The following is a 48,187-nucleotide window of genomic DNA, read 5'->3' as shown; positions in this document are numbered from 1 at the left end:
GCCTTTTCTCAGATCCTCTTGACAACTGCCAGAAAGCCTTAACTTGTCACCAATGCTCTCCTTGTAGGATACTGATGGCGAATCAGGGGTCTGACCCCCTTCTAGGGGTAAGAGCAATGAGCAAGAAGATACAAAAAGTTGAATAGTTCGTTGTCTGGTGATATGACACTGCATCCAAAAAATTATTGGGAAGTACCAGAAGAAACAGCACGAGTAGCGCGTGCGTCATTCCGAAAAGGGAATGTGTACATGAAAATGTACGAAGAATTAGGAACGTTATACCTAGACAGCGACTTTAAGGAGTTATTTCCAGCCCGGTGTGGACAATCAGCCATCTCACCAGCCAAGCTAGCGCTAATAACAGTAATGCAATTTGCGGAGGGTTTAACAGACCGACAAGCCGCCGATGCCATCAGAGGTCGAATAGATTGGAAATACGCACTTGGTCTGAAGTTAACTGATGCAGGATTTGATGCAAGTGTACTAAGTGAATTCCGAGAAAGATTATGCAAGCATGAGTTATCGAACAAGTTGCTGGATTTGATGATATCGCACTTAAAGGAACATAATCTAATTAAGGCTCGTGGAAAGCAACGCACAGACTCAACGCAGGTGGTAGCAGCGATACGTCAAGTGAATCGTGTAGAGTTAGTAGGAGAAACTCTACGGGCAGCACTCAACGAGCTAGCTACAGAAGCGCCGGAATGGCTAAAAGGAATTATTAACGAGGATTGGTTTGACCGTTACAGTTCGCGATTTGATGATTACCGCTTACCAAAAAAGAAAACAGAACGCGAACAAATGGCATTGTTGATTGGTAGAGATGGGCACTATTTGATGGAAAAATTATGGTGTGGAGGTAAGGAGACATCAAATTTACGCCAACTAGCAAGCCTTGAAATATTGAGACGTGTGTGGATTCAACAGTATGTATTTATCAACAGTAGGTTGATTTGGCGAAAGCGTGAGGGAACTGGATTTCCGCCCAATTCAATTTGTATGGAATCGCCCTATGATATTGAGGCACGTAACGGAACTAAAAGAGATACGAATTGGACAGGATACAACGTGCATTTAACAGAGGCATGTGATGACAAAACACCCAATTTTATTACAAATGTTGAAACAACGCCTTTGCATCACCTCAAAGCGATGTGTTCCTAAAATCACTTTTGTCAAATTGGGGGTCTAACCCCCAATTCGCCAGCAGTATCCTACAAGGAGAGGGGTTGAGGGCATTGGTGTCAACTTAAGATAGGCTTGGCGGTTGAAACCGCATCTACACAAACAAAACCTGCCTACGCAGGTTTCAAAAAACTTGATTTTTCGTTAGTCCGCGACGGCGGACTTCGTTTTTATAGCCGCGACTTCCAGTCGCTAGGGCTTAAGTTGACACCAATGGGTTGAGGGAGAGGTCACAATAGGAAGCAAGCGGACACTATCCTTAAGTAATCGGCGGTAGGAGATTCAAGGGATGCGGTATGACATTAGACTCAAGCGAATGGGACGAAGATCTACCTGCTGACCCAGAAGAAGAATATCAAACCTTTGTTCGCACGCTTGAGCGGACAGAGGGCTTTCGCTTGTTGTTTGTCCGGTGTACCCCAGCGGAAGGGGAGTATTTGATTGCGCGAGTTAAGGATGATCTTCCTAAGAAAACTATTGAATTCTTGCGACTGGATAAGCCGATTGAGAATTTATACGAGATTGTTGAGCGCCTACCGAACCGAGAGCAAATCAACATTCTGTTTGTCCAAGGGCTAGAACATTCGTTTTATGAATACGAGCAAGTTAAGTTTGGTGATACTAATGAGCGAGACTTCTACAGTTGGAAAGGTGTACCCCGAATCTTAAATCACTTAAACCAACAGCGAGAACGGTTTCGAGATGATTTTGAGATTTGCTTTGTTTTTCTGTTGCGGTCATTTTCTCTAAAGTATTTCATCCACCGCGCTCCCGACTTCTTCGACTGGCGTTCGAGTGTCTTTGAATTTCCAACTAAACCAGAACTTTTAGAGCAAGAATCTTCTCGTATCCTCCTAGAAGGAGATTATGAGAAATACTGTTCTCTAACTCCCGAAGAACGGATTCAAAAAGTTTTAGAGATTCAAGAACTACTAGAAGAAAACCATCAGCCCCCTAGTGCTAAAGCTAGTTTGCTGCTTGAACTGGGAAATCTGCTGGTTGCTGCAAAAGAATACGAAGCCGCCAGCACCGCTTACGACCAAGCCTTAAAAATCAAACCTGACAAACACGAATCCTGGTACAACCGGGGCATTGCGCCGAGGAATTTAGGACGAATCGAAGAAGCAATAGAGAGTTATGACCAAGCCTTAAAAATCAAACCTGACTTACACGAAGCCTGGTACAACCGGGGCTATGCGCTGGGGAATTTAGGACGAATCGAAGAAGCAATAGAGAGTTATGACCAAGCCTTAAAAATCAAACCTGACTTACACGAAGCCTGGTACAACCGGGGCTATGCGCTGGGGAATTTAGGACGAATCGAAGAAGCAATAGAGAGTTATGACCAAGCCTTAAAAATCAAACCTGACTTACACGAAGCCTGGTACAACAAAGCTTGCTGTTATGCTTTGCAAGGCAATATTGAGCAGGCAATTGAGAACTTGCAACAGGCAATTAATCTAAATCCTGATAAGTATCGAGACATGGTACACACTGATTCAGATTTTGACAAGATTCGAGAAGATGAGCGATTTCAAACTTTGATTCGAGAAGCGGTATCAGGTGATTAGTTGGCTTGTGTCGTGGGAAAACTCGCCCTCACTCTCAGCAGTATTTTTGCAGAAGCGATCGCACTTGCAGCAACAACTTAGATAAAAAGCGATCGCGTCTTAACCTTCCCTGTATAAAAAGAAACCTCAGCGCTAAAAGCAGTGAGGTTCATTGGTGTTTGAGATGTTTGATGATGTCTAGCCACTACATAAGATTTTCTTTGCTCAAGGTTAGGCAATGCTTATGCTTGGTTTAAGTTTCTCCATGGAGAGGTGGTTTTAGAATGCGATCGCATAATCTTCATACTTCTTCATGTATTTCTTCACATACCTTTTACTGAAAATCCCTCTCTCGTGGGAAATATTTAAGAGGTGAGTGTAACAGGAGATATTTATGGGTACAGCTCTAGTCGTCGAAGATGATCATACACAACGGCTAATAATCTCTAAGATCCTTCAGAAAATGGGGCTAAATGTGATTTTTGCTGGTGATGGCATCGAAGCACTAGAACTAGTTCAGACTCACAACCCAGTACTTGTTGTCCTAGACATCGTTATGCCCAGGATGAATGGTTATGAAGTCTGCCGTCAGCTCAAAGCTGAGGCAACAACTTACAAGCCTGCTGTGCTGATGTATTCCAACAAAACAGAAGAATGTGATTTTTATTGGGGCAGCAAGCAAGGTGCCGATGCTTATATTTCCAAGCTTTGCCGCCCTCAAGAATTAGTAGACACCATTAAGCAACTTATTCCATAAGAGGCAGCACTTTAGCTTGAGTCCAACACCTGGATAAAAGGCAATAATGTTCAAGACTGACTGGGTGACTCCTCCCTAAACTGAGAACGAAAGAGAGTTTTCAGTACCACTAATGAGAGAGTTTAAAAGGGGCATCAGTCGTGGCTTGGGGGTTGCTGTTGGCTATTTGCCAATCGCTATGAGTTTTGGGGCAGTATCGGTTCAGTCAGGACTTTCTGATGGAGCGGCAGTGAGTATGTCACTGTGGGTATATTCCGGTGCGGCTCAATTTGCAGCGATTGAAGGAGTTAGGCAAAATCTCTCTTGGCTGAGTATTGTGCTAACCATGTTGCTGATGGGGTTGCGGCATATCCCGATGAGTTTGGCTACCAAGGGGATTTTTGGCAAATTCAGTCGGGTACAGCAGTTGGTATTGTTCCATGGACTCACAGATGAGGCATTTGCCTTGGACTTGTCGGACGAACCGCATGGACAAAGCCAATCGAATGCATCATTTTCCTACTACGCTGGCATCCATCTATTTTGCTGGGCATCTTGGGTTATTGGCACTTGGTTAGGCTGTCAGGTGGGTTCTCAGTTACCGGAACGATGGCTGCATTTTGCCCTACCCAGTCTATTTTTATGTTTGCTCAGTGACGGGATGAGTCGTCGCTGGAGTGGAGACACATTAGTTGTGCTAGGAGTAGGGACTGCTTTAGTGCTGGTAACTCAGCAATTAGGCTCAGTTGGCATTCTCCTATCGATTATCGGTGTGTCCCTGCTTGCCTCGCTTTTACCAGGGATGAATGAGGAGGCATCATGAACATTTGGTTAATTGTCGTGCTGACAGGATTAGGCAATTACTTAATGCGGAGTGTTGGGGTTTGGGTTTCCCTAGAATCACTCCAAGCACGTTGGCTAAATCATGTCCCATTTGCTGTGATTTTAGTGATGACCATTAGCAGCATTAACAGCTTAAGTGGAACATCACAGGAGACATTGGCGGCACTAGTCGCCAGTGTCGTTGTGATCGCTGCCAACCTCAAAAAGCTGCCACTGGTCTTGTGTATTGCGACCGGTTGTATTGTTTTTGGGATGCTGATAGGCAGCTAATTCGTTAAACCTTCACTTCATCCGCAAAACTTGCCCAACGGACAAAGTGAAATGGGCCACCTACTGAACCCCAGATATGCTCGTCCGTTTCTGGGTCACGTCCTCGGTCAAGACTGATAAATTTGTCTTGGTCAATCTCAAAGCTACTGTCGAGGTAGGTTGTCTGACCTTTACGAACGACAATACAAGCTTTACCGGGTTCTACATAACCTTTGAAGCTATGCCCTGTCCATTCCACAACCATATTACATCCAGGAAGTTTCTCCAGTTGGTCAACTTTCAAGGCTTGCAGCCGTTCGAGGTTACGGGAAGCACCATAGAAGGGTTTTTCATCCTTGACTGTATAGTTTTCAATCTCAATATGTGAACCCGCGTTAATTAACTTCAACACCCGTAGCCTATAGGGGTCATTCAGCATATAGTCATAGGCTTGTTCAACAAAAAAACTCGTGCCATCGAGGAATGACTGAGGCAGAGGGCGCATACAGACACGGATATGAGCAAATATCGGTGGATTCTCAAATGCTTGCTCTTGGTTGCTAAAGTCAGCCGCCATCCAGCGGGCTAAGGTGGCGATATCAGTAGAATGAGTCATTAACTAATTAAAAATTGTCTCAGATATCCATCAATTGTAAAACTCAAGCTGATCCCAACTGAAGGGAGAATGAGGACGTATTTAAACTATGAATTCTCTGGAACGGATGCAGTTGTCTTTGACTGGGCTTTCAGTCGGAGACGCACTTGGAGAAACTTTTTTTGCGGCTGGTTCAAAGCTTTTTGACCGAATTGAACGGCGTGAGGTTCCCCGAGGAGTGTGGCGCTATACAGACGATACAGAGATGGCACTCTCTATTGTGGAGACGCTTTGGCGCTACGGGCGAATCGATCCGGATGAACTGGCACAAGGGTTTGCCCGACGCTTTACCTCTTGGCGGGGCTACGGTGCAGGGGCGTATCGGCTATTGACTAGTCTTCAATCAGGAGCAAACTGGCGAACTGAAGTTTCGCAGATGTTTGGAGGTACGGGTTCATATGGCAATGGTGCGGCGATGAGGGTGGCACCGCTAGGCGCTTATTTTGCTGACGACTTGGAGGCAGTTCGGGAAAATGCAATTCTCTCAGCGCAACCAACACATACCCATCCGGAAGGAATTGCTGGGGCAGTTGCCGTTGCTGTTGCGGCGGCGTTAGCGTTTCGGGTTGGTGAAGGTGAGTCTATGCAGCCTGTACAATTTCTCCAACAGGTCGTCGAGAATGTGCCTGAAAGTGAAACTCGTAGTGGTATTCAGCAAGTTGTAGAAATCCCCAGCACCGTGCCTGCGATGAAGGTAGCGAGACAACTTGGTGCCGGATACAAGATTTCCGCTCAAGATACCGTACCTTTTGTACTATGGTGTGCCGCACACCATCTGGAAGACTATGAGGAGACTTTTTGGGCAACAGTGAGTGGTTTAGGTGACATGGACACAACTTGTGCGATCGCCTGTGGTATCGTCGCACTATCCGCACGCCAACGAGGAATCCCCACCGCTTGGATTGAAGCACGAGAACCTTTTCCAGATGATTTTCTTGCCGCTTCCTCTCCTCGTTGAAATCAAACCCTTAGCGCACGCGATTGAGTCGGAATAACAGAAACTGGGTGATCTGGATATCGTTAAAGTTGTCATCACTCACTAAAACTAAACTCTGTGTGCCATCAGGCAGACGAGGACCAAGAGCCATTCCCTCCAAGTTATCCAAGTAAATGCCCAACTTACTCAAGTCCAACAGCAACTTTTTCTGGACAATATTAATTCTGGATAAGTCACCCTTGAGTGTCGGGATACCGGAGGTATCGGTTGCCGCACCTACTGCTAGCTGAAAAATTTTTGCCCCTGCACCCGACAACAAACCATAGCTGCGTTCAAGGCTGAGGAAGTGACCGCCAGTATCCACGGTGGCTAAATCAGTCAAGCCGTTGCCTGCAGCACCATCCGGTAGAGGGTCAAGTAGGTAAACATGTTCAGTAACCAGTGTCGGTGGCGCAACACCTCCAATTAGATAGTGCATCAAACGAATTCGAGTTTGCTCGATCGAAGTGGCTGGCAAGCTGTCTTGGAAGAGGGCAGACTCAGTTGCCGTAAACAGGCGGTAGGGGTCACCACCAGCAGCGGCTAAGCTTCCTAGTTCAAGGGTTAGGGACTCGAATCCTAAATTTTCCCGAATCCCACGAGGAGGTTGGTCTTCCTTTGTCGGGTCACTGGGGAGATAGCGTTCTGGAATTCGTAAACCTTGTTTTTGCTGTCCTGTTTTTAAATCAAATTCTTCGATGAACGGAGCAATTCCCTGGCTGGGAACGCCTTCACTGGAGATGAAGACGGTGCCTTTGGGAGAAATAGCAATACCTTCAGGGTCAAGACTGCCCTTAGCAAACGGTTCGCCGTTCTTATCAGTAAGGAAGGTAACGTCTTCAACTTCTACTTTTTCTAAGCTCATCTTCTCAGTTAAGAGGGGATCGAGAGTGAGCTTCAGAGTGTAAAACCGGGCTGGGGCAAATTGAGAACGGTCATCAGAGAGGGCATAAAAGCGATCTCGTTGGCGGTCATAGGTCAATGCCGACAACCCGCCAACAGGTGTATCCTTAAACTTCATCTTGGGTAGCTGGTACTCCCCTAAGAACTCGAGGGAAAGATTAAGAAATGTTCGCTGTTCTGCCGTAATCGCTTCAGAGGGTTCACAAGCCGTTGTTAGAAAACTTAGGAGTATCGTTACCAAAACCAATAGTAGGGAAAACAACCTGCCAGAGGTGCGTACCCTGGAGTTGTTAGGGTTTACCAACTGATTCATAAGGAGTTGTTAGAAAGCAGATTGAGGAGTGGGTACCGTCGTAATTTAAAGTATTTCCGTACAGAGGTGAGCAGAAACTCTGGGTTTAATTTAAGCGTCAATTCGACTGTGAGTACTATGACTAAGGTGATATTTAATCTTTTACAACCTAAACTTCTGAAATGGGGCAAGACAGCATTCTGGACAGCAACGTTCCTGCTGTGTTTCAGTGCTGTTGCTGTCGCCAAACCCAATGAGGCTGAGCCTCCCAACCCTCTGGAAATTACCACTCCTGACCCTCTGCTGCCCAATCCGCCTCTAGAACGGGTCTTAACCCCCTTGGAACAGGCAAACCTCAGGGAGGCGTTGGATCAACTGAACGAACAGGCAGCGGCGCAACTTAGCGCAGGGAATCCAATAGAAGCCTATAAAATCTGGTACCGGGAAATTCGTTTGCGGCGAGTGCTAGGCGGGTCCCTCGAAGAGGTGCAAGCTTTAGGTAGAGTTGGGGAAATTGCCTGGAGTCAAAATTCCAAACCAGAGGTGCAGCTAGTTACGGCACGCCTGGAAACGATTCAGAAAGAGGCAGAGACGAAGAAAACTTTAGATGAGCCACTTTTGAGGGCGTTGGGTAGAGCTTATGAGCAGATACGAGTGCCGGGACAAGCGCTGAAGGTGTACGAGCAAATTCTGGCAACCGAGCGTCAGAGGAACGATCCGGCGGCAGTTGAGACAACGCTAAAGACGATTGCACAATTGCACTTGGCTTGGTTTGACTACCCGAAGGCAGCGGCTGCTTATGAGGAATTGCTGGCGACGGCGCAGGCAAAAGGCGATCGCGTTAACCAACTCGTTTACCTCAAAGAGCTAATCAACCTCTACGACAAATCCAAGCAACCGGAAAATGCTCTGCGAACGAAGCAACAACTGGTAGAAAAGTACCTAAATGAACAAGACTTTACCCAAATCCCAGCCCTGAAAATTGCGATCGCGGCTGACTATGAAGCGCTGAATCAACCTGAAGAAGCGAGTCAAAACTACCAGGAAGCCTATACTCTCGCTTTCTCCTCACAGCAGTTTGCCTACGCCAGTGATGCTCTGCTAAAGCTAGGAAACCTTTATCGTTCTCATAGCCAACCGGACTTTGCATTACAGGTTTATGATGTTCTCCTCAAAGTAGAGCAGCAGTCCTATAACTACTATGGCTTGATGAATGCTTATGACCAAATGGGTCAGATTCATCTAGAGCAGAAAAACTACGCTCAAGCCCTAAGTGCGTTTCAACAAGGGTTGGAATTAGCTAAGTCGTTGCAGTATCAGGAAAGTTACTTTTCGGCTCAAATTGAGCGAGTCAACCAGCAGAGTTCACAGTAGGCTTTTACTAAGTTGCGCCCAGACCTCAGTCGCCAGTCCTCTTCACCTTCACCAAGTTGTCCTTTGCACAGAGCTTTCTCATAGTGTACGGGCGCAATCAATTGTGCCTGTATAAACATATAGCAATCCTAAATGAGATTCAAACGAAAACCTCTCGTAATCACCTTTCTGTAAGGGTCGGGTGTTCGTAAATCAAATAGGATTGCTATAGTAATTCACTAAACTTTATAAACCAATCATCGGACTCAATGCTTTTATGAGAGCTTTGAGATAGCTAAATACTTTATTAAATAAGGCTAGTAGGCTTTTTGTAATTTCCAGCAGGTAACTTTCCTTAACGATTTTCTTAAGAATTAAATAGTAGCTAATAATACGAAAATTAATTGATTTTAATAATAGATTGTTTGCCAGATTCAAGGAGAACAAGACAAGAATCCCTCTTAAGGGTACTGTAATTGCTCGCAAGACTTTGCCAATATAAAAGAAAGCTACTTTCAGAGTTTCCAGCCAATTAACTGGTAAAACTATCCGGAACTAATAGATAAAGCCTTGAAGTACAGAAAAAATCAAGCGTGACTATTGAAGGGTTAGAAGTACTAAAAGATACAAAATCTCGGTTTCCAACCCTTTGTTAAGCAACCGGAACCAATAAACCTGAACTGAATAAAGGAGTTTCCCATGCCACGACAAATGTGCTGGTTAGCAAGTTTTGGAGGCAATGAACAAAAAATTTTGCATTTGCGGACTTCCCCTCATGAAGCTTGGCGTCCCTACACAGCATTTCCTCAGTATGCTGCCCCAGACTATCAAATACCAAGAGGTTCTAAGGGTTGGGCAACCTATCAGAAATTAAGACAAGCTGGCTGGGTTTTGGTATCTAGCCAGGAGGAAACGGCTAGTCAGTGTGAAGAACTTGGTAGCAGCAAGTTAGCCCAAAGTGCGTAAGCGATCGCCTGTTGGACTAGAGGAACCGATGGGGAAAAGGTTAAAAAGAAAGGGGAAGGTTCTTAATTTTTACCTTTCCCCTTTGCCTAAAAACAATTTGTTCTTTGTGAGTTTATTGAGACTAGACAGCCTTGAGGTAAGGACTAGTCAACTTATCCAACTGTTGCACTAAGAGGCTGAGGAACAAACCAACATCCGTAACAACGCCAGTGGATTCGACTGAACCGCGATCGCTCAATTTTGTCACTACGGCTGGGTTGATATCCACACAAACCATCTTCACCCCTGCTGGGGTCATATTCCCAACCCCAATGGAATGGAGCATTGAGGACAACATCAAAATCATGTCTGTCCCTTCCAGCAGATTGGCATACTCAGTTTGCGCTTTGATCAAATCCATCTGAGTATCTGGCAGGGGACCATCATCGCGGATTGAACCAGCGAGAGAAAATGGCACGTTGTTATGGACGCACTCATACATGACACCCTTGGTAAGGACACCCTGCTCTACGGCAGCAGCAATATTGCCATAGCGACGAATCAGGTTAATTACCTTTAAGTGGTGTCGATGTCCACCCCGAACCGGGACACCGCGTTTCATATCCACACCAAGAGAGGTTCCCATTAAGGATTGCTCAATGTCGTGAACCGCGATCGCATTTCCTCCCAGAAGCGCCTGCACATAGCCTTCCCGAATCAGACGCGCTAAATGCTGACTCCCGCCTGTGTGAATCACCACAGGGCCTGCTGTTACGACAACTTTACCGCCTCGGTCACGAAGCTGGCGCAGTTCCCAAGCAATTTGCTCGACAACCAATTCCACCCGACGCTCACTAGAGACACCAGCACCCATGAAGCTAAATTCTTGGGTATTGCGTTGCTCTCTCGATTCAGTCTTCCGCACCGTGCGGATACCATCAACACCAACAACAACCTGTTCCCCAACTTCCAAATCCCGCAGCAGCTTGCAGCGAGCAATCGAGCCTTCGGGAGTAAAGATAACTGCGATCGCACCATCCATACGCTGCTGAAGCACTTTCACCCACTCGCCCTGAATTCGTACCTCAGTTGGGTAGATCGTCGTGACATAAAAGTCATCCGGAGCCACACCGTTTTGCTCTACAGGCTCCAGATTGATATCACAGACTTCTTGCGGAGGAGCGACAGCACCCAGATCGATGAGCTGGGTCATCATCTCTTCCATGACCTCGTGGGAAGGGGCTGACACCTTTACCTCAGCGCTTGAGGTACTTTGCCGCTGTTCTCCCAGGTTGAAATTGAGAATCTGGAAGCTACCCCCACCTTCGACAATTGTGTCTAGAGCACGGCTAATGATCCCAGAGTCGAGTAGATGTCCATCCATCCGCACGATGCGACTTTCTACTGATACATTGGCATGGACTTCGGTGCGTACTGGCTCAGTGACTCGTAGTGTCAGGCACTTAGCCGCACCACCCGCCTTCAAGAATTCCGTTAGTGGTGTCTCAACCACTTCAAAGCCAACTGCCGCCATACGTTTTTTGAGGCTATCGCTGGCTTTATTCATCACCACAACTTGGTCAATATTGACCGCATTGCAGGCAAAGTTTGCCGCATCCGCTTCTTCAATCGCAATCCGCTTCTCTGGTGGCACCCGCATCTCAATTAAGCGGTTGGAGTAGGCATCAAAAGCGGGTGGATAGTAAAGTAAATAGCCACCTGCAAGGGGACAGAAGCAGGTATCCAGGTGATAGAACCGCTCATCCATCAGGCGTAGCGATACCACTTCAATGTCCAGCCATTTTGCTAGGTAAGGATGGGAGTCGAGTTCTGAGCGGAAGCCATAGCCTGCCCACAGCCAGCGTCCTTCGCGATCGAGCAGAGCATCACCTGCACCTTCAAAGGGTAGGTCTTTGGGCAGCTCATGCACGGTGTAGCCTTGTGACTCAAACCACTGCTTGAAGTAAGGCTCTTCACCCTGGCGTTCTTTGTGGAAGAAGCGGCTCAGTACGACAGTTTTACCTAAGACCAACCCAGCATTGGCCGTAAATACCATATCCGGCCAACCGGGTTGAGGTTCAACTAAATCAACGAGTGTGCGGTCTTTGAGGATGTAATGAAGCTTTTGCCACTGTTCAACGGCGCGATCGCGTGAGGACTTGTGAATATTCCCCTCCATCCAGGGATTAATCACATAATCCACGTCGTAGTGGTCAGGAGCACACATGAGGAAGCGAATCGAATCAGTCATAATCGATTTAAGATAAGGTAGACGCCGACAATCCAGAGTTAGCAAGCAATTGAAAAGAGTTCACGCAGTTGTGACTCCTGAGCCGTTCAGGAGGCATGGGCTGATGGGCGCTTTCAAAGACTAATCCTCTATTCTAGAATGCTGGCGCTCATCCCACACCTTATACTTCGCTATAGATGACCGCCTCGCTCATTTCAGGAAGACCTTCATCATCCTTCGCTCTTACACACGGGTTTCGGAGGAGCAGGTTGACATTGCCAAGGCCTTACTGAGGCAATCCCTCAATTTTTCAGCCAAGCCCTGGACGTGGGGCTCTTTTAACATGCTAAGGTGATCGCCAGAAACCTGATGGATTTCTAACCCGCCAGTCACCAAATCGCCCCAACCGAATTCAGGGTCAAGGGAATAGTTAATACGGTCTTCAAATTCATGTTTGCTAGCCCGAAACAGGGTGACTCGACCGGGATAAACTTGCGGGACGTAAGCTTGTGATGCCTGAGTATTTAGCTTTCGATAGGTGAATTCTAAAAGAGGCGGAGGCAAAGGATGTCTGATACTCTGATAGAACTTGCACTGTAGCTCCTGGCAGTATCTCTCAAGGTTTCCCTGCGATCCCTTCATCTTCTCGTGCAGCTTTTCCAGAATATAAGCAGGTCCGCGTTGTGAAAGGTTACGCAAGTAAACAGAGAGGCGATCGCTACTTGGCGAGTATTTGACGGCATTCTTTGTCCTGGTATCTAACAACACCAGCAGAGCTACCTTCTGACCTTGTGCAAGCAGTTGCTGAGCCAACTCGAAAGCCACCTCGCCTCCAAACGATACGCCGATTAGATGATATGGACCTTCCGGCTGAAGGATACGCATTTCCTTGATGTAGAAAGCAGCTAGGTCTTCAACCCGATTGGGAGGCACCTGTTTTTTATCCAGAGTCGCAATCTCAGTCGTTAATCCATACATCGGTTGCTCTGGGTCCATATAACGTGCCATAGGACGGTAAAATTCTAGACCCCTGCCAAGTACGTGGATGCAGAATAGAGGTGGTTTAGAACCCCCTGGCTGAATCACCATCAGAGAGGAACAAGAGGGTGCCCCTCCTCCCTCACGGAACATATTAGCCAATTGCTCGATCGTAGGTGATTGGAACAGAGTAGCAATCGGGAGACTTTTGCCAGCGACCTTCTCGATTTCATTCCATAAGGTTGCCGCTAGTAGAGAGTGCCCTCCTAATTCAAAGAAATTGTCCCTCACACCTATAGGCTGGATACCCAGAACTTTTTCCCATACTTTTGTAAGCTGGCGTTCTAACTCATTGCGGGGAGCGACAAAGGTTTTTTCCAACTCTTGACTAGTTTGGTCTGGTATGGGCAGAGCCTTGCGATCAATCTTCCCATTAGGGGTTAGGGGCAGAAGGTCTAGCATTACAAAGGCAGAAGGCACCATGTAGTCGGGCAGAGTCTGTTTGAGGAAGCTTCGCAGTTCATTAATGGTAGGTGCTTGACCTTTTTGAGGAATTACATAAGCCACTAGGTACTTGTTACCGGGACGGTCTTCTCTGGCAACGATTAGAGTTTCTCGAACCTGTGGATGTTGAGTCAGGACAGTTTCAATTTCTCCAAGTTCAATACGGAAGCCACGAATCTTCACCTGATGGTCAAGGCGACCGAGAAACTCAATGTTGCCATCCGGTAAGTAGCGCCCCAAGTCTCCTGTTTTGTAGAGGCGAGTGCCCGACGTATCGCTCAATGGATTGGGAATGAATCGTTCTTGGGTCAACTCCGGACGATTGAAGTAGCACCGAGCAAGACCATCACCGCCAATATGTAACTCTCCAGTTACCCCGATGGGAACAGGCTGTAATTGGGAATCCAGGATGTAAAATTGTTGGTTCGCTAAAGGCTTGCCGTAGGGAATGCTTTTCCAGGTAGCATCAACCGTTTCAATCGGGTAGTAGATAGACCAGATGGAAGCTTCAGTAGCACCGCCTAGACTGATGACCTGGACTTTTTCAGAGAGAGCTTTGAGTTGATTGGGCAAGGTTACCGGAATCCAGTCGCCGGAGAGGAGTACTAAACGCAGAGAAGGCAGTGAAACATTAGATTGGTTAGCAACATAGCTCACGAACAGCTGCATCACAGGTGGTGCCGAATTCCAGAACGTGACTTGCTCTTTCACCATCAGTTCCAGCCAATGGGCAGGATTCGGTCCAAGTGAGGCTTCGGGGACAATAATTGTCCCTCCAACTGCCAAAAGTCCAAACACATCGTAAACCGATAGATCGAAGTTGAGAGAGCATACTGCCAAAAGCCGATCCTTGGTACCGACCTGAAAGCGCTCGTTGATGTCGATAATGGTGTTGACGGCACCACAATGCTCGATCGCAACGCCCTTCGGCTTACCAGTAGACCCAGATGTATAGATGATGTAAGCCAAGTTGTTGGGACGAACATCACTGACCGGATTTTCTTGACTTTGTTGAGAGATGACTTCCCAGTCTTTATCCAAGCAGACCACATGCGCCTCATATTCGGGAAGCTTGGTTACCAATTTCTCCTGAGTCAATAGCACTGGCGCTTGTGAATCCGACAATAGGTCGGCTAAGCGCTCTTTGGGATAGTTTGGGTCTAAGGGTACGTAAGCTCCACCCGCCTTAAGGATGCCCAATAGTCCCGCTATCATCTCTAAGGAGCGTTCTACAAAAATGCCGACCAGCACCTCTGGTCCTACTCCTAAGGCTTGTAAGTGATGCGCGATTTGGTTTGCTCTGGCGTTCAACTCCCGGTAGGTCCACGGCTGGTCTTTATACTTGACCGCCACCGCATCGGGGGTTTGTTCGACTTGGGCTTCAAATAACTGATGGAGAAAAGTGTCCTTAGGGTAATCTGCTTGTGTATCGTTCCACTCCACCAGCAACTGATGCCGTTCCGCTTCACTTAGCAGGGGGAGTTCTAAGATATGCTGTTCTGGATTAGTGGCGATCGCTTCCAGTAAAGTCTGAAAATGCCCTGTCATCCTGGTGATTGTAGCCGCATCAAACAAGTCTGTTTTGTATTCCCATCGTCCCTTCAGTCCTTGCTCAGTCTCCTCCATTAACAGGTTCAGATCGAACTTTGCCGTTTTGGTTTCGACATCCCAGTGAGTTAGGCTCAGACCAGGTACTTCTAGCTTCGTCAAAGCATTATCCAAAACAAACATCACTTGAAACAGCGGATGATAGCTTAGATTTCGCTCTGGGTTCAAGACCTCCACCAGTTGCTCAAAGGGTACATCCTGGTGAGCATAAGCATCCAAGGCAACCTGTCGTACCCGACGCAGTAACTCAGAAAACGTCGGGTTCCCCTGGAGGTCTGTACTTAGCACCAGAGTATTGACAAAAAAACCAATCAATGAATCAGTTTCACTTCGGTTCCGGTTGGCAATGGGGGAACCGACGAGAATATTCTCCTGATTGCTGTAGCGGGAGAGTAACGTCGCGAAGGCAGCTAGGAGGGTCATGTACAATGTGCCCCCTGACTGTTGACTTAAAATTTTCAGCCTTTGCGTCAGCTCGGCATTAAGTTGGAAGAATTCAGCACGACCCTGGAAGCTTTGAATGGCGGGACGAGGGCGATCGGTGGGCAATTCCAACAGTGCTGGTGCTCCTGCCAATTGTTGCTTCCAGTAGTTGACTTGAGTTTCCAGAACCTCACCCTTGAGCCACTGACGCTGCCAATGGGCGAAGTCAGCATACTGAATGGGGAGTTCCGGTAAGGGAGAAGGTACTCCTTTGGAAAAGGCGTTGTAAAGGGCAGCCAACTCGCGGATGACTATTCCCATTGACCAGCCATCACTGACGATGTGGTGCATCGTCACGACCAATACATGCTCCTCCTCTCCCAGTCGCAGCAGAGTAACTCGCACTAAAGCTCCCTGCGTCAGATCGAACGGCTGTTGAACCTCCTCGGTCGTCAACCGTTGCGCCTCAGCAAACCGATCTGCTTCAGGAAACGCTTGCAAGTCCACGATAGATAGGGGTACGGTCAAGTTCGCAGCAATTGTCTGGACGGGAGATGAATTGACAGCTAAGAACGTGGTACGCAGGACTTCGTGACGCCGAATAATTTCTGCGATCGCTTTCTCCAAAACCTCTACCTGGAGTAAACCACTTAGGTGCAACGCGATCGGCAGGTTGTAGGTAGGACTTTGACCGTCCAGTTGGTCGAGAAACCACAGTCTAGCTTGACCAGAGGATAGGGAGAGTGTCCCGTCTCGGTCAATGGGCTGTATTGGAGGTACCGCTTGGCTCTGGTGGCGAGACGCATCGATACGCTCAGCTAAAGTCGCTACAGTAGCAGAGTCAAATAGAAATTGAACAGGTAACTCTACAGAAAAGGTATCGCGCAGCCGCGAAATGAGTTGGATGGCGAGTAATGAATGCCCGCCTAACTCAAAGAAGTTATTGTGAATGCCGACTTCAACGTTTAAGATATCGCCCCAGATCGTGGCAAGAATTTCTTCAGTGGGGGTGCGAGGTGCGACAAAACTACCATCGAGTTCCTTGCGGGATGTCTCCGGTATTGGTAAAGTGCGGCGGTCTATTTTACCATTAGGAGTCAAGGGCAGAGCCTCTAGCATCACAAACGCTGAGGGCACCATATAAATTGGTAACCTCTCCTTAAGAAAGCTGCGTAGTTCCGTTATTGTAGGGATTTGAGCTTGATTGGGAACAACATAAGCCACCAAGCGTTTGTCACCTGGTACGTCCTCCCGAGCTATGACTACGGTTGTCCGGACACCTGAATGCTGATCTAATACGGTCTCAATTTCCCCTGGCTCAATGCGTACCCCTCGAATCTTGACTTGGTTATCGATACGACCGAGGATTTCAAGAGAGCCATCGTAACGGTAGCGTCCGCGATCGCCAGTGTGATAGAGCAAATCTTGTGGGTCATCTCGGAAGGGATTAGGTACAAACCGCCGCTGATTTTCTTCAGATGCGTTGATATAGCCTAGACTGCGGAAAGGTGTACGTATCACAATTTCGCCTGCTTCACCGATGCCGCACAATTGGTTGTTTTTGCCTAAAATAAGTCCTTGAGTTTCAGGCTGTGGCCAACCCACTGGCTGTACCCCAGAGAGTAAATCGCGTGGTACTTGGTAGCAGAACTTCGCTAGAGTTGTCTCTGTCGGACCATAAAAATTGGCAATTTCGCCGGAATTAGGGAATGCCTCGCGCCATTGGCGTATTAGTGTTTCTTGCAGGGGTTCTCCAGCAAAGAACACCCATCGTAAGGAGCCTAGAGAGATTCCTGGCGACACCTTGAGTAACCAAGTTTGTGCTAAAGAAGGCACTGTATGCAGCAGAGAAATTTGTTCGCGTTCCAACCAAGGCAAAATTTGAGTCGGTTCGAGGTAGTCTTCTAAAGCTGGTAAAAAAAGGGTAGCTCCACTCGTCAAAGGCAGGAAAATATCCCTAAGCACAACATCAAAAGAGAGACCTGTTAATTGGGCACTGCGGTCTTGCTGTCCTACTGCAAACGTCTGCCGTTGCCAGGTGAGAAAGTGACTTAATCCTTTATGGCACCCCAACACCCCCTTGGGTACACCCGTGGTGCCCGAAGTAAAGAAAATATAGGCGGCGTCATCAAAAGACAGTTCTGGCAAGCTGAGTGCTTCTGGTTTTTTTGCTACCTCTGGCGTATTGATGGCTCTGCCTGTGTCTGAGTCTACCTGGATGATTGTGAGGGACTCACTGAGCCACTCATCTTCTGGTCTGTACTCCCCAATGTATAAGAGACTCTTAGCTTTGGCTGCCCGGAGCATAAGCTGCTGCCGTTGCAAGGGTAGGTTCCAATCAATAGTTAGTAAAACTCCCCCACTTAAGAAGACACCGAGCATACTGGCAATTAGCCCAAAGCTGCGGGAACCAAAAACCGCCACTGTGTCTCCCCGGTCAACCCCATCAGTGAGCAAAATCTGTGCCAGATCACGGGCGCTTTGAGCCAACTGTGCGTAAGTCAAGCTGCGATCGCCTTGGCAAAGTGCTAGATGTTCCGGTGTACGATTTACCCAATCAGTAAAAAGGGTTGTTACCAGTTCGTACTGTGGCTGAGCTTGAACAGGACAAAGTATCTGGGCTGGATTTGGCAAGAGTAATTTAGCTTTAGGAGTTACTAGAGAGATATTGGCGATTCTTTCCTCTGGGTGTTCCACAACCTGCTCCAGCAAATGCTGGAATTGCTCTAGAATCGAAACAATCGTTGCTTGCTCAAAGTGCTGAGCGTCGTAATCAATTTTCAGTAACAACTCTGGGTATGCAAAACCAGAGACGGTAAGGGGGGAATTTATCTGTTTAATCAGCTCAAACTCTCGGTTCTCCCAGCAAGCATCCTGTAAGACACAATTGAGCGGGTAATTTTCAAACTCTAAAATGCTTTCAAATAGGGACGTTTCCTCGGGTACCTCGCCCCACTTTTGAATCTGTACCAACGGAGTCTGCTCGTAGTTTCCTAAAGCAATCCACTGCGACTGTAATTTTTTCAACCAAGGTAGCAGTGACATCTCATGTTCCACCTGCACCCGCATCGGTAGTATGTTGGTGAAACGTCCAACTATTGACTCCATACCGTCAAGCGCCGATGGTCGATAGTCTCTAACTGTACCGAAGACCACATCTTCTTGTCCGCTATAACGGCTTAGCAGTAAAGCCCAAACTCCCTGAACTATTGTATGGAGAGTTAGTTCATGTTCCTTAGCCAGGGATTGTAATGCTGAGGTTGCCTCGATGGATAATCGGACTTCTTGCACTCCATAGGATTTTGTCCACGTTTTTGAATCTGTTGCCACTGACAACTGGCTGTGGAACCCTGGTAACGGGGTAGGTGTGGTGAAACCGCGTAATAACTGCCGCCAGTATGCTTCGGCTTGGGTTGGCAAGTACTGATGTAACTGAGTTACGTTGTCTTGATAGGGACAAGATTCTGGTAATTGATACTCCTGATTTTGGCAGATTGCCTCGTAAACTGAGAAAACTTCCTTCAGGACAATTAACAGTCCTTGATCGTCCAGCAGCATGGGGTGGAAAGTCCAAACAAGCTTATAGTCAGATTCAGCCAATTGGAACACTGCCAAGCGCATCAGTAGTGCTTCGTTGAAGTCGAAACCCCTTTTGCGATCGCGTTGAAGATAATCTTGTAGTCTGTTTTCTTGTTCTGAGGTAGAAAGTTGACACCAGTCTTGCTGTTCCACTGGCAGTTTCATCTGATGAGAAGCCGACTGCACGAGTTGATTTGAAGAGTCCTCATGAAAGCGGCTTCTCAACACAGGATACTGCTCTAAAACTCGATGCCAACTTTGGATTAAAGCCGAGACATTCAGGTTTTCATCCAAGCTACCAATTAATTGCTTAATGTAATAATATCGCTGCGGTTCGTATGCCCTTGCTGCCAGTAGCATTTGTTGATCGCTTGACACTGAACAAGAGTAGTAATCTTTAAACATCTCTTCCAATCCTAAAGTTAGCTTATGTTTTTTTAGGGAGATGAAATTTATTTTGAATATCCCATTAAAACTTTCATATTAAGTATAACCACTCATTAAGAAGAGTGTAACTATTCACTAGCTAGGTTTATTAAAACTTTTATTATCTTTTCAAAATATTTCTCGTTTAAATTAATCCCATTAGTATAGCAATCCTAAATTGAGTTGCACATACCTCTACCTGTTTCCCTTGTTCTTCTTGTTTACGAATTAAATAGGACTGCTATATCCGTTTAATATATTTTTAAAACAGTTTGCAATCCTTGACATGAAGAGCTTACTGTGTTAAAAAACAGAAATTTTAATTAGGAAATACGGCAATACAATGAATGCTTTAGGAATTATAAAATTCTACAATTAAAGCATATTGCTTGAGTTTTATTAGATAAATAACTTGTGATATTTATTCTCTATAAATTCTTTATTCAGTCTTTAAAAAAAACACAGGCTTTTAAAGATTACTCAAAAAGAAGCAGATTTGATTTAAGTTTTCAAAGTCAGACAATAAGCTATAAACATCAGACCGTATTCAGCCAAAAGTTATACACCTGTAAGACAGGACAGCTTAAGTTTAAGTGCATAAAACCGAATACTTAGGTCTGGGTATTTGTTTATAGCCCGACTAAATTTATTGAGCCAAGAAATTTCCCCATCATGATGAACTCCGAAGCGCAACTGTTCAAATCAATTGCTATAGGAAGTATCATTAGCAAAATTTCAGAGTTACCAGTTGTCGGAAATCGGCTTCTACAGTCTCAAGTTCCTAAAATAAGCGTAATTGAACTCAAGCAACTGCTTGACACTCAATCCTCCAACCTTTTGCTGATCGATGTCCGCTACAAGAGTGAATATGAACTTGCCAGACTTCCTGGCTGGGTTTTGGTTCCCTACCCAGAAATCCAGAGTGGGGCAGGTATTGCCAAAATCAAGCAATTGCTAGATGACAAGCGTCAGCGTCATCCCAATCGAGAACTCCACTTGGTTGTTATGTGCAAGGCTGGTGTGCGATCGGCAAAAGCTCTGGCGCTACTCAAGGAAGCCGAAATTATCGGCACCAATGTCCAAGGCGGTATCGACGCCTGGAGTAAAGAAATCGACTCATCTATCCCCCAGTACTCCATGAAAAGTATCTCTGAAGACAAGCCACGTCAGGTCAAGCAACGCTCCATAACCCAACGCTGGTTATTTGGTGGGGGTATAGCCGTGGCATTAGGAACAGTTGCTGCTGTTGCGACTGTGCGTCACAACCCAGATTTGCTCAGACCAGCCATTCAAGCAGGTATACCCTTAGAAGCGGGATCACAGTTGCCGATAGTAGGGTATGCGATTCGACAGGCACAACTCCCCCAGATTGAAGTAAAGCAACTGAAGCAATTGATCGATCGCAGGGACTCTAATTTTGTATTGCTTGATGTTCGCGATCTAGACGAGTACCAAGTTTCTCACATTCCTGGCGCAACTCTCGTACCGCTACCAGAAATCGAAAAAGGAGCAGGTATTGACAAGGTTGAATCCTTGCTCCAAAGTCGCCGCTTGATTATCTACTGCACGTCTGGGCAACGCTCTGCTAGAGCGCTGATGCTACTAAAGGATGTAGGCATTGAAGGTACTCGAGTCAACGGTGGAATCAAGGCGTGGAATGAACAGATCGACCCCTCAATGCCGCGCAAAAATTGGTGAGTGATTGACTAACTAGACACTCTCCAAGCCAGGGTAGCTTCTATCCACAACTGTCTTTATCGTATGCATTTGTAAATTCAAAATGAACAGTGCTTTTCCTACAATATTGGGCTGTCTTGTCCTATTCAGTGTTCTAGAAAACTTGTTTCCATTTTTTACCTTCAAGCAGAGCTGGACTAGCCGAATCTCCACAAATTTTGCCATTGGTCTATTAAATGCAGCAATCACCTATCTCGTCTTTGCTGCGCTCTCAAAATGGGTTTTTCCGCCAATTCATTGGTCAGGCTTATTTCACGGCATTCAACCCCATTGGTTAGTAGGAATTATATCTTTTCTTTTGCTCGACATCTATCGGTATGGTTGGCATGTATTGATGCATATGTCGTCTCTGGGCTGGCGGTTTCATCGCGTGCATCATACAGAACGCACTATGAATATCTCAACGGCTTATCGATTTCACTTCCTTGAAGTGATTTGTTCAAATTTTCCTAGAGTTTTTTTGATTTGGCTATTTGGCATCAATCCAGTTTGTGTGTTCATTTATGATGTAGCATTTGCAGCTATTCAAGTCTTTCAACATAGCAACTGGGCAGTTCCCTTAAACGTTGATAAGGTGCTAACGTATTTCATCATTACACCCAATTTTCATCGTGTCCATCACTCTCAGATTGTGAAAGAGACGAACTCAAACTATGGTAGTGTGCTGAGCGTGTGGGATAGGTTGTTTGGGACTTTTCGCTATATCCGACATCCTCAAACCATCAAAATCGGTTTAAGTGAAGAACCCCGACAACTCAATCTCCTAGACTTGTTAACCTTACCCTTTTGAAGGTTTATCCTTCCCTTGCCTTAAAGCTGAAAAGTAGTGATAAATTATCCGGATTGAAGAGGACTTATCAAGAATACTTGAAGGCAATGGACTAACACAAATACCTAGAGCAGCCAAACAAGAAGTGCCTACCTATTGACTGACAATGTTTAATTCAACATTGTGCGATCGCACACTGACTAAAGTCCCTTTGTATATTGATAGGGCACGCTATCCTTGGCTCAAACCTACTCTGATAGTACTAATAGTAACTTTGGCATTTTTCGGACTGCGCTGGGTGCTTCGGCAGAAGCGCGTGAGGCGTTGGTTAAATCAGCGAGCGTCACTTTTATTACTGTTTTGTTTGACTGCTAGCTTACCACTAATGTTTGTTTTAGTGGATAAAGCATCAATTGCTGCCCTTCCGCCCGATCCTGGTACACCAACTGATGCAATTGTTGTAATTGGACGAGGATGGCAATTTTTTCAGCGATTTTATCTCGCTGGTGACCTTTTGCAAGCTAAACGAGCACCTCGAATTTTTATTAGTGGTGTAAATGATGCCCCCATTGGAATTGAACTACTGGAAGAAAAAGGCATTTCTAAACAAGTGTTAGACGGTGAAAATTGTTCTCTGACCACCGAGGAAAATGCTGTTTTCACAGCAGCTATCTTAAAACCCCAAGGGATTCGGAAAATTCTGTTGATTACTGACCCGCCCCACATGTGGCGATCGCTACTTGTTTTCCGTGCTCAAGGTTTTACAGTGATTCCTAAGCCTAGTCCACTACCACCTTACCTAGGCTATAAAGCAGAAACCTTTCTCAAGCTAAGAGAATACGTGGGACTGGTCAGCTATAGTTTACGAGGACTGTTTTCTCCAGAGCGATCGCCTGAATCGAACAGATCCGAATTAGCGAAACTCATAGAGGAAGCCGAACAATATGGAAAGCAGCAAAAATAGGTAATTTAAGACTAAAGTGAGTCCTAAGTTACCTATTTTGATAGGAGTTATTGCCTTTCTACAAAAGTTCTTCGATTTGAACTTCGAGATTTTCTCCGACACTGAGGAGGCTATTCTTCGGGCAACTTTTCCAACTATTCCACTTGCCGACAAACAATGGTTCCGAAGCAACAATTACTGCATTGGGATAGTAGGAACCATTTTTCACCCAGTAGAGGGTGGGAGTGAAGGCGTTGTAGGCATAGCGACTAGCAACAAGACGCTTCCCGTCACTGATAATTAGGTTGGCAGAAAAGCTAGTTTGATACTCTTTAGCTAACTCAGTCAGAGTCATCAATGTTGTATGTAATGCCTTTTCTAATGGGCAGTCTGGGAAAGCCAGCAACTCATTAAGGATGAGGGCGAAAATGTGTTCGGAATCGGTAGAACCTTGAACAGATTGGTAGACTTCATCATTAACGCGATCGCGTATGGGTTTATAGAGCGTTTTACGGAAGTTGTTGATGTAGCCGTTATGGATAAATAAAAGGCGATCGGCTTGAAATGGCTGACAGTTGCTCAAGTTCAATGCCATTCCAGGTGTAGCACTGCGGACATACCCCAGCATACAGCCCGACTCAATATAACGGCTCAATTGGGGAAGATTAGTATCATGCCAAATTGGTAGTGTGCTTTTGTAAGTAAAGGGGTCAACACTATTCAACCTGTTGTACCAGCCAATTCCAAATCCATCAACATTAAGTACTCCAGCCGTCATCTCACGCGGCTGGTAAGCCTGCACAATTAGCGAATGTTCAGGTTTATATAACAGCTGCTCGAATTGAATAGCTGAACCCAGGTAGCCAAGTAATCGACACATAAGAAGTTTTAAGTTTTGAAGCGAAGGTTTGTTCTAGCTTTAGCTGATTGAGAAGAAATTAAATTCTTTTGAAGATGCAATATATAGCGTTTCTCCGTCAAGTGAGGTACATTTTTAGAGCTGAAACTATTACTAGGCAAGGATTGGTTGTACCTCATCAGTTAAGGAAACGCTATAGATTACTAGGGGTTCAATAATGCATCAGTATAAGATACAGCTAACATAATGATTTTCCAGAAAAGTATTTAATCTATTTGGCTTTAATTTAACTTAATATTTTTCATTATATATAGTGCTTCTCAAAGCAACAAGGTACAACAAGCAGAAATACAGGTAATCTATCTGTCTCCCTAATCACTAAATGTTTTACCAATTAAAAATTGCTGGTCGAAAGAAAAAAGGATATTGCGAACGGTAGAACCAGAACTTATCGAGCCTTGGATGAAGCGATTCAAAAGGCATACCAATAAGTATCCTCTCAAGACCTTGTTCATTGGTTACTCACTACTGTTAGGTATACTTCATTTATTTGAGAACTGCTATAACCTATGTTTCAGTAACTTCATCAAATCTTTTATTATTTTTCCGAGGATTTTGTAGTTTTATTACCAATGGGAACTAACCGTCAACGAAGAGAGCCGAGGAAGAGCGCAGGTCGTAACTGTAGGATTTTGCCATAGGTAGAATTGGAGTCTCAAAACAGGAGACTACCTCTAGTCTATGTCTTAACTACCTTGGCTATTGCTATAGGTGATTTTAGAAATACTTTTTTTCAGCGCTGGGATTTTACTTCAACTCTACTTGAACTATCTTCTATATTTTTAAATGTTTGAACAAGCTATCCATAAAAAAAGACATTTTTTTATAAACCAACAATAAATTATAGATACAAGCTAGTTTCATTGCTTTTCTAAAGAGAAAAATATTTATTTATTCAAAAATATTTATTTTTGAAAAGCAATCAATAATCAATCTAAAACAACAGCTAAGTAAAAGAGCGATCAGGAAATATTCAATGAACGTAAAACCGAGTACGACGGCTGTCCAACTCAAACATGTAAATTTGGCATATCCTGAGGTTATAGGAATCCGCAATCAAGTTCCTCTGCTAGACAGTCGCTATGTTCCTCAAATTTTTTTAGACAATGCTGCCAGCACAAAACCTTTTCAATGTGTCAGCAATTTTCTCCAAGAGATTCAACCGTATTACTCCAACATTCATCGCGGTAAGGGCTTTGATTCCAGTTTTTGTACACAGCGCTACCAGGAAGCGCGACATGTGGTTGGCGAATTTGTTGGTTGGGATTGCGAGCGAGACGTTGTCATCCCAGTACGCAGTACCACAGAAGGGATAAACCTATTAGCAAATATCATTCACTTTGCTCCCGGACAAACCGTTCTGACTACTCTACTAGAACACCATAGCAACGACTTGCCCTGGCGCAGGCAAGCTAAAGTAGAACATTTGCCTGTGAACGAAAAAGGACAGCTTTCCTTGGATGAGCTAGAGCGTCATTTGAAAGCTTCAAACGGTAGAGTTCGCGTGGTGAGCGTGACAGGAGCTTCCAATGTCACGGGAACAATTCTGCCCATTCACGAGATTGCCGTAATTGCACATAAGTATGGAGCGTTGGTCGTTGTAGACGGTGCCCAGTTAGTTCCCCACCGCCAAGTACAGATGAGACCCCATGATGACCCTAGCCATATTGACTTCCTGGTATTTAGCGGTCACAAAATGAACTGCCCTTTAGGAGTGGGAGCTGTCGTTGGACACCGCAACATCTTTGATGCCGCTACGCCCTACCAACCAGGGGGAGGCACTGTTTCTTCAGTCCATCTCGACCAGGTCATTTGGGCTGATACTCCGAACAGAAATGAGGCGGGCACTCCCAACATTTTAGGGCTGTTTGCTTTGGCTCGTACTATCCAAGTACTCGAATCTGTAGGCATGGAAGCTGTAGAAACTCACGAACGTTATCTCACAGCCCAACTTCTCCAAGGACTGGCACAACTGCCCCAGGTAAAAATCTTGGGTGAGAGCAATCCGGAAACTATACAAAATCGACTGGGAGTAGTGAGCTTCACAGTAGAAGGAGTTCACCATGCCTTAGCGGCTGCTATTCTCTCCTATGAGTGGGGTATTGCCGTGAGAAATGGTTGCTTTTGTGCCCAACCCCTACTGAGACATCTTCTTAAAGTTACGAAAAAACAAGATCTACTTTGTCAAGAAGAAATTCTTCAAGGAAATCAGCATAATGTTCCGGGCGCAGTTCGAGCTAGTTTGGGATTGCACAATACAGCAGCAGACATCCAAACTTTGGTTGAGGCTGTTACCTGTATTGCTCGTCAGCAATGGCAGGGCAACTACAAGCAGGATGTTATTACAGGAGAGTTTTCACCCCAAGGCTTTTGCTTTAACTTTAACGATCTTCCTGGCTTCAAGACTGAACCCAGTAATAGTTTCTATCGCTAATTGTACTCCCCTACATAGAGCCGGCATTTATGACAAATCAGCCACACTCAAACCGGGGAAGTCGAAGAATCAAACGGGTTTTTAGATATTTCCTTGTTGTCGCATTAGTCGCTATCCTAGCCTTTTTGACAAGGTATTTCAGTGTTCAGGAACTTTTAAGGAACGCTTTAGAATGGACTAATCAGCTTGGCTTCTGGAAGCCAGTGGCATTTATTGTTATCTACAATTTGGCTACTGTACTTTTTCTCCCAGGGGCGCTCATAACCCTAGGAGGAGGGGTGATTTTTGGTGTAATTTGGGGTTCGGGGTATGTTTTCATTGCAGCAACGTTGGGAGCAACAAGTGCTTTCCTAATAGGACGATACGTGTGCCGGGGTTGGGTTTGCAAACAACTCGAAGGCAATGACAAATTCAAAGCTATTGATGCAGCGATCGCCAAAGAAGGATTCAAGATAGTTTTTTTGATACGCTTTTGGGGTAACTCAGGTTTCCTTGAAAGAGTATTTTTTAGGCTCGATTGGCATGATTCCTGGAACCATTATGTATGTTTACCTTGGTTCCTTAGCTGGTGATATTGCCATGATTGGCACAACTAATCAGCCTATGGACTCTCAAGCTGAAGCCGCGCAGTGGGTGATTCGCCTAGTTGGTTTTGTTACTACTGTTGCCGTGACTGTTTATATCACTCGGATTGCTCGGAAAGCTTTGACGAATAGGGTGTCCTAGAGCGCTCCTATTCCAACTAAAAGCCCAATCATTGCGACTGGGCTTCTGTGCATATAATACTCAAGGTCACAGGCAAGTTTATTGTTCTCGATACTGATACTGTCCCGGTGTCACCCCTACCATCCGCTTAAACTGTCTTGTCAAATGACTTTGATCAGCATATCCCGTCTGCTGAGCCACTTGAGAAATCTGCCATCCTTGCGATAACAAGCATTTAGCATGAACAAGACGTACTTGGTTGAGATATCCATGAGGAGGCAAACCCACTTGCTTATGAAATGTGCGAAGCAGATAAAAGGGGCTGAGATTGGCGATCGCTGACAATTGTTCTAGTGTTACATTCTCGGTGTAGTTTGCTTCTAGATAGTCTCGTACTCGCTTGACTGAGTGCGATTCATTGCCAACAGATTTTAGATTAGGGCGCGAGTCGGCGTGTCTTGTTATCAGTTGTGCCAGTGTCCACAAAAGGCGGCAATCTTGCTCTAGTTTCGAGTTCCAACCTTCCAAAGCTTTGTGCAGTCTCAAAAGCAGTTGAGCGACTTGTTGATCTTGAATTACAGGTGTTGGAAAGTAAGGAATTTCCTGTTTTCGACCAGAGGCTTCACAAGCGGCTTGTACAAGAATGCTGGGATCGGGGTACAACACGCGGTATGTCCAACCTGTCTCATCAACAGCCTGTCCTGTATGGACTTCTCCAGGGTTAATAATTGCAATATCCCCTGCGGGCGTAACGTGAGTTTCCCCCCGATAGGCGAATTCTTCTGCCCCCTGCTCAATCACTGCGATCGCATAAGTGTCATGTGTATGTCGGCTAAATGCATGAGTAATATATCTGGCGTGCAATAACTCCAGATTGCCGAACTGTGGCTCTCGCCAGAACTTCACCTGTTCTCGCATTACTTTTAGACGGATTACTTCCTCCTATCTTAAGGAGGAAGCCATAACTTAGGTATTGATGCTAATAGTTATTGTGGTTTACGCTATTTCGTAAAAGTAGCGTGGATTACATAGAACGTGTAATTCCCATTACATTACATGGTCTAGAGGGTACCCAAACCTGATAAATTGACCGAGTATCGGTAAGCAAGATTTATAGAGCAAGTATGAAAGTCCTGGTTATTGGTGGTGATGGTTATTGCGGTTGGGCAACCGCACTTTATCTTTCCAACAAAGGGTATGAAGTCGGCATCATTGATAGCCTGGTGCGCCGTCACTGGGATTTGGAACTCGGTGTTCAAACCCTCACACCGATTGCCCCAATTCAGCAACGCCTACAACGCTGGCGCGATCTAACGGGTAAATCTATTGACTTGCTAGTTGGTGATATTACCAACTACGAGTTTCTTAGTAAGGCGATGCGCCAATTTGAGCCAGAAGCGATCGTTCACTTTGGTGAACAGCGTTCGGCTCCTTTTTCGATGATTGACCGGGAACACGCCGTCCTGACACAAGTGAATAATGTTGTAGGGACGCTGAACTTACTGTATGTGATGCGCCAAGATTTCCCCGATTGCCATTTGGTGAAGTTGGGAACAATGGGTGAGTACGGTACGCCCAATATTGACATTGAAGAGGGCTATATCACCATTGAACACAATGGACGGAAGGATACTCTGCCCTATCCCAAGCAACCCGGTAGTTTCTACCACCTCAGTAAAGTTCACGACAGCCACAACATCCACTTTGCTTGCAAGATTTGGGGGTTACGCGCTACAGACCTAAATCAGGGGGTTGTGTATGGAGTTCTGACCGAAGAAACTGGCATGGATGAGCTGTTGATTAACCGCTTAGACTATGACGGAATTTTTGGGACAGCCCTCAATCGCTTCTGTATTCAGGCGGCAATTGGTCATCCGCTGACGGTTTATGGTAAGGGTGGTCAGACTCGCGGATTTTTGGATATTCGGGATACCGTGCGCTGTGTGGAATTAGCGATCGCAAATCCTGCCGATCCCGGACAATTCCGTGTCTTCAACCAATTCACCGAACTTTTCAGCATTGGTGACTTGGCAGTAATGGTGAAAAACGCAGCTACGACTATGGGACTCGATGTTGCCATCGATCACATTGATAACCCCAGAGTTGAGAAAGAAGAACACTACTTCTACGCGAAAAACACCAGTCTGTTGAGTCTTGGCTTGCAGCCTCATTACCTCTCAGATTCGCTGCTCGATTCCTTACTCAACTTTGCTAGTAAGTACCAGCACCGCACCGATAAAAATCAAATTCTCCCTAAAGTTTCCTGGCATCGGTAGGTTAGAGGCAAGAGGTAACAGCACCACTCTACTGATTACCTCTTGTCAAAGAGGACTTATCCCATGAACCTACGACAGATTATCCTCTTCCTTTTCGTTGTGCTGCCCGGTTTGGGAACGTCTGCCGTAAGTGCATATTACCTATTCCCTGAGTGGACAGCACTGGAGACGGCTTATCAACGCTACCGTCAAGTGATTGAATCGCCTTCCTCAACTCAAAAAGATGTGTTAATTGCCCAAACAGCACAGGATATTCACAGAATTAACTGCTTTGCCGAGGGAGTGGGATTACTTTTGGGTGAAGTCATCCTCTCGATTGGGATTCATGGCATGTGTACCTTACCTCAGAAAAAATCCTGAGCTGACTAAACTCAGCACGCACCACTAAACTATGCGAATTGCTCTATTTACCGAAACTTTTTTGCCCAAAGTTGATGGGATTGTTACACGCCTCCGTCACACCGTCGAACATTTGCAGCGTAATGGGGATCAAGTATTGGTTGTTTCGCCAGATGGCGGACTGACAGAATACAAGGGAGCGAAAATTTACGGAGTTTCCGGCTTTCCCTTACCTCTATATCCAGAACTCAAGCTAGCCCTACCACGCCCGTCCATTGGTGTTGCTTTAGAGCAGTTCCAGCCAGACTTGATTCATGTGGTCAATCCCGCCGTATTGGGGCTGGGCGGGTTGTATTATGCCAAAGTGATGCAACTTCCCTTAGTTGCGTCTTACCACACCCATCTTCCCCAATACCTCCATCACTACGGATTAGGAATGCTGGAGGGAGTCATGTGGGAGTTAATTAAAGCAAGTCACAATCAAGCGCAGCTAAACTTGTGTACCTCGACAGCAATGGTACAACAACTGAGAGAGCATGGCATTGAACGGTTGGACTTATGGCAGAGGGGAGTAGATATTGAGACATTCTATCCAGAACTCGCGTCTGTTGAAATGCGATCGCACCTTTCCCAAGGACATCCAGAAAGCCCACTCCTCCTCTATGTCGGGCGACTAGGAGCCGAAAAAGAGATCGATCGCATCAAATTGGTACTCGATGCGATCCCCGGCGCTCGCCTTGCCCTAGTTGGTGATGGGCCAAACCGCAGCGCTCTGGAAAAACACTTTGCTGGAACACCAACCCATTTCGTTGGCTACCTTACAGGCAAAGAACTCGGCTCAGCCTTTGCCTCTGCTGATGCCTTTATCTTCCCCTCTCGTACAGAAACGCTAGGATTAGTACTACTCGAAGCGATGGCAGCGGGTTGTCCTGTGGTTGCTGCCCGTTCTGGAGGTATTCCTGATATTGTGACCGATGGTGTCAATGGCTACCTATTTGACCCAGCCGATGAGGAAGGAGCAATTAAGGCAACTCAGCGCCTCCTAGACAACCACGAAGAACGAGAAACCCTACGTCAAAACGCGAGGATGGAAGCCGAACGCTGGGGCTGGGCAGCAGCAACACGTCAATTGCAAAATTACTACAGATCAGTCGTCCTATCTCAGTCAATGTCATCAGCAGCTTAAATTCTCAAAAAGCGGCACAAAAATAACCAGGAAGTGACAAGTCCTACCGGACTAGAGTGAATTCACCCTTGTTTTACTCAGAATGAGTGGATACATTCATAGGTAGGACTATTTTTAGTATCTGAACCAATTTTGATTGCTTTATCGTTTTCTAGTTTTTTATCAGTGAGCTTTTTTTAAGCATCGCATCACCTTTCACCCGTTGGTGTGCTATCTATAGTCTTTCACTACTTGGCATTGGTTCACCAGAAGGGACGAAAGCGCTAATTGGCACCAGTTGCTAATCACCAACTCTGTTTTTAGACAAGGTACGCATCGAAATAAGCTGAGGAGTTCTCACTCCAAGGTTTCGGGAACTTTCTCAACATAATAGTTAGCTACTTTCCAAGGGCACGCTTTCACAAGCTTCTACAGGCCGGATCACACGATAGCTGTTGAACAGTCATCACTATGACACTTTCCAACACAGGTAGCGTTCTGGCTACACTCACTCAATTAACCCAGCTTAACCGGACAAGTGCCTTGACTCACCGAGTCAAAGACCTATCCGTTCCCGAATTTATCTGCTTGTTGGATTTCATCACCGCTGAATTTCAGCAATTTCTGCGGGCGATCGATATGATCAACAACGAAGCTCTAGAAACCATGCTAGAGCAGGTGATGGATGCCTTCACCCTGAAAATTGGTCAAATCTTGCAAGCCGATCGCACAACCATTTTCCTGGTAGATGCCGACAAAGGGCAACTCTGGGCAAAAATCCCTCAAACGGAAACCAGCAAATCGATTGAACTCCGAATTCCCTTAAATGTTGGTCTTGCTGGTCATGTAGCCACAACGGGAGAGTATCTCAATATCCCAGATGCCTACAACCACCCCCTGTTTAACAAAGACGTAGACGAACGCCCTGGTTATCATACGCGATCGCTCCTCTGTATGCCGATTTTGAGCAGTAGTAACCAGGTCGTTGCTGTCGTACAGTTGTTGAATAAAGGCAATGGGGTGCCGTTTGATAGCGAAGATGAACAGCGATTCCGTGACTTTGCTGCCTCGATCGGCATTATCTTAGAAACCTGCCAATCCTTCTACATGGCAGCTCGAAACCAACGAGGCGCGGCAGCACTGCTTAAGGCGACAGCCTCTCTAGGCCAAAGCTTGGATTTAGAAGCAACCCTGCGTCTAGTGATGGATCAGGCTCGTGATTTGATGCAAGCCGATCGCAGTACCTTGTTTATGCTCAGTAAAGAGACAGGCGAACTCTGGAGCAAGGTAGCAACAGCAGACGGGCAGACTCTGATGGAAATTCGGATTCCATCCAATCGAGGAATAGCAGGTTATGTTGCCTCAACAGGTCAGCCACTGAATATTCCCGATGCCTACAAAGACCCGCGCTTCGATCCCAGCACCGATAAGCGCACGGGTTATGTAACCCGCAATATTCTTTGTATGCCTGTGTTCAACACCAGCAAGGATTTAATTGGTGTGACACAGCTAATCAACAAGCACCAAGGCAGCTTCACCACGTCCGATGAAGAGTTTATGCGGGCGTTCAACATACAGGCAGGGATTGCTCTGGAAAACGCTAGGCTCTTTGAAAATGTCCTAATTGAAAAGCAATATCAGAAGGACATCCTACAAAGCCTCTCAGATGCCGTAATTTCAACTGATATGCAGGGTCGAATTGTCACAATCAATGACGCTGCACTGTCACTGCTCGGTTGTCCGCTTCAGCAAAATGATAGTAAAAATCGCCAGTTGTGGGATTACAAACTTACAGGTCGCTACGTTTGGGAAGTAGTGCCAGTCGAAAATCTCCAAGGGCGTTTACAGAATAGCCTCGCAACAGGTGCTAAGCATTACGTCCCAGAGCAAAACCTTACCGTTGGGTTATTTAAACGTCCCAATAAATTAGGAAACCGGGAACGTTCTGAGGAGAAAAAAGAGAATCCAGACCAATTCCCAAGCAATAACGATGCTCATTTACCAAGTCTCAATGGAGCATCTAGGCTAGCTACCGCAAACACCTCTAGAACGGCTGACAATTCTAATATTGTTAATGGGAACGGTACGCTGACACTAACACCATCTACCCCATTCTTACCTGAAGAAAGCCCAATCTCCAAGCCAAGCCAATCCCCTAACTCCAACTCAACCGATGAGAATTGTTTCTATATTCTGGCAATCCCTAAGAGTGATAACCCAGAGGTTTATATTCCCTGGAACGAAAGCCCTTGGGATTCCCAATCCTCAACCTATATAAGCCATGAGGAAGTTCAGGGTATCGAACGCAGTATTAACCTCACTGTTAATCCTCTAACCAACCCGGAGGGGACTGTGCGAGGTGGTTTAGTGGTCTTGGAAGATATTAGCCGTGAAAAACGGATGAAGACCACCATGTATCGCTACATGACCCCAGGTGTTGCTGAGCAGGTTATGGCGTTGGGTGAAGATGCCTTAATGGTGGGTGAGCGTAAGGATGTAACGATTCTATTTTCTGATATCCGGGGTTATACGACACTGACAGAGAACCTGGGAGCCTCAGAGGTGGTGTCGCTACTGAACAAATACTTTGAAACGATGGTGGAGGCAGTCTTCAACCACGAAGGCACTCTTGATAAGTTTATTGGGGATGCCTTGATGGCGGTGTTTGGTGCGCCACTGCCACTAACAGAAAATCATGCCTTGATGGCTGTTAAATCAGCACTGGATATGCGCTGGCGCTTAGCCGCGTTTAACCAACCGCGTATCCTGACGAATCAACCCTTAATCCGGATTGGCATTGGGATTAGTTCGGGGGAGGTGGTTTCCGGTAATATCGGTTCGCAAAAGCGAATGGACTATACCGTAATTGGAGATGGGGTTAACCTGAGTTCCCGCCTAGAGAGCGTTACTAAAGAGTACGGCTGCGACATTATCTTGAGCGAGTATACTTATAACCTTTGTCGCGATCGCATTTGGGTACGCGAGTTAGATCGCATTCAGGTCAAAGGCAAAAACCAAGCTGTCAATATTTACGAGTTGATTGGTGAATCTGACATCCCGCTCAACGATTCAACAAAACAGTTTTTGGACTTCTACCATGCGGGGCGTCAGGCTTACATCAACAGAGATTTCTCTGAGGCATTGACTTATTTTGAGCAAGCTTATCAGCTTAGACCAAGCGATCGCGCTGTGATTGCTCACTTAGAACGCTCCAAAAACTTTCTAGACAACCCACCTCCAGATTACTGGGATGGAGTTCACACAATGACAATAAAGTAAGAACTTGTTGTTCACTGTTGAGTGTTGAGCGTGCACAATCAACAGTGAACAGTTAATGCTCAACACATCTCATCCCTTTCCTTCTTCCCCATCTTCTTCCGTTTGGAAAGGGTTTTCACCAATTGCAAGTTCCTTTTTGGAACGTTTTAGTTGTTTCCAAAGAGCTTTAATTTGCTTGTAGGACTCTTCTGGGGAAAGCTTACCAGCGGTTTCTAGATTACAAATGTAGCTAATCCGTTGTGCAAACTCTTGTAGATTAGCGTTAAATACTAGATTCTCTGGCTTGACCTGACCATGATAGCGACTGCGAGGGTAGAGAAAATTAGATTGATCGACCATAGCTATCTCCTTTTAAAATTTGCATCCTGACTAAAAAACAGACTAACTACTGACTATCTTGAATATCAGCAACTTTAGGTTCTTATCAAAGCGAAAGAGTCTCACTATTATCAGATATTCTGAGTAGAGGAAGATGAGGTAAAAGTGTACTGCCTTGCTAGTTATATCTTTCCCTTAAAAAGCGACTCAATCAACAGTACTTTTACGGATATTTATTTGGGAAATAGCTCAAGAGCGAAAGAACTAATTCCCAAATATCTTTCTATTTAATAAAAAACTGTATTCAAAGATCCTACTGACCTCAGGAGGAAGTAGAATTAATCGTTCCTCGGCTCTTTTGCCTTTCCCGTTACCCGGCTGTCATCATTTTGGTACAACAGAATGCCCCTTAGTATCATTGCTACATAGGCTCTAGCTTATCTAAAGATTCTCAATGTGGTAAGAGAACTTGTGGCAACTGCTTTTATTGTAAGTATGTCAACCCAGTAGATTTCATTATCTATCGATTGAACGCTGTATCCTGTACAGCGAGGTTTCTCATCAAATTACTCTACAGAACTAAAGAGTATTGTTTATGTCTGTTCATCAAAAACTCTACGAAGGCAAAGCGAAGATTCTCTACACGACCGATGACCCGGAGGTGCTGTTGACCCACTTTAAAGACGATGCAACTGCCTTCAATGCTCAAAAGCGAGGTCAGATTGTTGGCAAAGGCGAGATGAACTGCGCGATCGCAACTCAATTGTTCAAATTACTAGAAGCCGCAGGCATTCCCACCCACTTCATCGACCGACCCGCACCAAACGAAATGCTCGTCAAGAGTGTGAGAATCTTGCTTGTAGAAGTCGTCGTCAGGAACATTGCCGCCGGGAGTCTGTGTCAACAAACAGGATTACCAGTAGGTAAGGTACTTCCAACACCACTGGTAGAATTCTATTTCAAGAACGACGCTTTAGGAGACCCCTTGTTAACACGCGATCGCTTATTACTCCTAGAACTGGCAACGCCTGAACAGCTTGACCAACTAACAGAGCAAGCCTTGCAGATTAACAAGATTCTCACGGCTTTCTTCGATCAATGCGGCATTACCTTGGTGGACTTCAAGCTGGAGTTTGGAGTAACCTCCACTCAACAATTGCTACTCGCTGACGAAATCAGCCCTGATACTTGCCGCTTGTGGAACCAAGCCGAGACAGACCCAGACCGACGAGTAATGGACAAAGACCGTTTTCGCCGGGATTTGGGAAATGTGGAATCTGCCTATCAGCAAGTGCTAGAGCGAGTTTTAGCAACGAATACAGCAACTAATGGTTGATGATTAACGATTAGTGTTGGGCAAATCGCTAAAACGAGCAACAGACAATGGACAATGGACAACGAATCAAAAGCTGATTGCTAACTTGCAACAAATGTGGTGTGTGGAAGTGCCAAAGAATCTCAAAGAAATGCGCCTATCTCCCTTATTAGCGGCAATGATCGCCGCAACTGCCAGTATTAGTCTCGCTAAGCCAACTAGCGGGCAAACAAGTCAATCCGTGTCAGATGCCCCTGAAAGCAACCCCACTCAGGTTACACCTCCTACTCCTAATTCAATAACCGTCAATACGATTCCCCTACCCCCGTCACCGAGCCGTGAGGCACAACTTCACTTAATTGTGCCAGCGAAACGCTCACAGGCGGCATCCGTACTAGACCTTCTTGCCCAGATACAAACGCAGCCGGAGCCTGTAGTTCCCACAACTGGCGACCAATCAACGCCACAACAAGAAACACCAAACACTATAGAATTTGACATTCCTTCAGGAACGCCCACCAACCAAGAAAACGCTACACCCGACCAACCGTCTCAACCCACTCAACCCAGTACCCCAGAAACTCCCTCAACACAGACAGCACCCGCAGCAGAGGAAGCACGGGTACTTGTTGCAGAAGTTGTCGTGACTGGTGCAGAAGGCGCACTAGAAAATGAAGTATTTCGAGTGATTACGACACGACCTGGACAAGCGACAACTCGTACTCAGTTGCAAGCGGATGTAAACGCTGTTTTCGCAACGGGCTTATTTTCCAGTGTTGACGTAATACCCGAAGATACTCCCTTGGGTGTGCGCGTTACCTTCGCTGTGCAGGCTAACCCCGTATTGCGTGAGGTTGTGGTGAATACAGAGCCAGCGGGAGTGGGCACTCGCGTTCTGCCTCAGGAAGTCGTCAATGAAATCTTCAGCGAACAATATGGTCAAATCCTGAACCTGCGTGACCTTCAAAACGGCATCCAGCAATTGAACGAGTGGTACAAAGAAAACGGCTATGACCTAGCTCAGGTGATTGATGCTCAGCAAGTGACTGAGGATGGCAGAGTCGTCTTGGTGGTAGCAGAAGGAGTCATTGAAGATATTCGCGTCCGTTTTCTCAATGACGAGGGAGAGGCAACAGATGAAGAAGGTCAACCCGTTAACGGTCGTACCCGTGACTTTATCATCACGCGAGAAGTTCAGTTAAACCCTGGTGATGTCTTCAATCGGCAGACCGCCGAACGGGATTTGCGGCGAGTCTTTGGTCTGGGAATTTTTGAGGATGTAAGGCTTTCCTTTGCTCCTGGTACTGACCCACGCCAGGTTGTTGTCGTTGTAGACGTGATTGAGAGAAATACTGGCTCTGTCGCTGCTGGAGCGGGTATCAGTTCCGCGAGTGGACTATTTGGCACCATCAGCTATCAAGAGCAAAACCTGGGAGGTAATAACCAAAACCTAGGGGCAGAATTACAGGTCGGTCAGCGGGAGTTGTTGTTTGATGTACGCTTTACTGACCCTTGGATTGCTGGCGACCCCTACCGAACGTCCTACACCGTCAATGCCTTCCGACGGCGGTCAATCTCGCTCATCTTTGATGGTGGTGAAGAGGAAGTGGAACTCCCCAATGGCGATCGCCCTCGTGTTACCAGAACAGGTGGTGGTGTCACCTTTACTCGTCCTCTCTCTAGAGATGTCTTTACCCCATCCGAATGGACAGCATCGCTAGGCTTACAGTATCAACGTGTTTCGATTCGGGATAGTGATGGTGAACTCAGCCCAGAAGATGAACTAGGCAACCTGTTGAGCTTCAGTGAGGATGGCAGTGACGACCTATTTACTGTTCAGTTGGGTGCTGTACGCGATCAGCGTAACAATGGTCTACGCCCCACTAGCGGTTCCCTACTACGGTTAGGTGTTGAACAATCCATCCCTATTGGTGGTGGCAGCATCCTCCTGACACGCTTACGAGGAAGCTACAGCTACTACATTCCGGTGCAGTTCACCAACTTTACCGAAGGACCTCAAGCGCTTGCCTTTAATCTTCAAGCTGGAACAGTTCTCGGTGATTTACCACCCTACGAAGCCTTCTCTCTGGGTGGCTCTAGCTCAGTGCGGGGTTACGAGGAAGGAGATGTTGGAGCTGGGCGTAGCTTTATCCAGGCAACCGCCGAATATCGCTTCCCAATTATCTCAGCAATCGGTGGCGCTCTATTTGTTGACTTTGCCAGCGACTTTGGTACAGGCGACAACGTTCCCGGTGACCCAGCAGGTGTAAGAGGTAAGCCAGGTACTGGCTTTGGCTTTGGTCTCGGTGTCCGAGTGCAATCGCCCCTCGGTCCAATTCGGGTGGATTATGGTCTTAATGATGAGGGTGATAGCCGTATCCACTTTGGGATTGGGGAACGCTTTTAGGAAGTTGGGGGTCAGGATTGGGGCTGAGGAGATTCCTTTGTCCTGATGTCTTATGCCCATGATTTGGGGACTGGGGAGGAGCGAGATTCCCTTGTCCTTTGTCCCATACCAAGTAACCAATGATTAATGACTAACCACCAAAGCCAGCGTTTACCCAGCGTAGGACAGCAAAACCTTTATGAATCAGCGATTTCCACCCGTCACACTCTAGGAACTGCGTTTGAACGTTCAGGCAGAGGACTGCACAGTGGTAGCTTTACCAACGTGCGGGTGCTACCTGCCAAAGCGGGGGAAGGTCGCTATTTTGTGCGGGTTGATCTACCTGGAACACCAATCATTCCTGCACGGGTGGAGGCTGTTCACGAGACCACACTGTCCACAGAACTCCGGACACCAATAGCCACCCCAACGTCTGAAGATGCCCGTGTACGGACAGTAGAACATCTATTAGCTGCCCTCGCAGGTAGTGGCGTTGATGATGCCCGGATTGAGATTGATGGCTCAGAAGTTCCTCTCCTAGATGGTTCAGCGCGAAATTGGGTTGAGGCAATTCTCGAAGTGGGTGTTGCTCGCTCAAAGCCAAGCGACGCTTCTGGATTTCTCCTACAAGAACCGCTCTGGGTGCATCAAGGGGATGCTTTTGTGGCGGCATTCCCAGCACCAACAACCCGATTTACCTACGGAATTGACTTTGATTTATCCGCAATTGGTAAGCAATGGCATAGCTGGATACCTGGGGAGGAGAGTTTTGCAGAAGCGATCGCACCGGCTAGGACATTTGGCTTAGCTCACCAAATTGATCAACTCAGACAAGCAGGTTTAATTAAAGGCGGAAGCTTAGAAAATGCGTTGGTTTGCGGGGACTCTGGATGGCTTAATCCACCTTTGAGATTTTCAAATGAGCCAGTGCGTCATAAACTTTTAGATTTAGTAGGGGATTTAAGTTTACTCGGAACTTTTCCTGTGGCTCACTTCCTTGCCTACAAAGCCAGCCACACTCTGCACATCCAACTTGCCAAAAAGCTGGCTCAACAAATTGGTTAGGTTTTGGAGTCACTTGTTGGTTGTCAGTTGTTAGTCGCAACGGACAATGAACAATAGACTAAAAAGCCCAAAACCTTGTGCAGTGTTCCCCAGCCTCCAACCTAAGCACGCTCATGTCTATACTGACCGACATTAACAGCCACGATGAATCTACAGAAACTGTCCAGAATCATCACCAAGCACCATCGACTAAACCGATTCTTACCCTTGAAGACATTCAAAAAATCCTACCCCATCGCTATCCTTTCGCTCTAGTTGACCGAATTATCGAATATGTTCCAGGGCAACGAGCTGTCGGAATCAAAAACGTCACCTTCAATGAACCGCATTTTCAAGGGCATTTTCCCGGACGACCGATGATGCCTGGAGTGCTGATTGTCGAGGCGATGGCTCAGGTTGGCGGAATCGTCCTACGGCAGTTACCTGAAGTAGAGGGAGGATTATTTGTCTTTGCTGGAATTGACAAAGTTCGCTTCCGTCGTCCCGTAGTTCCCGGAGACCAACTGGTGATGACAGCGGAACTGATAGCCCTCAAGCGGCGTCGTTTTGGGAAGATGCAGGCTCGTGCAATCGTTGATGGACAGAGAGTTGCAGAAGGTGAACTCATGTTTTCTCTTGTAGACTAAAAAGCGCATTGAGTCATGCAGTGTTGAGTGCTGAGCCTAAATTACTCAGGGCGGGCACAGGGGCTACTCGCCCCTACAAAATTGTCTCTCGGTCACAGGGGCAGGAACCCCTACAAAATTCCAAACTCACGCACTCCTATGGCAACACTGATTCATCCTACTGCTGTTATTCACCCTGGTGCTGAACTTCACCCAACAGTTCAGATTGGGGCATATGCAGTAATTGGGGAGAATGTCAAGGTTGGACCCCAAACAACGATTGGCGCTCATGTGGTGATCGAGGGACCAACAGAAATTGGAGCCAGGAATCAAATTTTTCCTGGCGCAGCGATTGGCTTAGAACCTCAAGACCTCAAGTACAACGGGGAAATGAGTTGGGTCAAAATTGGTGATGATAACCGGATTCGCGAGTACGTCACCATTAACCGGGCGACAGGTGCAGGTGAGGCAACACTGATTGGCAATAACAATCTGCTGATGGCTTACGTCCACGTTGCCCATAATTGCGTGATTGAAGACTCGGTAGTGATTTCCAACGCGGTTTCAATGGCAGGTCATGTTCAGATTGAGTCCAAGGCAGTGCTTGGTGGGATGGTGGGGATTCATCAATTTGTCCACATTGGGCGTCTCTCGATGATTGGAGGATGTAGTCGCATTATCCAGGATGTACCCCCCTATATGCTAGTTGAAGGAAATCCTGCCCATGTGCGATCGCTCAATCAGGTTGGTCTTAAACGGGCAGGAATTACCACAGCCGAGATGGGACAGTTCAAAAAAGCCTTCCGAACGATCTATCGTTCTAAACACACGATGAATGAAGCCCTAGAACATCTAGACTTACTACCAGATAACGAACACTTGCAGCACTTACGCCGCTTCTTACAACTGTCTCAAATGGAAGGACGCCGGGGTTCAATTTTCGCTCGTCGTGTAAAGCGCGAGGAATGAGTTGGTTGTTAGTTGTTTGTTGTTAGTTGTTAGTTGGCAACATAAACTTGTCGGTAAAGAGGCTCCAGGAACTGCCGTACACCCAATCTCAAGAAGAAAGTCTCTTTCCCCCAGTCCTCAGTATTAACCAATGACTCTTAAAACAATCTTTATCAGCACCGGAGAGGTTTCTGGTGATTTGCAAGGGGCGCTGCTAATTGATGCCCTCAAACGTCAGGCAGAGGCATTAGGGGTGGAATTAAAGATTGTCGCGCTAGGCGGTTCTCGGATGGCTGAGGCTGGGGCAACGTTATTGGGTGATACGACAAGCATTGGTTCTGTAGGGCTGCTGGAATCGTTGCCTTTTGTATTGCCCACTCTCCAAATCCAACGTCGCGCTAAACAGTACCTCCGTCAACACCCACCGGATTTGGTACTTCTGATTGACTACATGGGACCGAATCTGAGCATCGGCAGTTTTATTCGGCGTCAGCTACCACAGGTGCCAGCGGTTTATTACATTGCCCCACAGGATTGGGTTTGGTCGGCATCATCCATTGTTCCCCGCAACACGATGACGCTTGTGGAGATGACAGACCAGATATTGGCAATTTTCCCAGAAGAAGCCCGCTACTTTGAGAAAAAGGGCGCATCTGTCAGTTGGATTGGTCATCCTTTGGTAGACAGAATGCAATCAAGCCCAACGCGGGAGGAAGCGCGTGCGGCATTGGGGATTGCACCAGAACAAATAGCGATCGCACTTGTACCAGCTTCTAGGCGGCAAGAACTCAAGTACATGATGCCGATAGTCTTTGAAGCGGCGCAGCAACTTCAGGCAAAGTTAGAGGGGAATTGGGAATTGGGAATTGGGAATTGGGAATTGGAGAATTCTGCGGCAAGCACCAATTACCAAGCGCCACTATTTTGGATTCCTCTTTCTCTGGAAGCTTACCGACCTGCAATTGAAGCAGCAATTCAGCATTATGGTCTAAATGCTACTCTCGTCGCTGGGAAAACTCAGGAAGTGCTTGCTGCTGCTGATTTAGCAATAACTAAATCTGGCACGGTGAATTTGGAATTGGCACTGTTGAATGTGCCACAGGTGGTTTTGTACCGAGTCAGTCGTCTAACTTACTCAATTGGTCGCCTCTTGAAGTTTTCTATTCCCTTTATGTCGCCACCAAACTTAGTGGTGATGCGCCCGATTGTCCCAGAGTTGCTACAGGAGCAAGCAACGCCAGAAAATCTTGTTAAAGAAGCTTTAGAACTCCTCTTAAATTCTGAAAAGCGCCAGCAAACCTTGCTAGGCTATCAGGAAATGCGCCAATTATTAGGAGAAGTGGGAGTGTGCGATCGCGCTGCTCGTGAAATCCTCCAACTAGCCGACAGTAAGAAGCAAAAACAAAAACTCTCATCTCCATCATTCGGCTATAGCGTTTCTCAGTTGCGTGAAGTAGATCAGAATAACCTAACCCCCAACCCCTTCCCTACAAGGGAAGGGGAGTAAGAATCAAAGCCTCACTCAAGAGTAGGAGAAAGGTCAGAGTGTACCGCATCCAACCGAGAACGGCTATAAATGGTAATTTAACAGCTAACTGCTGAAGCACTTGGTGTCTCTATCTACAAGCTTATGTACCGCGTTCCTTACGGCAAGACTTTTCTTGAATTCGACCTTCCGCAAGGGATGCGCGGCACAGTAGTGGTGTCTAAATCAGTAGAACCTTTGGCTGACGTAAATGGAGCCATTAAAGAGGCACTAGTCCATCCGATTAGTTCACCACCTGTCCGCGAACTTGCTCATCCGGGCGATCACGTTTGTATTGTATTTACTGACATCACCCGTGCTAGTCCTGACTGGCTTCTAGTGCCGCCAATCTTGCAAGAGTTGGAGCAAGCTGGTGTGCGTGACGAGGAGATTACGCTGCTGTGTGGTATCGGTTTGCATCGTCCTAGTACGCGGGAAGAAAAGGTGGCTAAGCTAGGACGGAGCATTGTAGAGCGGTATCGCGTAATAGACAACGAGCCGCAAAACCCTAGCGCATTAGTGGATTTGGGCGTTGTCCATGATATTCCGCTTTCGGTACACAAAGTGGCATACGAAGCTGATCTGCTGATTGCTACCGGGATTGTCGAACCACACCAGTATGCTGGGTATTCCGGTGGTTGCAAGACTGTAGCCGTTGGTGCTGCTGGAGAACCGCTGATTGCTTATAGTCATGGTTCACGCTTCATAGATGACCCTAACACCCGATTGGGCAAAATTGAAGGCAATCCCTTTCAGGAAGCGATCGCAGAAGCGGGGTTACGAGCGGGATTAGGGTTCATCATCAACGTTGTTCTGGATGATGAAAAGCGGGTAGTGTATGTGATGGCAGGTGAGCCGATTGAAACTCACAGGCAACTGGTGGAACGGGCGCGATCGCTCTATCAGGTTCCGATTCCGCACCAGTATGATGTCGTCATCGGTGGCGCAGGCTTCCCCAAAGATGCCAACCTCTACCAAGCTAGCCGTGCAGCGAGTTATCTCTTTTTTGCTCCCACTCCGGTTGTGCGACGAGGAGGCTATCTGATTATTCCTGCTCGTTGTGAGGAAGGGGCAGGTGAAGGGGTGGGTGAACAGCGCTTTCTATCCGCGATGCGTGATGCACCGGATGTACACTTCATCCTCGACGATGCGCGAAAGAATGGTTATCCACCAGGGCAACAACGCGCCTTTGTGATGGCGAAGGTGTTGGAGCAGAACAAGGTCATTATTGTAGGTAGTGAATACCCGGAGCTTGTTGCGGAATGCAAGATGCTGCCAGTGGCGACAATGGATGAGGCTTTGGCGATCGCACAAGCTGACTTAGGGATGGAATTGGACGTACTCGTGGTGCCTCATGCTCTCCTTACCTTACCGATTGTTCAAGCTTGAATTGTCAATTTATCATCCACCTTAATTGCTCTATCACCTGGGTTAATTAAGTAGACATTCCATGATTTAGCAACGCCAGACTTTTAGATACTAGATGCGATCGCGTTCTTGATTGGGAGTAGTAGAGTGCGATCGCAAAGTTGATTGATCGCAAAAATTTTCGGTCTACTGATAATCTCTTACTCGCAACTTGGCTTATTACTCAGACTTGACTACCAGCACAGAGCAGGGTGCCTCAGCAACTACCTGACTACTCACAGAACCTTCCAAGATGCGCTTAAGACCTGTGAGACCACGAGTGCCAATTACAATTAAGTCAGCATGGTGAATATGAGCAAGACGGATAATTTCGTTAGCGGGGTCACCGATGACAATCTCTAGTTCACTTTTGCAGGGTAAGTCAGCTTGGTAGGTTTGAAGCTGCTTTTCAATGTGCCGATAAAGCACTTCCTCTGAAGCCTGAGGTCGGTCAACTGCCACTTCCACATCAGGTTCCGGCGCGGGAATGACATGGGCAAGGATTATTTTGGTAGCTGGCTTGATTTGAAGTTGATCGAGGATTAGAATTACCCGTTGTGACAGATCTGAACTGTCAAGGGCTACAAGAATTGTCTCTAGCACCAAAATGCCTCCTGTTAGCTAACAGCTTGAGCGCTCAGCGTTCAGCTATTGGGATTTTCACCCTTGAAGAGACTTTTGTCTACTGGAACAGGGAGTGTTTTCAGCGTGAAAATAATAAATTCCCCCAATTTCTCTTAGCTAAGAGAGTGGGGGAACGTTATTGCGCTAACAAGCTAACAAATTTAGCTGTCAAATTGAAGCATCAGATTAGCGCCTGATGGAGTTTGAGTTTCTGCGCTCAGCTGCAGTAACGATGCGCTGTAATTGCTCTAAGTCTCTTTCCATGGCTTCCCACTCATCTTGGGCATCGTCTAAGTCGTAGCGCTGTATGAAATTGTCTATGCTCCGCGCACTGTCGAGTACTTCCCGGACTTCAGTCTGAACAGACTGCTCACTTCTATAGCGATTCCTCAGATCACTCGTATTTCTTTCAAACTCTCGAAAGAATTCATTGATCTCGTCTTCCCGATCAGTGCCATTGAGACGACTATTCTTATCAAGTGCCTTATCAACACTCCTGCGAAGCCTATCTGTGCCGTCTTCAATGCTACCTAAAAGATCTTCAACTCGCTCACGAAATTCCTCCCGTTGATCATTGCGACGCTCATTGCGATCGCGATTTTGATACCCACCTTGAGCATTTGCTACTGTGATTAGACTGCTGCTGGCAACTGTGACTAAGAGTGTAGCTAAGGTTATCCGTCTGATCAGGTTCATCATGGGTCTGTCCTCTATATTGTCAAAACGCACCCTTAATTTTTCCAAGATGTGAATGCAAAAGCATCGTACATATGAGGTATGACCTACGCCAAAAAAAATTGTTCCGTCGTTTTTCACTAACAACTAGTAGAGACGCGATCGCATCGCGTCTCTACAGAGAACTAGAACTTTAGGCAAGCAAAATATGCTTCCAGCAGCTAGCTAACTAGTCATCATCCAGATCATCATCCAGATCGTCGTCGTCATAAGCGCTATCATCAACACCCATCAGTTCAGAAATCTCCTGTTCATCTTCACGGAAAGGGTCATCTTGGACTTCACGCGCTAAGAGGCGATTGTTAGCTTCTAACCAATCTAAAAGTGAAGTTTCTTGCCTCACTGGAATAACATCAGCGAGTTGCTCACGAGGTTCTTCACGCAAAGAAGGATTGTACATAGGGAAATTCAGCTAGTAATTTAACGCAGATTGTAAGGTCAGTACTCTAGATTAACGCAGCAAAAAAGACTGAGTAAATGTGAGCTATCCGAGTTGGGTAGGAGAGGAAAACCGTCCCTAGCTATCGAGTAAGCAGGGCTAACTGCCTAACTGGCTTGCACTCACAGATTTTCTGTCAAGAAACTTAACCATTTCTAGGCTAACATCTGGGGCAAATTGAGGGATGTAGGATACTCCAATGAGGCACTGAAGTTTTTCATGAGTATTTTGTCAGTAGCGTGGTAAAAGTCAGGTCTTCATTGGCGCATTGTAATAGAGGTGGGTGGATGATTAGCAAAGCGGAATTATTAGAAGCGATCGCAGGTAAGAATCGAGGACTATTAGCAACTGACACCGATAAAACAGCCATTCTCGCAGCGGTTTCCCGGCTGGAAGACTACAACCCGACTCCTCGACCCATTGAAGCTACCGACCTCCTCGAAGGCAACTGGCGTTTGCTCTACACTACCAGTAACAGTCTATTAAACCTGGGTCGAGTTCCACTCTTACAACTCGGTCAAATCTACCAATGCGTTCGCACCGCGACTGCCAAAATTTACAATATTGCGGAAGTTTCCAATCTGCCTTACCTTGAAGGTTTAGTCAGCGTCAGCGCACGGTTCACACCAGTCAACGAGCGCCGGGTTGATGTGAAATTTGAGCGGTCAATCTCTGGTTTACAACGCTTAATCGGCTATCAGTCGCCCAGTAATTTTATCCAGCAAATCGAAGCAGGAAAGAAGTTTCCAGCACTTGACTTTGGCATCGAAAGCCGTGAGCAACAGGGCTGGCTAGATATTACTTATCTCGATAATGATTTAAGAATTGGGCGTGGCAATGAAGGAAGTGTGTTTGTACTGACAAAACGCTAGGATGCGAGAGTCAGGAACCCCACGGCTATAAGCCGGGGGCTTGAATGAAGCCCACACCTGACCAGAAGACCCGTTGAAAACTGGTAGCCGTTATTAGCAAGAGTTTAAGTTCTCACCTTGGGATGCGTGCCAGTTCCAAGCTCTGAAACCTCAGCATTAAACAGGTCTACAAGGGTTAAGCCAGTGTGTTGAGGATACGCCACCTAATAACAACTTCGAGGCAAACGTTACGAGTTTTTCAGGACAGACGCAACAATGTCTAATCTTGTTTTCGTTCTAGACACTAATATAAAACCACTCAATCTCTGTACACCGGGGGTTGCTAGGGGTTTACTCAAAGCCGCAAAAGCTAAGGTTTTCAGGAGGTTTCCGTTTACGATTATTCTGAACAAAAGTCCTGATGTCTTAAAACGGATTTTGGCACAAGCCAAACGACCCTTGAAAGACGCAGCCGCCGTCAACTCTACCCGATGGGCTTTGTTGAATCGGCTCAAGGAAATCGGGTTACCTGTCTCAACAGGTAGTGGTGGGAAAACTAAGTACAATCGCATTCGTTTGAAGTTACATAAGCGGCACTATATCGATGCGGCTTGTGTTGGGGATGTTGAGCAATTAGAAATTGCAACGAATCAACCATTGCTCATCAAAGCTACAGGGCATGGAACTCGTCAAATGTGTCGCACAGATAAATTTGGGTTTCCGAGTCGGTACGTCCCCAGAAATAAGTTTGTCAAATGCTTTCAGACTGGTGACATTGTTAAGGCTGTCGTCACCTCTGGAAAAAAGGTTGGAACTTATGTGGGTCGTGTAGCCGTGCGAACAACTGGCAGCTTCAACATTTCGGCAGCTAATGGATTGATTCAAGGCATTAGCCACAAATATTGCAGCCTAGTACATCGGAAAGATGGATACCAATACAGCTTCTTCTAACAAGGAAGCCCTGTTGGGCTGCTGTTTGTGTAAGGGGAAAAACTCCTCCTCATACATAAATGACAGGGGTATCCGTTTTTCCCCTTACCAACCCCTATTTTTCGATGAACGCTGAAACTGCACTCTTACCCCTGACTCGCTTATCTCAAGGGCAGCTAAATCTCCTAGAAACCTGCCCTCGTAAATTTCAACATATTTATATTGATCAGCTAGGAGTACCTATCTCTCCAGAGCAACAAGAGCGTGTAACCTGGGGAAGTCGCTTTCACTTGCTGATGCAACAACGAGAAATAGGGCTGCCAGTAGACTCCTTAGTCGAAGAAGATGCTCAACTGCAACATTATGTTACGGCTTTGGTGAATGCGGCTCCAGAAATTTTGACACCTGCTCCTCAAACCTTTCGTGAATCGGAACACTGCCGTACACTAAACTTTCAAAGTTTCCTGCTAACTGTTATCTACGATTTGTTGATTGAGGACGAAAACAGTGCCCAAATTTTGGACTGGAAAACATACCCTCAACCAAAAGACCGTCAGTGGTTAGCCAAAGACTGGCAGACACGGCTCTATCTCTACGTTATGGCAGAAACCAGTGATTATGCCCCTGAACAACTTTCGATGAGTTACTGGTTTGTGAAGTCAAATCCACAGCCACAAAGCCTTAAGTTTACCTACAATGTCCTACAACACGAAAAAACTAGACAGGATTTAACGACGCTACTCGCTCAATTAACAGGTTGGCTGCAACGCTATCAATGCGATCGCATCCCTTTTCCTCAAGTCGCAGAATCTAGGAATCGGTGTCACGATTGCAGCTTTGGGGTACGTTGTCAACGAACATCAGAGAGTTTGCCAAGCCGTAGTAAAAATTTACTCCCAAATTTGGCTGATATCCAAGAAGTGTCACTTTAATTCAGAAGGTAGGGAAGGTACAGAGGCAGCAAGATGAGAACACCTAAAACCTTTACGAGTCGTGATGCGTAAAGCCCCCGCGCTCTACTCCGGGGGATATAAGCGA

General features: G+C 46.4%; 38 protein-coding genes. 28 read left to right on the top strand and 10 right to left on the bottom strand.

Annotation, left to right across the window (positions count from 1 at the left end; all coding sequences use genetic code 11):
* The first annotated feature begins 162 nt into the window (after positions 1-162).
* From AC5JL3_RS17720 to AC5JL3_RS17700, 5 genes are all read left to right on the top strand, one after another.
* Positions 163-1,164 (top strand): transposase, encoded by a 1,002-nt coding sequence (locus AC5JL3_RS17720; RefSeq protein WP_496075740.1) that lies wholly within the window; start codon positions 163-165, stop codon positions 1,162-1,164.
* A 317-nt stretch (positions 1,165-1,481) separates the two neighbouring features.
* Entirely contained in the window at positions 1,482-2,756 is a 1,275-nt protein-coding gene (locus AC5JL3_RS17715; RefSeq protein WP_496075739.1) for a tetratricopeptide repeat protein, read from the top strand.
* 373 nt (positions 2,757-3,129) lie between these two features.
* Complete coding sequence (locus AC5JL3_RS17710) at positions 3,130-3,492, top strand: response regulator (RefSeq protein ID WP_496075738.1); 363 nt, start codon at positions 3,130-3,132, stop codon at positions 3,490-3,492.
* 112 nt (positions 3,493-3,604) lie between these two features.
* A complete protein-coding gene (locus tag AC5JL3_RS17705; protein ID WP_496075737.1) occupies positions 3,605-4,294 on the top strand; it encodes an AzlC family ABC transporter permease in 690 nt (229 codons plus the stop codon).
* Complete coding sequence (locus AC5JL3_RS17700) at positions 4,291-4,584, top strand: AzlD domain-containing protein (RefSeq protein WP_496075736.1); 294 nt, start codon at positions 4,291-4,293, stop codon at positions 4,582-4,584. The genes AC5JL3_RS17705 and AC5JL3_RS17700 overlap by 4 nt, the downstream gene beginning before the upstream one ends.
* Before the next feature lie 4 nt (positions 4,585-4,588).
* Here the strand turns inward: AC5JL3_RS17700 and AC5JL3_RS17695 are convergent, their stop codons facing one another.
* A complete protein-coding gene (locus AC5JL3_RS17695) occupies positions 4,589-5,179 on the bottom strand; it encodes a chromophore lyase CpcT/CpeT (protein WP_496075735.1) in 591 nt (196 codons plus the stop codon).
* Positions 5,180-5,267: 88 nt separating this feature from the next.
* Between AC5JL3_RS17695 and AC5JL3_RS17690 the strand changes: the two genes are divergently transcribed.
* Entirely contained in the window at positions 5,268-6,176 is a 909-nt protein-coding gene (locus AC5JL3_RS17690) for an ADP-ribosylglycohydrolase family protein (protein WP_496075734.1), read from the top strand.
* Between the two features lie 10 nt (positions 6,177-6,186).
* On the opposite strand, the gene AC5JL3_RS17685 is transcribed toward AC5JL3_RS17690, so the two are convergent.
* Positions 6,187-7,410 carry an esterase-like activity of phytase family protein gene (locus AC5JL3_RS17685; RefSeq protein ID WP_496075733.1) on the bottom strand — a complete coding sequence of 408 codons (1,224 nt, stop codon included), beginning with the start codon at positions 7,408-7,410 and terminating at the stop codon, positions 6,187-6,189.
* Positions 7,411-7,527: 117 nt separating this feature from the next.
* On the opposite strand from AC5JL3_RS17685, the gene AC5JL3_RS17680 reads away from it, so the two are divergent.
* Positions 7,528-8,763, top strand: a complete 1,236-nt coding sequence (locus AC5JL3_RS17680) for a tetratricopeptide repeat protein (RefSeq protein WP_496075732.1) — start codon at positions 7,528-7,530, stop codon at positions 8,761-8,763.
* A 678-nt stretch (positions 8,764-9,441) separates the two neighbouring features.
* Complete coding sequence (locus AC5JL3_RS17675; protein ID WP_496075731.1) at positions 9,442-9,708, top strand: hypothetical protein; 267 nt, start codon at positions 9,442-9,444, stop codon at positions 9,706-9,708.
* 121 nt (positions 9,709-9,829) lie between these two features.
* Here AC5JL3_RS17675 and argZ read toward each other — a convergent pair whose 3' ends face one another.
* Both argZ and AC5JL3_RS17665 read right to left on the bottom strand, forming a co-directional pair.
* The gene (argZ, locus tag AC5JL3_RS17670) at positions 9,830-11,938 is read right to left on the bottom strand and encodes a bifunctional arginine dihydrolase/ornithine cyclodeaminase (RefSeq protein ID WP_496075730.1); all 2,109 of its coding nucleotides are present in this window, start codon (positions 11,936-11,938) and stop codon (positions 9,830-9,832) included.
* 222 nt (positions 11,939-12,160) lie between these two features.
* Complete coding sequence (locus tag AC5JL3_RS17665; RefSeq protein ID WP_496075729.1) at positions 12,161-19,414, bottom strand: amino acid adenylation domain-containing protein; 7,254 nt, start codon at positions 19,412-19,414, stop codon at positions 12,161-12,163.
* A 693-nt stretch (positions 19,415-20,107) separates the two neighbouring features.
* On the opposite strand from AC5JL3_RS17665, the gene AC5JL3_RS17660 reads away from it, so the two are divergent.
* The 3 genes from AC5JL3_RS17660 (at position 20,108) to AC5JL3_RS17650 (ending at position 22,905) form a co-directional block, all read left to right on the top strand.
* On the top strand, positions 20,108-21,133 hold the full coding sequence (locus AC5JL3_RS17660) for a rhodanese-like domain-containing protein (RefSeq protein WP_496075728.1): 1,026 nt from the start codon (positions 20,108-20,110) through the stop codon (positions 21,131-21,133).
* A gap of 82 nt (positions 21,134-21,215) precedes the next feature.
* On the top strand, positions 21,216-21,962 hold the full coding sequence (locus tag AC5JL3_RS17655) for a sterol desaturase family protein (RefSeq protein ID WP_496075727.1): 747 nt from the start codon (positions 21,216-21,218) through the stop codon (positions 21,960-21,962).
* A gap of 145 nt (positions 21,963-22,107) precedes the next feature.
* The gene (locus AC5JL3_RS17650; protein ID WP_496075726.1) at positions 22,108-22,905 is read left to right on the top strand and encodes a YdcF family protein; all 798 of its coding nucleotides are present in this window, start codon (positions 22,108-22,110) and stop codon (positions 22,903-22,905) included.
* A 58-nt stretch (positions 22,906-22,963) separates the two neighbouring features.
* Here AC5JL3_RS17650 and egtC read toward each other — a convergent pair whose 3' ends face one another.
* Positions 22,964-23,764 carry an ergothioneine biosynthesis protein EgtC gene (egtC, locus tag AC5JL3_RS17645; protein ID WP_496075725.1) on the bottom strand — a complete coding sequence of 267 codons (801 nt, stop codon included), beginning with the start codon at positions 23,762-23,764 and terminating at the stop codon, positions 22,964-22,966.
* 1,015 nt (positions 23,765-24,779) lie between these two features.
* On the opposite strand from egtC, the gene AC5JL3_RS17640 reads away from it, so the two are divergent.
* The 3 genes from AC5JL3_RS17640 to AC5JL3_RS17630 are packed head-to-tail and all read left to right on the top strand — an operon-like array spanning position 24,780 to position 26,963.
* Complete coding sequence (locus AC5JL3_RS17640; RefSeq protein ID WP_496075724.1) at positions 24,780-26,237, top strand: aminotransferase class V-fold PLP-dependent enzyme; 1,458 nt, start codon at positions 24,780-24,782, stop codon at positions 26,235-26,237.
* 29 nt (positions 26,238-26,266) lie between these two features.
* Complete coding sequence (locus AC5JL3_RS17635) at positions 26,267-26,809, top strand: TVP38/TMEM64 family protein (RefSeq protein WP_496075723.1); 543 nt, start codon at positions 26,267-26,269, stop codon at positions 26,807-26,809.
* Entirely contained in the window at positions 26,730-26,963 is a 234-nt protein-coding gene (locus AC5JL3_RS17630) for a hypothetical protein (protein ID WP_496075742.1), read from the top strand. Before AC5JL3_RS17635 ends, AC5JL3_RS17630 begins: the two co-directional genes overlap by 80 nt.
* A 78-nt stretch (positions 26,964-27,041) precedes the next feature.
* Here the strand turns inward: AC5JL3_RS17630 and AC5JL3_RS17625 are convergent, their stop codons facing one another.
* A complete protein-coding gene (locus tag AC5JL3_RS17625) occupies positions 27,042-27,860 on the bottom strand; it encodes an AraC family transcriptional regulator (protein ID WP_496075722.1) in 819 nt (272 codons plus the stop codon).
* 206 nt (positions 27,861-28,066) lie between these two features.
* On the opposite strand from AC5JL3_RS17625, the gene AC5JL3_RS17620 reads away from it, so the two are divergent.
* The 4 genes from AC5JL3_RS17620 to AC5JL3_RS17605 all read left to right on the top strand — a co-directional run bounded on the left by AC5JL3_RS17620 (position 28,067) and on the right by AC5JL3_RS17605 (position 34,001).
* Entirely contained in the window at positions 28,067-29,218 is a 1,152-nt protein-coding gene (locus AC5JL3_RS17620) for an NAD-dependent epimerase/dehydratase family protein (protein ID WP_496075721.1), read from the top strand.
* Positions 29,219-29,281: 63 nt separating this feature from the next.
* Complete coding sequence (locus AC5JL3_RS17615; RefSeq protein ID WP_496075720.1) at positions 29,282-29,578, top strand: hypothetical protein; 297 nt, start codon at positions 29,282-29,284, stop codon at positions 29,576-29,578.
* A gap of 31 nt (positions 29,579-29,609) precedes the next feature.
* Positions 29,610-30,743, top strand: coding sequence for a glycosyltransferase (locus AC5JL3_RS17610; protein ID WP_496075719.1), 1,134 nt, complete (start codon positions 29,610-29,612; stop codon positions 30,741-30,743).
* Between the two features lie 450 nt (positions 30,744-31,193).
* Entirely contained in the window at positions 31,194-34,001 is a 2,808-nt protein-coding gene (locus AC5JL3_RS17605; protein WP_496075718.1) for a GAF domain-containing protein, read from the top strand.
* Positions 34,002-34,070: 69 nt separating this feature from the next.
* On the opposite strand, the gene AC5JL3_RS17600 is transcribed toward AC5JL3_RS17605, so the two are convergent.
* The gene (locus tag AC5JL3_RS17600; protein WP_496075717.1) at positions 34,071-34,340 is read right to left on the bottom strand and encodes a DUF7219 family protein; all 270 of its coding nucleotides are present in this window, start codon (positions 34,338-34,340) and stop codon (positions 34,071-34,073) included.
* 574 nt (positions 34,341-34,914) lie between these two features.
* On the opposite strand from AC5JL3_RS17600, the gene purC reads away from it, so the two are divergent.
* The 7 genes from purC (at position 34,915) to AC5JL3_RS17565 (ending at position 43,552) form a co-directional block, all read left to right on the top strand.
* A complete protein-coding gene (gene purC, locus AC5JL3_RS17595) occupies positions 34,915-35,655 on the top strand; it encodes a phosphoribosylaminoimidazolesuccinocarboxamide synthase (protein ID WP_192222829.1) in 741 nt (246 codons plus the stop codon).
* A gap of 130 nt (positions 35,656-35,785) precedes the next feature.
* Positions 35,786-38,041 carry a BamA/TamA family outer membrane protein gene (locus AC5JL3_RS17590; RefSeq protein WP_496075741.1) on the top strand — a complete coding sequence of 752 codons (2,256 nt, stop codon included), beginning with the start codon at positions 35,786-35,788 and terminating at the stop codon, positions 38,039-38,041.
* Positions 38,042-38,167: 126 nt separating this feature from the next.
* Positions 38,168-39,085 carry a UDP-3-O-acyl-N-acetylglucosamine deacetylase gene (gene lpxC / locus AC5JL3_RS17585; protein WP_496075716.1) on the top strand — a complete coding sequence of 306 codons (918 nt, stop codon included), beginning with the start codon at positions 38,168-38,170 and terminating at the stop codon, positions 39,083-39,085.
* 113 nt (positions 39,086-39,198) lie between these two features.
* A complete protein-coding gene (gene fabZ, locus AC5JL3_RS17580) occupies positions 39,199-39,711 on the top strand; it encodes a 3-hydroxyacyl-ACP dehydratase FabZ (protein ID WP_496075715.1) in 513 nt (170 codons plus the stop codon).
* A 138-nt stretch (positions 39,712-39,849) separates the two neighbouring features.
* A complete protein-coding gene (lpxA, locus tag AC5JL3_RS17575) occupies positions 39,850-40,659 on the top strand; it encodes an acyl-ACP--UDP-N-acetylglucosamine O-acyltransferase (protein WP_496075714.1) in 810 nt (269 codons plus the stop codon).
* A gap of 130 nt (positions 40,660-40,789) precedes the next feature.
* Positions 40,790-42,145 (top strand): lipid-A-disaccharide synthase, encoded by a 1,356-nt coding sequence (gene lpxB / locus AC5JL3_RS17570; protein ID WP_496075713.1) that lies wholly within the window; start codon positions 40,790-40,792, stop codon positions 42,143-42,145.
* 123 nt (positions 42,146-42,268) lie between these two features.
* A complete protein-coding gene (locus AC5JL3_RS17565) occupies positions 42,269-43,552 on the top strand; it encodes a nickel-dependent lactate racemase family protein (protein ID WP_496075712.1) in 1,284 nt (427 codons plus the stop codon).
* Positions 43,553-43,750: 198 nt separating this feature from the next.
* Here AC5JL3_RS17565 and AC5JL3_RS17560 read toward each other — a convergent pair whose 3' ends face one another.
* The 3 genes from AC5JL3_RS17560 to AC5JL3_RS17550 all read right to left on the bottom strand — a co-directional run bounded on the left by AC5JL3_RS17560 (position 43,751) and on the right by AC5JL3_RS17550 (position 45,329).
* The gene (locus AC5JL3_RS17560; RefSeq protein WP_496075711.1) at positions 43,751-44,173 is read right to left on the bottom strand and encodes a universal stress protein; all 423 of its coding nucleotides are present in this window, start codon (positions 44,171-44,173) and stop codon (positions 43,751-43,753) included.
* 207 nt (positions 44,174-44,380) lie between these two features.
* The gene (locus AC5JL3_RS17555) at positions 44,381-44,893 is read right to left on the bottom strand and encodes a hypothetical protein (protein ID WP_496075710.1); all 513 of its coding nucleotides are present in this window, start codon (positions 44,891-44,893) and stop codon (positions 44,381-44,383) included.
* Between the two features lie 205 nt (positions 44,894-45,098).
* Positions 45,099-45,329 (bottom strand): DUF3134 domain-containing protein, encoded by a 231-nt coding sequence (locus AC5JL3_RS17550; protein WP_496075709.1) that lies wholly within the window; start codon positions 45,327-45,329, stop codon positions 45,099-45,101.
* Between the two features lie 326 nt (positions 45,330-45,655).
* Here AC5JL3_RS17550 and AC5JL3_RS17545 point away from each other — a divergent pair, with 326 nt between their 5' ends.
* The 3 genes from AC5JL3_RS17545 to AC5JL3_RS17535 all read left to right on the top strand — a co-directional run bounded on the left by AC5JL3_RS17545 (position 45,656) and on the right by AC5JL3_RS17535 (position 48,081).
* Complete coding sequence (locus AC5JL3_RS17545; RefSeq protein ID WP_192222840.1) at positions 45,656-46,240, top strand: PAP/fibrillin family protein; 585 nt, start codon at positions 45,656-45,658, stop codon at positions 46,238-46,240.
* A gap of 255 nt (positions 46,241-46,495) precedes the next feature.
* Positions 46,496-47,170, top strand: coding sequence for an RRXRR domain-containing protein (locus AC5JL3_RS17540; protein WP_496075708.1), 675 nt, complete (start codon positions 46,496-46,498; stop codon positions 47,168-47,170).
* A 104-nt stretch (positions 47,171-47,274) separates the two neighbouring features.
* Positions 47,275-48,081 carry a PD-(D/E)XK nuclease family protein gene (locus AC5JL3_RS17535; protein ID WP_496075707.1) on the top strand — a complete coding sequence of 269 codons (807 nt, stop codon included), beginning with the start codon at positions 47,275-47,277 and terminating at the stop codon, positions 48,079-48,081.
* The last annotated feature ends 106 nt before the right edge of the window (positions 48,082-48,187 follow it).

The organism is Symplocastrum torsivum, assembly GCF_059505465.1.
The sequence above is the reverse complement of the archived record's forward strand: the minus strand, read 5'-3'. Positions and strand labels throughout refer to the sequence as shown.

What these genes read in the sequence shown, in the direction of transcription:
- AC5JL3_RS17720 (WP_496075740.1), top strand. Translation starts at nt 163, where the DNA reads ATGACACTGCATCCAAAAAATTATTGGGAAGTACCAGAAGAAACAGCA.
- AC5JL3_RS17715 (WP_496075739.1), top strand. Translation starts at nt 1,482, where the DNA reads ATGACATTAGACTCAAGCGAATGGGACGAAGATCTACCTGCTGACCCA.
- AC5JL3_RS17710 (WP_496075738.1), top strand. Translation starts at nt 3,130, where the DNA reads ATGGGTACAGCTCTAGTCGTCGAAGATGATCATACACAACGGCTAATA.
- AC5JL3_RS17705 (WP_496075737.1), top strand. Translation starts at nt 3,605, where the DNA reads ATGAGAGAGTTTAAAAGGGGCATCAGTCGTGGCTTGGGGGTTGCTGTT.
- AC5JL3_RS17700 (WP_496075736.1), top strand. Translation starts at nt 4,291, where the DNA reads ATGAACATTTGGTTAATTGTCGTGCTGACAGGATTAGGCAATTACTTA.
- AC5JL3_RS17695 (WP_496075735.1), bottom strand. Translation starts at nt 5,179, where the DNA reads ATGACTCATTCTACTGATATCGCCACCTTAGCCCGCTGGATGGCGGCT.
- AC5JL3_RS17690 (WP_496075734.1), top strand. Translation starts at nt 5,268, where the DNA reads ATGAATTCTCTGGAACGGATGCAGTTGTCTTTGACTGGGCTTTCAGTC.
- AC5JL3_RS17685 (WP_496075733.1), bottom strand. Translation starts at nt 7,410, where the DNA reads ATGAATCAGTTGGTAAACCCTAACAACTCCAGGGTACGCACCTCTGGC.
- AC5JL3_RS17680 (WP_496075732.1), top strand. Translation starts at nt 7,528, where the DNA reads ATGACTAAGGTGATATTTAATCTTTTACAACCTAAACTTCTGAAATGG.
- AC5JL3_RS17675 (WP_496075731.1), top strand. Translation starts at nt 9,442, where the DNA reads ATGCCACGACAAATGTGCTGGTTAGCAAGTTTTGGAGGCAATGAACAA.
- argZ (WP_496075730.1), bottom strand. Translation starts at nt 11,938, where the DNA reads ATGACTGATTCGATTCGCTTCCTCATGTGTGCTCCTGACCACTACGAC.
- AC5JL3_RS17665 (WP_496075729.1), bottom strand. Translation starts at nt 19,414, where the DNA reads ATGTTTAAAGATTACTACTCTTGTTCAGTGTCAAGCGATCAACAAATG.
- AC5JL3_RS17660 (WP_496075728.1), top strand. Translation starts at nt 20,108, where the DNA reads ATGATGAACTCCGAAGCGCAACTGTTCAAATCAATTGCTATAGGAAGT.
- AC5JL3_RS17655 (WP_496075727.1), top strand. Translation starts at nt 21,216, where the DNA reads ATGAACAGTGCTTTTCCTACAATATTGGGCTGTCTTGTCCTATTCAGT.
- AC5JL3_RS17650 (WP_496075726.1), top strand. Translation starts at nt 22,108, where the DNA reads ATGTTTAATTCAACATTGTGCGATCGCACACTGACTAAAGTCCCTTTG.
- egtC (WP_496075725.1), bottom strand. Translation starts at nt 23,764, where the DNA reads ATGTGTCGATTACTTGGCTACCTGGGTTCAGCTATTCAATTCGAGCAG.
- AC5JL3_RS17640 (WP_496075724.1), top strand. Translation starts at nt 24,780, where the DNA reads ATGAACGTAAAACCGAGTACGACGGCTGTCCAACTCAAACATGTAAAT.
- AC5JL3_RS17635 (WP_496075723.1), top strand. Translation starts at nt 26,267, where the DNA reads ATGACAAATCAGCCACACTCAAACCGGGGAAGTCGAAGAATCAAACGG.
- AC5JL3_RS17625 (WP_496075722.1), bottom strand. Translation starts at nt 27,860, where the DNA reads ATGCGAGAACAGGTGAAGTTCTGGCGAGAGCCACAGTTCGGCAATCTG.
- AC5JL3_RS17620 (WP_496075721.1), top strand. Translation starts at nt 28,067, where the DNA reads ATGAAAGTCCTGGTTATTGGTGGTGATGGTTATTGCGGTTGGGCAACC.
- AC5JL3_RS17615 (WP_496075720.1), top strand. Translation starts at nt 29,282, where the DNA reads ATGAACCTACGACAGATTATCCTCTTCCTTTTCGTTGTGCTGCCCGGT.
- AC5JL3_RS17610 (WP_496075719.1), top strand. Translation starts at nt 29,610, where the DNA reads ATGCGAATTGCTCTATTTACCGAAACTTTTTTGCCCAAAGTTGATGGG.
- AC5JL3_RS17605 (WP_496075718.1), top strand. Translation starts at nt 31,194, where the DNA reads ATGACACTTTCCAACACAGGTAGCGTTCTGGCTACACTCACTCAATTA.
- AC5JL3_RS17600 (WP_496075717.1), bottom strand. Translation starts at nt 34,340, where the DNA reads ATGGTCGATCAATCTAATTTTCTCTACCCTCGCAGTCGCTATCATGGT.
- purC (WP_192222829.1), top strand. Translation starts at nt 34,915, where the DNA reads ATGTCTGTTCATCAAAAACTCTACGAAGGCAAAGCGAAGATTCTCTAC.
- AC5JL3_RS17590 (WP_496075741.1), top strand. Translation starts at nt 35,786, where the DNA reads ATGCGCCTATCTCCCTTATTAGCGGCAATGATCGCCGCAACTGCCAGT.
- lpxC (WP_496075716.1), top strand. Translation starts at nt 38,168, where the DNA reads ATGACTAACCACCAAAGCCAGCGTTTACCCAGCGTAGGACAGCAAAAC.
- fabZ (WP_496075715.1), top strand. Translation starts at nt 39,199, where the DNA reads ATGTCTATACTGACCGACATTAACAGCCACGATGAATCTACAGAAACT.
- lpxA (WP_496075714.1), top strand. Translation starts at nt 39,850, where the DNA reads ATGGCAACACTGATTCATCCTACTGCTGTTATTCACCCTGGTGCTGAA.
- lpxB (WP_496075713.1), top strand. Translation starts at nt 40,790, where the DNA reads ATGACTCTTAAAACAATCTTTATCAGCACCGGAGAGGTTTCTGGTGAT.
- AC5JL3_RS17565 (WP_496075712.1), top strand. Translation starts at nt 42,269, where the DNA reads ATGTACCGCGTTCCTTACGGCAAGACTTTTCTTGAATTCGACCTTCCG.
- AC5JL3_RS17555 (WP_496075710.1), bottom strand. Translation starts at nt 44,893, where the DNA reads ATGATGAACCTGATCAGACGGATAACCTTAGCTACACTCTTAGTCACA.
- AC5JL3_RS17550 (WP_496075709.1), bottom strand. Translation starts at nt 45,329, where the DNA reads ATGTACAATCCTTCTTTGCGTGAAGAACCTCGTGAGCAACTCGCTGAT.
- AC5JL3_RS17545 (WP_192222840.1), top strand. Translation starts at nt 45,656, where the DNA reads ATGATTAGCAAAGCGGAATTATTAGAAGCGATCGCAGGTAAGAATCGA.
- AC5JL3_RS17540 (WP_496075708.1), top strand. Translation starts at nt 46,496, where the DNA reads ATGTCTAATCTTGTTTTCGTTCTAGACACTAATATAAAACCACTCAAT.
- AC5JL3_RS17535 (WP_496075707.1), top strand. Translation starts at nt 47,275, where the DNA reads ATGAACGCTGAAACTGCACTCTTACCCCTGACTCGCTTATCTCAAGGG.